This window comes from Nocardia sp. NPDC059154, from assembly GCF_042755705.1.
Lineage (GTDB): Bacteria > Actinomycetota > Actinomycetes > Mycobacteriales > Mycobacteriaceae > Nocardia.
This window is the reverse complement of record NZ_JBHZCS010000040.1, coordinates 1-44,740: the sequence shown is the minus strand read 5'-3', so window position 1 is coordinate 44,740 and position 44,740 is coordinate 1. Positions and strand designations below refer to the sequence as shown.

At 69.4% G+C, this 44,740-nt stretch carries 42 protein-coding genes; 24 read left to right on the top strand and 18 right to left on the bottom strand.

Annotation, left to right across the window (positions count from 1 at the left end; all coding sequences use genetic code 11):
- The first annotated feature begins 225 nt into the window (after positions 1 to 225).
- Both ACFXN1_RS30450 and ACFXN1_RS30445 read left to right on the top strand, forming a co-directional pair.
- Positions 226 to 1,602, top strand: coding sequence for a polysaccharide biosynthesis protein (locus tag ACFXN1_RS30450; RefSeq protein ID WP_379445339.1), 1,377 nt, complete (start codon positions 226 to 228; stop codon positions 1,600 to 1,602).
- A gap of 45 nt (positions 1,603 to 1,647) precedes the next feature.
- Positions 1,648 to 3,651 carry a hypothetical protein gene (locus tag ACFXN1_RS30445; RefSeq protein ID WP_379445343.1) on the top strand — a complete coding sequence of 668 codons (2,004 nt, stop codon included), beginning with the start codon at positions 1,648 to 1,650 and terminating at the stop codon, positions 3,649 to 3,651.
- A gap of 88 nt (positions 3,652 to 3,739) precedes the next feature.
- Here ACFXN1_RS30445 and ACFXN1_RS30440 read toward each other — a convergent pair whose 3' ends face one another.
- Positions 3,740 to 4,909, bottom strand: a complete 1,170-nt coding sequence (locus ACFXN1_RS30440; protein ID WP_379402907.1) for a glycosyltransferase family 4 protein — start codon at positions 4,907 to 4,909, stop codon at positions 3,740 to 3,742.
- A 185-nt stretch (positions 4,910 to 5,094) separates the two neighbouring features.
- On the opposite strand from ACFXN1_RS30440, the gene ACFXN1_RS30435 reads away from it, so the two are divergent.
- Positions 5,095 to 5,922 carry a class I SAM-dependent methyltransferase gene (locus tag ACFXN1_RS30435; protein WP_379445341.1) on the top strand — a complete coding sequence of 276 codons (828 nt, stop codon included), beginning with the start codon at positions 5,095 to 5,097 and terminating at the stop codon, positions 5,920 to 5,922.
- Here ACFXN1_RS30435 and ACFXN1_RS30430 read toward each other — a convergent pair.
- Both ACFXN1_RS30430 and ACFXN1_RS30425 read right to left on the bottom strand, forming a co-directional pair.
- Positions 5,884 to 6,186 (bottom strand): hypothetical protein, encoded by a 303-nt coding sequence (locus ACFXN1_RS30430; protein ID WP_379402909.1) that lies wholly within the window; start codon positions 6,184 to 6,186, stop codon positions 5,884 to 5,886. The two genes, ACFXN1_RS30435 and ACFXN1_RS30430, sit on opposite strands and share 39 nt — an antisense overlap.
- 203 nt (positions 6,187 to 6,389) lie before the next feature.
- Complete coding sequence (locus ACFXN1_RS30425; RefSeq protein ID WP_379402910.1) at positions 6,390 to 6,593, bottom strand: hypothetical protein; 204 nt, start codon at positions 6,591 to 6,593, stop codon at positions 6,390 to 6,392.
- Between the two features lie 240 nt (positions 6,594 to 6,833).
- Between ACFXN1_RS30425 and ACFXN1_RS30420 the strand changes: the two genes are divergently transcribed.
- A complete protein-coding gene (locus ACFXN1_RS30420) occupies positions 6,834 to 8,267 on the top strand; it encodes an aldehyde dehydrogenase (RefSeq protein WP_379445342.1) in 1,434 nt (477 codons plus the stop codon).
- Between the two features lie 66 nt (positions 8,268 to 8,333).
- Here the strand turns inward: ACFXN1_RS30420 and ACFXN1_RS30415 are convergent, their stop codons facing one another.
- From ACFXN1_RS30415 to ACFXN1_RS30405, 3 genes are all read right to left on the bottom strand, one after another.
- The gene (locus tag ACFXN1_RS30415) at positions 8,334 to 10,160 is read right to left on the bottom strand and encodes a phosphoenolpyruvate carboxykinase (GTP) (protein ID WP_379435430.1); all 1,827 of its coding nucleotides are present in this window, start codon (positions 10,158 to 10,160) and stop codon (positions 8,334 to 8,336) included.
- A 169-nt stretch (positions 10,161 to 10,329) separates the two neighbouring features.
- Complete coding sequence (locus tag ACFXN1_RS30410) at positions 10,330 to 12,045, bottom strand: hypothetical protein (protein ID WP_379435432.1); 1,716 nt, start codon at positions 12,043 to 12,045, stop codon at positions 10,330 to 10,332.
- 45 nt (positions 12,046 to 12,090) lie between these two features.
- Positions 12,091 to 12,759 carry a hypothetical protein gene (locus ACFXN1_RS30405; RefSeq protein WP_379435434.1) on the bottom strand — a complete coding sequence of 223 codons (669 nt, stop codon included), beginning with the start codon at positions 12,757 to 12,759 and terminating at the stop codon, positions 12,091 to 12,093.
- 240 nt (positions 12,760 to 12,999) lie between these two features.
- On the opposite strand from ACFXN1_RS30405, the gene ACFXN1_RS30400 reads away from it, so the two are divergent.
- Genes ACFXN1_RS30400 through ACFXN1_RS30385 form a run of 4 tightly spaced genes read left to right on the top strand, consistent with a single transcriptional unit; the run spans position 13,000 to position 19,292 of the window.
- Positions 13,000 to 14,373, top strand: a complete 1,374-nt coding sequence (locus ACFXN1_RS30400; protein ID WP_379435435.1) for a lipase family protein — start codon at positions 13,000 to 13,002, stop codon at positions 14,371 to 14,373.
- A 58-nt stretch (positions 14,374 to 14,431) separates the two neighbouring features.
- Positions 14,432 to 15,265 (top strand): tRNA (guanosine(46)-N7)-methyltransferase TrmB, encoded by an 834-nt coding sequence (gene trmB, locus ACFXN1_RS30395; protein ID WP_379435437.1) that lies wholly within the window; start codon positions 14,432 to 14,434, stop codon positions 15,263 to 15,265.
- Positions 15,262 to 16,032 carry an NYN domain-containing protein gene (locus ACFXN1_RS30390; RefSeq protein ID WP_364609557.1) on the top strand — a complete coding sequence of 257 codons (771 nt, stop codon included), beginning with the start codon at positions 15,262 to 15,264 and terminating at the stop codon, positions 16,030 to 16,032. Before trmB ends, ACFXN1_RS30390 begins: the two co-directional genes overlap by 4 nt.
- Positions 16,032 to 19,292, top strand: a complete 3,261-nt coding sequence (locus ACFXN1_RS30385) for an MMPL family transporter (RefSeq protein WP_379435438.1) — start codon at positions 16,032 to 16,034, stop codon at positions 19,290 to 19,292. Before ACFXN1_RS30390 ends, ACFXN1_RS30385 begins: the two co-directional genes overlap by 1 nt.
- A 171-nt stretch (positions 19,293 to 19,463) precedes the next feature.
- On the opposite strand, the gene ACFXN1_RS30380 is transcribed toward ACFXN1_RS30385, so the two are convergent.
- From ACFXN1_RS30380 to ACFXN1_RS30360, 5 genes are all read right to left on the bottom strand, one after another.
- Positions 19,464 to 20,279 carry an alpha/beta fold hydrolase gene (locus ACFXN1_RS30380; protein WP_379435440.1) on the bottom strand — a complete coding sequence of 272 codons (816 nt, stop codon included), beginning with the start codon at positions 20,277 to 20,279 and terminating at the stop codon, positions 19,464 to 19,466.
- Between the two features lie 74 nt (positions 20,280 to 20,353).
- A complete protein-coding gene (locus ACFXN1_RS30375; protein ID WP_379435570.1) occupies positions 20,354 to 20,995 on the bottom strand; it encodes a DUF1707 domain-containing protein in 642 nt (213 codons plus the stop codon).
- Between the two features lie 108 nt (positions 20,996 to 21,103).
- Positions 21,104 to 21,766 carry a response regulator gene (locus ACFXN1_RS30370; RefSeq protein ID WP_379402919.1) on the bottom strand — a complete coding sequence of 221 codons (663 nt, stop codon included), beginning with the start codon at positions 21,764 to 21,766 and terminating at the stop codon, positions 21,104 to 21,106.
- Between the two features lie 37 nt (positions 21,767 to 21,803).
- Positions 21,804 to 22,988: a MacS family sensor histidine kinase gene (macS, locus tag ACFXN1_RS30365; protein ID WP_379435441.1), complete on the bottom strand. Its 1,185-nt coding sequence runs from the start codon at positions 22,986 to 22,988 to the stop codon at positions 21,804 to 21,806.
- 2 nt (positions 22,989 to 22,990) lie between these two features.
- On the bottom strand, positions 22,991 to 24,250 hold the full coding sequence (locus tag ACFXN1_RS30360) for an AI-2E family transporter (protein ID WP_379402958.1): 1,260 nt from the start codon (positions 24,248 to 24,250) through the stop codon (positions 22,991 to 22,993).
- 110 nt (positions 24,251 to 24,360) lie between these two features.
- On the opposite strand from ACFXN1_RS30360, the gene ACFXN1_RS30355 reads away from it, so the two are divergent.
- The 3 genes from ACFXN1_RS30355 to ACFXN1_RS30345 all read left to right on the top strand — a co-directional run bounded on the left by ACFXN1_RS30355 (position 24,361) and on the right by ACFXN1_RS30345 (position 27,490).
- Entirely contained in the window at positions 24,361 to 25,878 is a 1,518-nt protein-coding gene (locus ACFXN1_RS30355) for an adenylate/guanylate cyclase domain-containing protein (protein WP_379402959.1), read from the top strand.
- A gap of 4 nt (positions 25,879 to 25,882) precedes the next feature.
- A complete protein-coding gene (locus ACFXN1_RS30350) occupies positions 25,883 to 27,028 on the top strand; it encodes a YbhN family protein (RefSeq protein ID WP_379402921.1) in 1,146 nt (381 codons plus the stop codon).
- A 78-nt stretch (positions 27,029 to 27,106) separates the two neighbouring features.
- The gene (locus ACFXN1_RS30345; RefSeq protein WP_379435443.1) at positions 27,107 to 27,490 is read left to right on the top strand and encodes a DUF3054 domain-containing protein; all 384 of its coding nucleotides are present in this window, start codon (positions 27,107 to 27,109) and stop codon (positions 27,488 to 27,490) included.
- Positions 27,491 to 27,512: 22 nt separating this feature from the next.
- On the opposite strand, the gene ACFXN1_RS30340 is transcribed toward ACFXN1_RS30345, so the two are convergent.
- On the bottom strand, positions 27,513 to 29,189 hold the full coding sequence (locus tag ACFXN1_RS30340) for an NTF2-like N-terminal transpeptidase domain-containing protein (RefSeq protein ID WP_379435444.1): 1,677 nt from the start codon (positions 29,187 to 29,189) through the stop codon (positions 27,513 to 27,515).
- Positions 29,190 to 29,527: 338 nt separating this feature from the next.
- Here ACFXN1_RS30340 and ACFXN1_RS30335 point away from each other — a divergent pair, with 338 nt between their 5' ends.
- The 5 genes from ACFXN1_RS30335 to ACFXN1_RS30315 all read left to right on the top strand — a co-directional run bounded on the left by ACFXN1_RS30335 (position 29,528) and on the right by ACFXN1_RS30315 (position 32,842).
- Complete coding sequence (locus ACFXN1_RS30335; protein ID WP_379435445.1) at positions 29,528 to 30,133, top strand: hypothetical protein; 606 nt, start codon at positions 29,528 to 29,530, stop codon at positions 30,131 to 30,133.
- Between the two features lie 12 nt (positions 30,134 to 30,145).
- Complete coding sequence (gene aroQ / locus ACFXN1_RS30330; RefSeq protein WP_379435446.1) at positions 30,146 to 30,598, top strand: type II 3-dehydroquinate dehydratase; 453 nt, start codon at positions 30,146 to 30,148, stop codon at positions 30,596 to 30,598.
- Between the two features lie 240 nt (positions 30,599 to 30,838).
- Positions 30,839 to 31,765 (top strand): ABC transporter ATP-binding protein, encoded by a 927-nt coding sequence (locus ACFXN1_RS30325; RefSeq protein WP_379435447.1) that lies wholly within the window; start codon positions 30,839 to 30,841, stop codon positions 31,763 to 31,765.
- Positions 31,762 to 32,613, top strand: a complete 852-nt coding sequence (locus ACFXN1_RS30320; RefSeq protein ID WP_379384229.1) for an ABC transporter permease — start codon at positions 31,762 to 31,764, stop codon at positions 32,611 to 32,613. Before ACFXN1_RS30325 ends, ACFXN1_RS30320 begins: the two co-directional genes overlap by 4 nt.
- A 25-nt stretch (positions 32,614 to 32,638) precedes the next feature.
- Positions 32,639 to 32,842 (top strand): helix-turn-helix transcriptional regulator, encoded by a 204-nt coding sequence (locus tag ACFXN1_RS30315; protein WP_379402960.1) that lies wholly within the window; start codon positions 32,639 to 32,641, stop codon positions 32,840 to 32,842.
- 12 nt (positions 32,843 to 32,854) lie between these two features.
- On the opposite strand, the gene ACFXN1_RS30310 is transcribed toward ACFXN1_RS30315, so the two are convergent.
- Positions 32,855 to 33,736, bottom strand: a complete 882-nt coding sequence (locus ACFXN1_RS30310; protein WP_379435448.1) for an NAD(P)-dependent oxidoreductase — start codon at positions 33,734 to 33,736, stop codon at positions 32,855 to 32,857.
- A gap of 138 nt (positions 33,737 to 33,874) precedes the next feature.
- Here ACFXN1_RS30310 and ACFXN1_RS30305 point away from each other — a divergent pair, with 138 nt between their 5' ends.
- The gene (locus ACFXN1_RS30305; RefSeq protein ID WP_379402928.1) at positions 33,875 to 34,231 is read left to right on the top strand and encodes a winged helix-turn-helix transcriptional regulator; all 357 of its coding nucleotides are present in this window, start codon (positions 33,875 to 33,877) and stop codon (positions 34,229 to 34,231) included.
- On the opposite strand, the gene ACFXN1_RS30300 is transcribed toward ACFXN1_RS30305, so the two are convergent.
- On the bottom strand, positions 34,228 to 35,343 hold the full coding sequence (locus tag ACFXN1_RS30300; RefSeq protein ID WP_379435449.1) for a glycerate kinase: 1,116 nt from the start codon (positions 35,341 to 35,343) through the stop codon (positions 34,228 to 34,230). The genes ACFXN1_RS30305 and ACFXN1_RS30300 overlap by 4 nt on opposite strands.
- A gap of 98 nt (positions 35,344 to 35,441) precedes the next feature.
- Between ACFXN1_RS30300 and ACFXN1_RS30295 the strand changes: the two genes are divergently transcribed.
- Positions 35,442 to 35,765: a GNAT family N-acetyltransferase gene (locus tag ACFXN1_RS30295; protein ID WP_379402930.1), complete on the top strand. Its 324-nt coding sequence runs from the start codon at positions 35,442 to 35,444 to the stop codon at positions 35,763 to 35,765.
- A gap of 59 nt (positions 35,766 to 35,824) precedes the next feature.
- On the opposite strand, the gene ACFXN1_RS30290 is transcribed toward ACFXN1_RS30295, so the two are convergent.
- The gene (locus tag ACFXN1_RS30290; RefSeq protein WP_379435450.1) at positions 35,825 to 36,586 is read right to left on the bottom strand and encodes a lysophospholipid acyltransferase family protein; all 762 of its coding nucleotides are present in this window, start codon (positions 36,584 to 36,586) and stop codon (positions 35,825 to 35,827) included.
- 125 nt (positions 36,587 to 36,711) lie between these two features.
- Here ACFXN1_RS30290 and ACFXN1_RS30285 point away from each other — a divergent pair, with 125 nt between their 5' ends.
- The 3 genes from ACFXN1_RS30285 to ACFXN1_RS30275 are packed head-to-tail and all read left to right on the top strand — an operon-like array spanning position 36,712 to position 38,588.
- Positions 36,712 to 37,326 (top strand): YqgE/AlgH family protein, encoded by a 615-nt coding sequence (locus tag ACFXN1_RS30285; protein WP_379435451.1) that lies wholly within the window; start codon positions 36,712 to 36,714, stop codon positions 37,324 to 37,326.
- Between the two features lie 42 nt (positions 37,327 to 37,368).
- Entirely contained in the window at positions 37,369 to 37,875 is a 507-nt protein-coding gene (locus tag ACFXN1_RS30280) for a sigma-70 family RNA polymerase sigma factor (RefSeq protein WP_354841142.1), read from the top strand.
- Complete coding sequence (locus tag ACFXN1_RS30275) at positions 37,872 to 38,588, top strand: anti-sigma factor family protein (protein WP_379402932.1); 717 nt, start codon at positions 37,872 to 37,874, stop codon at positions 38,586 to 38,588. The genes ACFXN1_RS30280 and ACFXN1_RS30275 overlap by 4 nt, the downstream gene beginning before the upstream one ends.
- A 51-nt stretch (positions 38,589 to 38,639) precedes the next feature.
- Here the strand turns inward: ACFXN1_RS30275 and ACFXN1_RS30270 are convergent, their stop codons facing one another.
- The 3 genes from ACFXN1_RS30270 to ACFXN1_RS30260 form a co-directional block, all read right to left on the bottom strand.
- Positions 38,640 to 39,410: an ABC transporter permease gene (locus ACFXN1_RS30270; protein WP_379435452.1), complete on the bottom strand. Its 771-nt coding sequence runs from the start codon at positions 39,408 to 39,410 to the stop codon at positions 38,640 to 38,642.
- Positions 39,407 to 40,366, bottom strand: coding sequence for an ATP-binding cassette domain-containing protein (locus ACFXN1_RS30265; RefSeq protein WP_379435453.1), 960 nt, complete (start codon positions 40,364 to 40,366; stop codon positions 39,407 to 39,409). The genes ACFXN1_RS30270 and ACFXN1_RS30265 overlap by 4 nt, the downstream gene beginning before the upstream one ends.
- 119 nt (positions 40,367 to 40,485) lie before the next feature.
- Complete coding sequence (locus ACFXN1_RS30260) at positions 40,486 to 40,989, bottom strand: EXLDI protein (RefSeq protein ID WP_379384247.1); 504 nt, start codon at positions 40,987 to 40,989, stop codon at positions 40,486 to 40,488.
- A 138-nt stretch (positions 40,990 to 41,127) separates the two neighbouring features.
- Here ACFXN1_RS30260 and ACFXN1_RS30255 point away from each other — a divergent pair, with 138 nt between their 5' ends.
- Genes ACFXN1_RS30255 through ACFXN1_RS30245 form a run of 3 tightly spaced genes read left to right on the top strand, consistent with a single transcriptional unit; the run spans position 41,128 to position 44,566 of the window.
- Positions 41,128 to 42,831, top strand: coding sequence for a thiamine pyrophosphate-binding protein (locus ACFXN1_RS30255; protein ID WP_379435454.1), 1,704 nt, complete (start codon positions 41,128 to 41,130; stop codon positions 42,829 to 42,831).
- 3 nt (positions 42,832 to 42,834) lie between these two features.
- Positions 42,835 to 43,512, top strand: a complete 678-nt coding sequence (locus ACFXN1_RS30250) for an SRPBCC family protein (RefSeq protein ID WP_379402936.1) — start codon at positions 42,835 to 42,837, stop codon at positions 43,510 to 43,512.
- A 10-nt stretch (positions 43,513 to 43,522) separates the two neighbouring features.
- Positions 43,523 to 44,566, top strand: coding sequence for a 3-oxoacyl-ACP synthase III family protein (locus ACFXN1_RS30245; RefSeq protein WP_379402937.1), 1,044 nt, complete (start codon positions 43,523 to 43,525; stop codon positions 44,564 to 44,566).
- The last annotated feature ends 174 nt before the right edge of the window (positions 44,567 to 44,740 follow it).

Here is a 44,740-nt window from a genome sequence, read left to right as displayed (position 1 = left end):
CAGAGAGACGGAAACCCAACAAAGAAAAGAAGAGAGAGAAAAAAGCACCCGCGCCGTCTCCCTTCCCACACCGCCACACCGTTGGGGGGGGTTTTCCCCCGCTTCCATTTCCGCCCGAGGCGCTGCTGACAGTCCCGCGCTGGTCGGTGCCGACGGCACAGGGGCGGGAGCGAGGCGCAGGGGTGCGCGGCCGGGGTGGTCGAGACGGATGGGAGCATTGCGGGCGTGCCCGTCGTACGCCGTCTGCCCGTGGTCAAGGACCTGACCTTGGTGACGGCGGGGGCGATGACCGCGAATGTGGCGGGATACCTGCTGCAGCTGCTCGCCAGCCGATGGCTGGGGGTGTCGGGATACAGCTCGTTCGCGAGCCTGCTGGCGGTGCAGATGCTGTGCGCGGTGCCCGCGCTCGCGCTGCAGAACGTGGTCGCGCGGGAGGTGGTGCGGGGTGCACCGGTGAGCGCCGCGCGAGAATTGACCGCGCGCTGCGCCGGCCTGGTCGCGGTGGTGGCGCTGGTGCTGGTTCCGGTGGTCGGCGCGGTGCTGAAGGTCGGCGTGGCGGCGTCGGCGGGTGCGCTGTGTTCCGCGCCGGCCTTGGTGCTGCTCGCGGGCGAGCAGGGAATCCTGCAGGGGCGCAGCCGATTCCGGGAGCTGGCCACCGTCCTGGGCGGAGCGGCGATCGTCCGGGTGACGCCCGCCCTGATCGTGCTGGCCTGCGGATTCGGTTCGGCGCCCGCGCTATGGGCCGGCGCGGGTGGTGCCACCCTGGCGGCGATCGTGGCCCGCCGGATCGCCGATCGCGCGCTGACCGACCACGGCCGCGAGGCCGACGCGATGCTGCCGAACGACAGCGACGGCAACACCTCCGGCTCGCCGACTTGGCCGAGTCCCGCTGTCACCGAGGAAGTTCCGGCCGTAGCCCCGCTCCCGGGAGCAGATTCCGGATCCGCGGCACCGCGCCGGACGGCGGCCCTGGGGCTCGGCGTGGCGGCGGTGTTCCGGGCCGTGCAGGTGCAAGCGGCCTTGACCGCTTTGTCGGCGGCGGATCTGCTGGTGTCGCGAATCATCCTGGACGAGAACGACGCCGGGCGCTACGCCCTGGGGGCCATTGCCGCGAAGATCGCGTTCTGGCTGCCGCAGGCGGTCGGCGTGGTGCTGTATCCGAAGATGGCGCAGCCGCAGCACTCCGTGCGTGCCGTGCGGTCGGCGCTGGCGGTGCTGGTGGCGATCGGGGCCGTCACGGTCCTCGGGGCGGCGGTGGCCGCACCACTGGCGCCGCTGTTCGCGGGGCGCGATTACGCACCGATCGAGGGACTGCTGTGGCTGTTCGCGCTCGAGGGCGCGCTGCTGGCGGTCCTGCAGGCCGCTCTGCTGTCGGCGATCGCCGCCGACCGGACGGCACCGGCCGCTATCACCTGGGTCGGGCTCGGCGTGGGGATCGCGGTCATGCTGACCTGCGCGCACTCGGTGCTGTCGCTGATCGTCATCGCCACGGCGACGGCCGCCCTCACGACGCTGGTGATCACCGGCCTGGCCCTGCGGGGCGCGCGCGACGAGACCGAGAACCCAACGCGGGTCCCCGAACTCGGGCCGAACGGAACGTAGGGTGCCGGTGTGAGTTCGCAGGGTCGGAAGCGGGGTTGGGTCAGGTTGGTACCCGCTGGGTACAGCCTGGCGCTCGCGCTGATCGTGCTGGGACCACTGCTCGGGTCCGGATACCTGCTGCTACGGGACGCGGTCAGTACACCGCGGTCGTTTCTCACCGATTCCGCACTGGGGCTCGGCGATGCCGCCCCGCGCGCCGTGCCACAGGACGCGCTGATCGCCGTAGGATCGACGGTGGTGGACGGCGGCCTCCTCGTCAAAGCGATACTGCTGACCGCGCTGTGGCTGGCCGGCTGGGGTGCGGCCTGCCTGGCCCGCGACCTGCTCCGCGTATCGCTGGGCCCGCAGCTGGTGGCGGCAACCGTCGCCATCTGGAATCCCTATGTGGCCGAGCGCCTTTTACAGGGCCATTGGAGCCTCCTCACCGGCTATGCGGCGCTGCCCTGGATCGCCCTGCTCGCCACTCGCTTACGGGCGCGCTCCGCAACCGCCGGCCGTTCGGGCGCGCTCGGTACGTGGGCCGCGCTGGCGGGGTGTCTCGCCGCGGCGGGGCTCACGCCGACCGGATCGCTGCTCGCGGGGCTGGTGGCACTGCTGCTGGTCGGCAAGCGGAATCTGCCTGTCACGGCGGCACTGTGGATCCTGTCGGCGGCCCCGTGGCTGACAGCGACGGCGCTGTCGGGTGCGGGCGCGGAACCCTCGGATCCCGCGGGCATCGCCGCCTTCGCCGCCCGCGCGGAACCGTGGCTCGGCACCCTCGGCAGCCTCGCAGGTCTGGGCGGCATCTGGAACAGCACCGCCGTACCCGGGTCGCGCACAACCTTCTTCGCACTGGTCGCAACTGTGCTCCTGCTCGCTCTCGTGGCAACCGGCGTACGCGCGGTCCTCGGCGCCGGCACGAACTCCGAATCTCGTTCAGGCGCAGCGGCCCACAACCTGGATCGGACCGACGTGCGGGCGGACGACACGGCCGAACCGGGTGCCGTGCCCGATTCGGATGTCGAATCTCGTCCGGGCGCAGCGGCTCACGACCCGGATCACACCGGTGTTCGTCCGAACGACAGGGCCGAACCGAGCAGCGTGCCGGATGGTGGAACTCCCCGGGATCCGATGCACGACGAGGCGCGGGTTGCGCGGCGGCGGCTGGTCCGGCTGGCGGTGGCGGCGATCGTGCTGCCCGCGCTGGGGGCGACCGGGTGGGGATTGTCGGCAGGTGAGTTTCTGGTGACCAAGGTGCCGGGGGCCGGGCTGCTGCGGGATACCCAGAAGTTCGTGGCGCTGGCCGTTCCTGCGTATGCCCTGTGCGCGGCCGCCGGATGCCGGGTGGTGGGGCGCTGGATTTCCACCATGGTCGTGGATGGTGTGAGCGCCGCGTCGCCGCGGGCGCGAACCGGCGGGGCCGCAGTGCTTTTCCTCGCGATCCTGTTCCTCACGCTGCCGGATCTGGCGTGGGGAGTCGGGGGCGCGCTGCGGCCGGTGCATTATCCGGCCGGATGGCAGCGGGTGGCCGACACGGTCGACGCGCCGGGTGATGTCGCGGTGCTGCCGGGCGGGATGTTCCGGAAGTTCCGGTATTCGGGGAGTGCGCCGGTCCTGGATCCGGCTCCGCGCATGCTGAAGCGAGATGTGCTGCAAACCGGTGAACTTCCCGTGCGCGGCGGCGTGGTGTCCGGCGAGGGCGAGCGGGCCCGGAAGGTGGAGAACCTGTTGTTGCAGGGCGGATCCGCGAACCGGCTGGCCGAGCTGGGGGTCGGCTGGGTGCTGATCGAGGGCGGTACACCCGGACCGATGGGTGAATCGAAAACCACTCTGGCGCAGTTGAATCCGGTCTACGCCGACCAGGATGTGCAGCTGTACCGGGTACCCGGCGATATCGCCGCCCACGACGCCTCGGCCGCGAACCGCCGCCTCTCGGGCGCCGCGCATCTGCTGTGGGCTGCGCTGCTGGCCAGCGGATTCCTCACCGCCGCAATCTATTCCGCGACGCGCCGGTCAGTCCCGCGGGAAGCCGAGCGCGAATCCCACCCCGATCACGACAATGCTGACTAACGCAATGACGAGAATGATCCACATGCCTCGATGCTATGAACCGTAGGACAAACGCGTCGCGGCTTTGCCGAATTGCGATGCCCGCGAATCACACTCGCGCGGGCGCGATCAGACCGCTCACCCGCTCGCCGCGCGTGACCGCGGACAGCACCTCGTAGACGCCGTTCCCGGTCTGCTCCCAGGAGAATTCCCGCGCCCGCGCCCGCGCCTTCTCCCCCAGCACCATCCGGGACTCCGGATCGCCGAGCAGTTCGCCCACGGCCTCGACGAGCTGGGCCGGATCGTCGACCAGCAGCCCGGTCACGCCGTCCACGATGGAGTCGGTGAGCCCGCGCGAACTGCGGTACCCCACCGTGGGCACCCCGTGCTGGGCTGCCTCGATGACCGCCAGCCCCCAGCCCTCTTTGCGCGAGGGCAGCACATGCACCCAGGCGCGGCCCAGCAGCCGGTGCTTCTCGTCCTCGTCGACGTGGCCGTGGAAGGTGACCGCGTCGGCGATCCCGAGCTCGTGCGCGTGGGCGCGCAGATTGGGGGCCCACCAGCCGTCGCCGACCACGTCGAGGTGCAGGCCCGGGATCCGCCCGCGCAGCCCGGCCACCACGGCCATGGCGTCCTCGATCTGCTTGTGCGGCACCAGCCGCGAGAGCACCACGATGCTGGGGTGCGCAGTGCGGGTGGCGTCGTCGCCGGCCGGCACCTGCGCGGGGATCGGTTCGGCGCCATTGCGCACCACCGCGATCCGCGTCCCGGCCACCCCGAGCGCGGCCAGCTCCTCGGCCGACGGCAGCGAAACCGTCAGGTACTGATTGCCGCGGTGCACACGCGGCGACAGCCGCGATTCGATCCACCAGCCGATCCGCCCGACCAGCCGCCCCGCCACCGGCCACTGCTCGCGGTGCCCGTGATGCACGAGCACCACGGTCGGCGCGGCCGTCGCGGCCCGGGCGAAGAAGGGGATGCCGTTCTGGGTGTCGATGACCGCGTCGGGCCGCAACCCCTTGAGCGGGCCGATCCCGAACCGGCCCAGCGCGATGGCCGCCAGCGCCCGCGGATACACCGTGAACCGCCCACCGCCCCGGCTGATCTCGATGCCGTCGATCGACTCCCGCCTTGCCGCACCCGGATAGCCCGCGGTCCGCAGCGTGACCTTGACACCGCGCGCGGCCAGCTGTGCCCCGACCTGCTCCAGATACCGCTCACTCCCGCCACCTTGTGGATGCCCGGTGTCGCGCCAGCACAGCAGCAGCACTTCACGCACGGGCGAATCTCCAGGGGGTCAGGGTGGGTCGGGGACAGGCAGACAATGGGCTCCACCATATAGCCCGCCCGCCCGTTCCGGGCCAGCAGCGGTCATCCGACCTGCACGTGCCGCGAATCGATGCCGGGGTGCGAGGTTGCGAGCGGGTGTCCGGGCCGGTGCGCGGCTGTGCGAAACTTGCCGCCGTGCTTCGAGCCGATCAGACCAGACCGCGCCGCCCGCGATTCGCCCGCCGGGCGACGCTGCGCCGGTCGCTACGGCTGCTGAGCAGTTTCCGGTTCGAGCAGACCGATCCGGCCGTGTTCTACGGCGGGGTGGCGGCCGATACCGCCGATCTGGTGTCGGACTTCTACCGGGATCTGACCGGGAATTCGCTGCGCGGGACGATCGTGCTGGATGTGGGCGGCGGGCCGGGCTATTTCGCGGAAGAGTTCGGCCGGGCGGGAGCCCGCTATCTGCCGGTGGAGCCGGATCCGTCGGAGATGCACGCGGCCGGTCTGCGGGTCGCGGGCTCGGTGCGCGGGTCGGGAATGGCGCTGCCGTTCCGCGATGACGCGGTGGAGGTCTGCATCTCCTCGAATGTGGCCGAGCACGTGCCGCAGCCGTGGGTGATGGCCGCGGAGATGCTGCGGGTCACCAAACCCGGTGGCCTCATGGTCTTTTCGTACACGGTGTGGCACGGGCCGTTCGGCGGCCACGAGACCGGGCCGTGGCATTACCTGGGCGGGGAGTACGCGGCGCGGCGGTATCGGCGCAAGCACGGGCGGGAGCCGAAGAACCGTTTCGGGCGGTCACTGTTCGCGGTGCGGGCGGCCGAGGGGGTGCGGTGGGCGCGCGAAACTCCGGACGACATCGGGATTCTCGCGGTGTTCCCGCGCTATCACCCGCGCTGGGCCTGGTGGATGGTGCACGTCCCGGTACTGCGGGAGTTGCTGGTCAGCAACCTGGTCGTGGTGGCGACCAAGCGGCCGCGGTCAGCCTATGGAGAATCCGCGCCGCCAGATCCGGCGTAGGCCGGTGCAGGGTTCGGGTTCGCCCCACGGTGACTCCTGGGTAGCCAACCCGACCGTCTCCAAGGCGGTCAGCCCGACCTGACCGGCGAGGGCGTTCACGGTGGCAACCGCTTCGGCCGCCTGTAATGCGGCGGCGGCTTGCTCGGTGGTCAGGGTCCGGCCCGGCAGGAAGGACACCACCCAACCGCCTGCGCCGACGCTTTTCGCCTGATGCGGCGTGAGATCACTGGTCATCAGCGATCTGCCGACCACTTGCACCGCCATGACTCGGACTCCCCTGTGCGGTAACGGTTCATGAATCGAGCGAGCTATCCACGGTAGCTATAAAGCATGCTCGCTGCGGCTGCCGAATGCAATAGTGCGTTCGGTGAAAAGCGAACCAACAGGTCGGAATTCGATATTGCGGACTGCTACCAGTTTGCCACAAGGATGCGGAATGACTTACACCCCTGCGCATCCGGAGTAGATCAGTCCTCGGGCAACTGAAGTCGCAGGACGGGTTGCCCTTTCCGGACCGTCGGATAGGTCGCCTCCACCACCTCGACGCGCCACCCCGGCGGCAGCACCCGCTGCAACTGACCCGCAGCCCGCTGCATAGGAGTGCTGGCGCCCGGTGAGTCGACATCGGACAGCTCACCGAGCAGGAAGTCGTCGAGGCGCACATCGGACATGCGGGGGATCTACCTTTCGAAGAGCTAATAACTAGCAACCGACCGGATTGGTGGAGAAAGGTGTACTGGGCCGAGCATAAGCCACGGCCTGGCAACCCCGAATCCGAATCAGGTTTCGCCGCGCCGGTAACCGGGCGGCTTAGAAACCGAGGAGTCCTATTTCAAAGAAGATCCCGGTCAGCGGGACATTTGCCCCACATGCGGGGGACAGCGCCGAACGCAAAACTGTAACGTGTTCTCATGGAGTACCAGAGTCTGTTCATCGGTGGCCGCTGGACCGCGCCGGCCGGCGCCGACACCCTGCCCGTCGTCTCGCCCGCAACCCTGGAAACCGTCGGCAGCGTGCCCGTCGTCACCCGCGCCGACGTCGACGCCGCGGTCGCCGCGGCCCGCCGGGCCTTCGACAGCGGACCCTGGCCGGCCACCCCGCCGGAGGAGCGCGCCGCCCTGCTGACCCGCGTCGTCGCCCTGCTCGATCAGAAGGCCGGCGACCTCACCGCCGCCCTCTCCGCCGAGATGGGCGCGCCCGCCCTGGCCGCGAGCACCCTCAACTACGTCCCCGCCCGCGCCACCCTCGACTTCTACGCCGGACTCGGAAAGTCCTTCCCCTGGACCGAATCTCGCACCGGTCTGTTCGGCACCACCCGGGTCTCCCGCGAACCGGTCGGTGTGGTCGCCGCGGTCATCGCCTGGAATGTCCCGCTCTTCCTGGCCGTCAACAAGCTCGCGCCCGCCCTGCTGGCCGGCTGCAGCGTCGTCCTCAAGCCCGCGCCGCTCACCCCGCTGGCCGCCAACCTGCTCGCCGACATCTTCGCCGAGGCCGGGCTGCCCGAGGGCGTGCTGTCGGTGCTGCCCGCCGAGGCCGACGCCGCCGAATACCTGGTCTCCCACCCGGGCGTGGACAAGGTCACCTTCACCGGCAGTACCGCGGTCGGCCGCAAGATCGCCGCCATCGCGGGCAGCCAGCTCAAGCGCTGCTCGCTGGAACTGGGCGGCAAATCCGCCGCGATCCTGTTGCCCGACATGGACATTGCCGACATGCCCAAGCTCGCCTTCGCGGGCCTGATGAACAGCGGCCAGGCCTGCGTGGCCCAGACCCGCATCCTCGCCCCGCGCGGCCGCTACGACGAAATCCTCGACGCCCTCACCGCTTCCGTGGGCCTGTTCCCGGTCGGCCTGCCCGATGACCCCAATGCCCAACTGGGCCCGCTCATCTCGGAGAAGCAGCGCGAGCGCGTCGAGGGCTACATCGCCAAGGGCCAGGACGAGGGCGCGCGCCTGATCCTGGGCGGCGACCGCCCCGCCGACCTCCCCGGCTGGTACATCCGCCCCACCGTCTTCGCCGACGTCACCAACGCCATGACCATCGCCCGCGAGGAGATCTTCGGCCCGGTCCTCTCGGTCCTCCCCTACGACACCGAGGAGGAGGCCGTCGCCATCGCCAACGACAGCGACTACGGCCTCGCCGGCTCGGTCTGGACCACCGACATCGAACACGGCGCCGCCATCGCGGCCAAGGTCCGCACCGGCACCTACGCCATCAACTGGTACGCCTTCGACCCCTGCGCCCCCTTCGGCGGCTACAAGACCTCCGGCATCGGCCGCGAGAACGGCCCCGAGGGCCTCGACGCCTACTGCGAGCAGAAGTCCCTGCTGATGCCCATGGGCTCCTGACCCACCCGCAGAGACAAAACGGCTCGCCCGCACTCACAGTGCGGGCGAGCCGTTTTCGTCATGCCTTCAGCCGAGACGCTGCTTCAGGGCCTCGAACTCGTCGCGGATGCCGGAGGGCAGCTTGTCGCCGATGAACTCGAACCACTCCTCGATCAGCGGGATCTCCCGCTTCCACTCCTCGACGTTGACCGCGAGCGCCTCGTCGACGTCGGCGGTGTTCACGTCCAGGCCCTCGAGGTCGAGGTTGGTGGCGGCCGGGACATTGCCGATCGGGGTGGCCTCGGCCTCCGCGGTGCCCTCGATGCGGTTGACGATCCACTCCAGCACGCGGGAGTTCTCGCCGAATCCGGGCCACAGGAAGCGGCCGTCCTCGCCGCGGCGGAACCAGTTGACGTAGAAGATCTTCGGCAGCTTCTGGGCGTCGGCGTTCTTGCCGAGGTTGATCCAGTGGCCGATGTAGTCACCCACGTGGTAACCCATGAACGGGATCATGGCCATCGGGTCGCGGCGCACGGTGCCGACCTTGCCCTCGGCGGCGGCGGTCTGCTCCGAGGACAGGGTGGCGCCCATGAACACGCCGTGCTGCCAGTCGAAGGACTCGGTCACCAGCGGGACGGTGGTCTTGCGGCGGCCGCCGAAGAGGATCGCCGAGATCGGCACGCCCTGCGGGTCGTCCCACTCGGGGGCCAGGGTCGGGCACTGCGACATCGGGGTGCAGTAGCGCGAGTTCGGGTGCGCGGCCAGGGTTTCCGACTCGCGCTCGTACCAGTCGTTGCCCTTCCAGTCGATCAGGTGATCGGGCTGGCCCTCCAGGCCCTCCCACCACACGTCGCCGTCGTCGGTCAGCGCGACGTTGGTGTAGACGGTGTTGCCCGCGTCGATGGTGGCCATCGCGTTGGGGTTGGAGGAGTGGTTGGTGCCGGGCGCGACGCCGAAGAAGCCGAACTCCGGGTTGACGGCATAGAGTTGCCCGTCCTTGCCGAAGCGCATCCACGCGATGTCGTCGCCGAGGGTCTCGGCGCGCCAGCCCGGAATGGTCGGCTGGATCATGGCGAGGTTGGTCTTACCGCAGGCCGACGGGAACGCGGCGGCCACGTAGTACGCCTTGTTCTCCGGCGAGATCAGCTTGAGGATGAGCATGTGCTCGGCCAGCCAGCCCTCGTCGTGCGCCATGGCCGAGGCGATGCGCAGCGAGTAGCACTTCTTGCCCAGCAGCGCGTTGCCGCCGTAACCCGAACCGTAGGACCAGATTTCGCGGTCCTCGGGGAAGTGGGTGATGTACTTGGTGTCGTTGCACGGCCACGGCACGTCGGCCTGGCCCTCGGCCAGCGGCGCGCCCAGCGAGTGCAGCGCCTTCACGAACGGCCGGTCGGTGCCGAGCTTCTCCAGGGCGGCCTTGCCGGCGCGGGTCATCACGCGCATCGACACCACGACGTACTCGGAGTCGGTGATCTCGACGCCCAGCTTCGGGTCCTCGGCGCCCAGCGGGCCCATGCAGAAGGGCACCACGTACATGGTGCGGCCCTTCATGGAGCCGCGGTACAGCTCGGCCATGGTGGCGCGCATCTCGGTCGGGTCGACCCAGTTGTTGGTCGGACCGGCGTCGGCCTCGGTCTTCGAGCAGATGTAGGTGCGGGATTCGACGCGGGCGACGTCGGAGGGGTCGGAGAGGGCGAGGAACGAGTTGGGCTTCTTGCTCTCGTTCAGCTTCTTGAAGGTGCCCGCCTCGACCAGCTTGGTGGTGAGGGCGTCCCACTCCTCGTCGGAACCGTCCGACCAGACCACGCGGTCGGGCTGGGTGAGTTCTGCGACCTCCTGTACCCAGGCAAGCAGTTCCTTGTGCTCGGTGGGCGCGGTGCCATCGTGAAGACCAGGAATGGTCGCTGAGGTCATGAAAACTCTCCTGAGATGGGCAGCCCCGGTGTCATCGAGCCGAGGACCACGGCTCGCGACACCGAGTGCCACCAATTGCGGCAGGGCTCCCGCTGGTCTCGACGCTTGCCCGTACCGGCTGGACGCGCGTACAAGAACGCAACGGATGCCCTGGTTCCTGCCATAGAGGTTAACGCCATATATCGGGGTGTACGGAATCGGGTTGTCCACTCGGTACCGGGTCGAAACCTCCGACCAGCCGCTGAGCGAATTCGAGTGCGGCCAGGTCACGGTCGCATGCCAGCAGTAAAGCGGGGCGCCGCTGCGCCGCCTGCCGCAATTGCGCCTCCAATTCACCGACCCGCAGATCGGTTTCCACCATGCGCGCGGTGGCACTGCCGAGCACCTCGTCGGTGAGCCGTTCCTCGGCGTCGACCAGGGCGGTGGCGACCCGCTGTTCCAGCTGCGCCCGGGCGTCGACCAGCGTGTCCGCCACCCATTGCCGCAGGTGAGCGTGATCGGCGAGGTGCCGGCGGGCGCGCACCACCCAGCCCGCGGCGGCGGCACCGAGGAGCAGACTGACCGGCACGATCGCGAAGTCGAAGGCCTGCAGCAGGGCCAGCGGCGCCACCACCAGCCGGCCCAGTCCGAAGCCGGCCGAGGCGCCGAGCGCGATCACGAGGTGGTCCTCCGCACCTCGTAGCCGCGGGCCCGGCGTGGGAACCGCCCTCGACACCCGTTCCGCGGGTGCCGGAAAAGATATATGCCATTCCTCCGCGACGGATTCTTCGACCTGACGGCACAATTCGCCGATCCGGGAGCGAATCGAGCGATCCATCTCCTGTGTGAGTTTTTCCACAGAATCGCTCACATGCCGCGGAAATTCGGCGTGTGCGCTGCGCGGCAGGCGTTCGATTTCGGCCCGCAGCTCCCCGTGCAGCGCCCGGATTCTGGCTCCGACCTCGTGCAACAGATCCACTCGCGCCAACTGCAGCCGATTCCGCACGATCGTCATGGCCGAGCCCCGCCCGCCGTCACTCACCGCCAGCAGCCGCGCCCGCTCCTCCCGCAGTCCCGCCACATCCCCGCCGTCCCGCAGCTTCCCGAGCTGCGCCCGGATCCGCCGCCGCGTCTCGGCCACCACCCGCTCCCGCACGATCGCCACCTGATCCCCCACCGCTCCCGCCCCGGCCGCCGCCACCAGCCGCGCGTGCAACAGCCCCACCCCCGACCGGTCCAGCAGCGCCGGATCCCCCGCCGCCCGCGCCACCGCCGCCATCCGCGCCGACACCGGCACGATCTCCGCCCCGCTCTCGCCACCGGCCTTCGCCAGCAGCTCGACACCCAGCTTCCGCACCTCCCGCCACTGCCGATGCGCGTGAATCCCATCCAGCGCGAACACGATCCGCGTCCCGTCCGCCCGCAGCGCCCGCACCCGCGCCAGCATTTCGCCGCCGATCAGCGCCCCGGCGTCGAGCACGACGAGCGCCACCGGACACGGGCGCGCCCCGGGTCCCGCGCCGGTCGCGGACGCCGGATCGGCGTCCGCGGTGTCGGCTCCGGCCGCTGTGACGACGATGAGGTCGATACGCGGCTGGAACCGAGCCAACTCGACCCGCAATGCCGCCGCGTGCGACTCGTCGCCGCTGAGGAGCGCGATCGCGGTGACTCCGGCCCGCGGCTCCGGGACAATCGCCCGCAGCAGGGCCAGACCGTGCGGATTCCAGCGCATGACAACGGCTTCCACCGCCGCGGGCAGCTCGGCCGGCGATGCGGGAGGTTCAGCGACGGGTGCACCGCCCCGGACGGACCGGTCCGCATCGGCCGGGGCCGGCCGCTGCAACGGCGGCAGTTCGAGCCCGTGCAGCGGCGGCGAGTCAGCGGGGCGGGGTTCGGGGATCAACACCGCTGATTCGTATCCGGCGGCGTATTCGGCTTGGCCCCAGGCGAATCAATCGCCGAGCGCGGCGGCGACGGCCTCGTAGCGGCGGTGGAGTTCGTGGTGGAGGGGCTCTATTCCGCTGGCGCAGTGGAGGATCTGCAGCAGCAGCTGCGGGGGCAGGGTGGGGTGGCGGCGGAGGGCTGTGAGGGCGCAGGAGACGCCGAAGAGGTCCCAGCGGTCCAGCAGGGCTCGGCGGGATTCCAGGTCGGGGGCAAGGTCGGGAGCGGTGAAGAGGTCGTGCGAGAGGGTGAGGGGCGGGTCGGGGCGGTCGCGATGGCGGTGGAGAGTCCGGAGGTCGGCGTCGGTGAGGGTGCCCGAGCGGGTGCGCGCGGCGAGGGACGCGACCACTGGGAAGACGGGCAGACCGAGTTCGGCGGTGAGGTCGGCGGCCGCCGCGGCGGCGTCGGGCCAGCGGGCGCCGATGGCATCGGCCTTGTTGAGTACCACAAGGGCGCGGTCCGGGTGGACGGTGGCGAGCAGGCGGCGGTCGGCGTGGCCGGCCAGGCCGGGGAGAACATAGAGGACGAGATCGGCGTCGAGTGCGGGGTCCGGTTGCCCGGGCTGGTCGACCGGCGGGGTTTCTTCGGCGGTGAGCAGCGACAGTGCATGTCGCAGGGTGGTTTTGCCCGCTCGGGCCCGGCCCGTCACCTGGATGCGCGGAGATCGCCCGACCGGCACGCGGGCAGCCTAGCCGGATGCCCCTGGGCGCGTGGGCATTTCGGATCACAAACACGCAGGTCAGGCGGTGAGGAAGCAGACCGGTCCGGGTCCTTCTGTGCGCCCGCACAATTCGGCGCAACCGCTCTTCACAGACACCTGGGATTGCCCTACTCTGGCGATTCGGTCGGCATCAGGGCCGATGCACGGCTGCGGCGATCCCTCTCGGTCCACGGCCGGGCGCGACGAGGGGAGGTGGCGATGACCGTCAATGCGGACGTCATCGAATCATCCGGGACACCGGGCCCGCAAGGGACACTACGACCGGCAGCGGCCGGGCAGCCGAGCAGCCGCCCGCTGCCGCCGGGCCGGGACCCCTTCTTCCATCCGCCGCGCGGGTTCGCCCGCCACGCGGCGGGCACGATTCTGCGCAGCCGCCCGGTCGACATCGCGCTGTTCGGCCTGGTGCCGCAACACGTGACGGCCTGGCAGCTGCTGTACCGCAGCCAGGATCTGCACGGCCGGCCCGAGGTCGCGGTCACCACCGTGCTGCTGCCCGAGGGCGCCGAACCGGATGCGGAGCGCCCGCTGCTGGCGTTCCAGACCGCCATGGACGCCGTGACCGACCGCTGCGCCCCGTCCTACGCGCTGCAGCGCGGCGCCCTGTCCCCCGGCTCCATCACCCAGCTCGAATGGCTGCTGGTCGCGAACGCGCTGCGCCGCGGGTGGGCGGTCAGCATCGCCGATCATGAAGGGCCGCAGGGGAATTTCGGCGTGGCGCGCGAGCCCGGCTACCGTGGTCTCGACGGTGTCCGCGCCGCACTGCGTTTCGCGCCGCTGGGTCTGCGTGCGGACACCGGGGTGGCCGTGTGGGGCTATTCCGGTGGCGGCATGGCCAGTTCGTGGCTGGTGGAGATGGCTCCCGAGTACGCGCCCGAGCTGAATATCGTCGGGGCGGTGCTGGGCGCGCCGGTCGGCGATCCCCGCCACGTGTTCCTGAACCTGAACGGCGGCCTGTTCGCGGGCTTTCCGGCGATCGTGATCGCCGCGCTGCAGCAGGTCTACCCGGCGCTGGCCGAGGTGGTGCGCCGCGACTTCACCCCCGAGGGCCGTCGCCTGCTGGACCGCGCCCGTTCCCTGGGCCCGATCGCGGTGCTGCCGCTGCTGGTGGGCCGCCGCATGGACGACTATCTGCGGCGTCCGCTGGCGGAGATCCTGCCGGATCTCGAGGACATGTTCGACGAGCTGCGCCTGGGCAATCGCACGCCCGCGTGCCCGGTGCTGGTGGTGCAGCCGGTGCACGACCAGGTCATCGACGCCGCGGGCATCGACGGTCAGGTCGAGCGGTACCGGGCGGGCGGCGCGGCGGTCTGGTACGTCCGCGATCGCCTCAGCGAGCATTTCTCACTGCTGCCGCTGGCGACCCCGATGAGCCTGGACTGGCTGGCCGATCGGCTGGCCGGGAAGACTCTTACCGAACCCACAACCAAGACCGTCTGGTCGGTCGCGCTGTCCCCGGCACACTGGCGCGGCATGGTGGAAATGGCAACTACCGCAATGCGAGTCACCCTCGGACTGCCGCTGCGCCCGGCCGCCGCACCGGCGTCCGGCGAGGTCTCGGGCCTGGCAGCCTGAGTGATCGCGGTCGCGGCAACCGTGGTCGATTGCTGCGCGAACTATCCGGTACTGGACAATGGACGCCGTGAACGACGCCGCGAACCACACTGCCGAGCCAGTTTCCGGGCCGCGGTCCGCCCAGGCCAACGGTGACGCCGATCACTCGGAGACCGCCATCGGCCGGCCGGATCGGACCGCGGGCAACCGCCTCTATCCCCGGGTCACCAGTTTCCGCGCCCGCCGCGGCGCGGTATCGCCCGCGCGCCAGGACGCCTGGGATCGGGTGTGGCCGGTGATCGGCAAGGACGTCTCCGACGAAAAGCTGGACGCCGACGCCTGGTTCGGGCGCTCGGCGCCGCTGATCATCGAGATCGGCTGTGGCACCGGCACCGCCACCGCGGCCATGGCGCAGGCCGAGCCGCAGTTCAACCTGATCGGCATCGAGGTCTACAAGCCGGGTCTGGCCCAGCTGGTGCAGCGCGTCGAGCGCGAGGGCATCGACAACCTCCGGCTGCTGCGCGGCGATGCCGTGGATGTCCTGGAAAATATGATTGCTCCCGAATCGCTGACCGGGGTGCGCGTGTTCTTCCCGGACCCGTGGCCGAAGGCGCGCCACCACAAGCGGCGGCTGTTGCAGCCGGAAACCTTCGCACTCATCGCAAGTCGGCTGATTCCGGGCGGCGTGTTGCATGTGGCGACCGACCATGCGGACTACGCCGAGTGGATCGGCCTGTACGGAAATTCGGAACCCCAGCTCATTGGCATGAACGAGCCGACCGGAGGGGATCCCGAGGCCTACCGGAACAAAGCACCGATTGGTTTCGAACGCCCGATTACCAAGTTCGAAAGCAAAGGACTCCGCGCGGGTAGCGCCATCACCGAGTTCATCTGGGGGAAGATCGAATCATGAGCGTCAGTGAGATGGCCCACGGTGTGTCGGAAGTTGCCGGAATAATGCACGGCACCGATTCGACCGAACTATCGGGCACCACAGGGCTCCACGGCAATGCCGGGGTCGCCCTGGGCGGCACCGCCACCGATGTGCGCCGCGTCCTATTGGTCTGGGATGCGCCGAACCTCGACATGGGCCTGGGCGCCATCCTCGGCGGACGCCCGACCGCCGCCTATCGCCCGCGCTTCGACGCGCTCGGCCGCTGGCTGCTGGCCCGCACCGCGGAACTGTCGGTGGGCAGCACCACCCGGGTCGAGCCCGAGGCCACGGTCTTCACCAATATCGCCCCCGGCACCGCCGATGTGGTGCGCCCCTGGGTCGAGGCACTGCGCAATGTCGGCTACGCCGTCTTCGCCAAACCCAAGATCGACGAAGACTCCGATGTGGACAGCGACATGCTCTCCCACATCGAACTACGCCGTCGCGGCGCGGGTCTGGCCGGGATCATGGTGGCCTCCGCCGACGGGCAGGCGTTCCGCGCCCCGCTCGAGGAGATCGCCGGCTCCGGCGTGCCTGTTCAGGTGCTGGGTTTCCGCGAGCACGCGAGTTGGGCGGTCACGTCGGATATTCTCGAGTTCATCGACCTCGAGGACATCCCGGGCGTGTTCCGTGAACCGCTGCCCCGGGTCAGCCTCGACTCGCTGCCCGACGAGGGTGCGTGGCTGCAGCCGTTCCGGCCGCTGTCGGCCCTGCTCACCTCCCGCCCCGCTCAAGGAGTCGCTTAGTGTTCACCCGCTGGGGCGACCTGGTCTACAAGCTGCGCTACACCGTGCTCGGTGTTGTCGTGGCCGCAATGCTCTCGCTCGGAGCCTTCGGATTCGGGCTGGAGGACCATCTCAGCTCCAGCGGATGGTTCGACCCGAACTCCCAATCCTCTCAGGCCGCGGTCCTGAAGGACCAGGTGTACGGGCGCGATCACAACAGCGACGTGGTGGTGCTGTACACCGCGCCGGACGGCAGCACCGTCGATGATCCCGCGTGGAATCAGAAGATCATCGACAACCTGAACAACCTGCCGGTGAAATACCCGGAGATCGGTCAGGTCAACGGCTCGCCGTGGAAGACCAACACCGGCCAGCAGCTGGCCCAGGCCGCCAGCCAGGACCGCAAGCACGCCTTCGCCTCCATCGCCATCAAGGGCGACAACGACACCGACATGGTGCGGAACTACCGGAAGGTGAAGGACGCCTTCTACATTCCGGACGTCAAGGTCGAGGTCGCCGGTCTGCAGCCGGTCGCGGGCACGCTGAACGACACCATGGCGCAGGACCAGAAGCGCATGGAGATCATCGCCATTCCGGTGGTGGCCATCCTGCTGTTCTTCATCTTCGGCGGAATCGTGGCGGCGGCGCTGCCGCTCATCATCGGTGGCCTCACGGTGCTCGGCGCGAACGGCATCGTCATGGCGATCACCAAGTTCACCGAGGTGAATTCGTTCGTCTCCCCCGTAGTTTCGATGATCGGCCTGGGCCTGGCGATCGACTACGGCCTGTTCATCGTGAGCCGCTTCCGCGAGGAGGTGGCCGACGGTTACGACACCAAGGCGGCGGTGCGGCGCACGGTTGTGACCTCGGGCCGCACCGTGTTGTTCTCCGCCACGATGATCATCGCGGCCAGCGCCGGCATGCTGCTGTTCCCGCAGGGCTTCCTCAAGTCGGTGGCCTACGGCACCATCGCGACGGTCGCACTGGCCGCGGCGTCCGCGGTCACCATCCTGCCCGCGCTGCTGTCCATTCTGGGTCCGCGCGTGGATGCGCTGGGGCTCAAGCGGTTCCGCAAGACCAAGACCACCGAGCAAATCGAGAACGGTTTCTGGGGCAAGCTCACCGCCTGGGTGATGAAGCACCCGCTCAAGGTCGCCATCCCGCTGACCATCGGCCTGCTGCTGCTGATCATCCCGGTGAAGAACCTGCAGTTCGGCGGTATCAGCGAAACCTATCTGCCGCCGGACAATCCGACCCGCCTGGCGCAGCAGCACTTCGACGAGACCTTCCCGCTGCGCAAGGCCGACCCGGTCCAGCTGGTCATCATCACCGATAACCCGAAGGACATCGGCACCATCCTCGACGAGGCCAACCAGGCCCGCGGACTGCAGCCCAAGACCACGTTCTCGCTCCCGCAGACGCCGCCCAACGGCTCCAATGTGTGGACGACCTCGCGGCCGCTGGACAAGGGCAGCGACATCACCGAGACCATCGACGACCTGCGGGCGATCGACGTCCCGGACGGCGCCGAGGTGATGGTCAGCGGAACCCCGGTGATGATGCAGGACAGCATCGATCAACTGGTCGATCGCATGCCGTTGATGATCGCGCTGGTGGTGCTGGTGACCACCATCCTGATGTTCCTCACCTTCGGCTCGCTGGTGCTGCCCATCAAGGCCGCGCTCATGAGCGCGCTCGGCCTGGGTTCCACGCTGGGCATCCTGACCTGGATCTTCATCGACGGCCACGGCGCGGGCCTGCTGAACTTCACCCCGCAGCCGATCATGTCGCCGGTGCTGGTGCTGATCATCTCCGTGGTCTACGGCCTATCCATCGACTACGAGGTGTTCCTGCTCTCCCGCATGGTCGAGTCCCGGACCCAGGGGGCGAGCACCACGGAGGCGGTGCGCGCGGGCACCGCGCAGACCGGCCGCATCATCACCGCCGCCGCGCTCATCCTGCTGGTGGTCACGGGCGCGTTCGCGTTCTCCGACCTGGTGATGATGCAGTACATCGCCTACGGCATGGTGTCGGCGCTGTTCATCGACGCGACCGTGCTGCGCATGCTGCTGGTGCCGGCCACCATGAAGCTGCTCGGCGACGACTGCTGGTGGGCGCCCAAGTGGATGAAGAAGATCCAGCAGAAGATCGGCCTGGGCGAGCCCATCCTCGACGATGAGCGGCCCGGCGGCGGCGAGGTGGTCGACCTGGTGAAGACCACCCCGATCACCGACCCGGTCACCATGCAGATCCCGATCCTGTCCGACGGCACCGCCGCCCCGGCGCGGTCGCGCAAGCCGCGCCCGGCCCGCACCGTCGACGTGGACAGCGAGGCCCCGACCCAGCGCATCGACAAGGTCGAGCGGGCCCAGCCCGTCCAGCCCGCGGAGCCCGCCCAGCGCACCGAGTCCCCGCAGACCCCCGAGCCGACGCGGCCCGCCGACAGCTCCGCGGCTGCCCCGGCTCCGGAGACCAAGCGCGCGCCCGGATTCCCGTCCGCCGCCATGCGTCCCGGCCACGGCGTCACCCCGTCGACCACTGCGGTGCCGGCCTTCGCCAAGCCCGTCGGCATCGGTGAGCCCGCCCCAGCGCCGGTCAGCGAAACCGGTACCGCCGCACCGGCGGAGGTCACCCCGCCGCTCGCCCCCCGGCGCATCAGCGCGGCCGTGGAGGACGCGCCGACCACCGATCTCGGTTCCGGCCGCACCGGTCTGGGCGCCGACCCCACCGGTCCGGGCGCGGCCCGCGGCCCGATGGCTCCGCACCCCATCGGCGACTTCGCTTCTCCCGCACGGGGATCCGCGAATGCCGGTGGCGGGCTGCCGCAGCGTACGCCCGAGGCCGTGGCCCCGCCGGTCGCCCCCGTGAACCCGATGCCGTCGGTCTCGCAGCCGGGAGCGCCTGCCGCGCCCGCGGATTCGCAGCCGCCCGCGCCGGTGGTCGGTTCGGAGCGGGTGCTGCCGCCGCCGACGCCGAAGATCCCGCCGCATCCGGCGACCCGGGCACAGCTGTACCAGCCGCACCCGGAGCCGGAGCAGAGCGAGCCCACCGAACAGCTCGCGGAAACCGCTGCCGAGGAACAGCATCCGACGCACCACGCCGCGCAGGATGCGCCGCAGGACGGCCCCGGCCGCAGCAGCATCGAGCAGTGGATGTCGGATCTGCGCTCCTCACGGCGTCGCCCGCCCGCCGAGAATCCGGACGAGGACGCCAAGCATCGGGGCGGCGACGGACGCACGGTGAGCGTCAACGAACTGCTCCGCCGCCAGAACCACGACTGATACGCGGACAACAGGAAGGCCCGGCCGAATCGGCCGGGCCTTCCTTTTTCAGCGGTCACGCGAGACGAGCGCCAGAGTCCATGTCGGCGAAGGCCGGCGAAAGCACCGGGTGCAATCGCGGCTGGGGGTATGGAGGGGATCGGTGAGTCGGGCGAGGAGGCTCGCTGCGGCTCAGGCGGGGTGGGCGGGCGTCGCGGCGCGGGCGATGGTGGCGCGGATCTCGGCGGTGATCAGATCCGGGGCCTCGAGCATGGGGACGTGGCCGAGATCGGGCAGGGTGCGCACATCGACGATCCGGGTGGGGGTCAGCGGGGCGTAGACGTGGGGCGGGAGCACGCGGTCGCGGTCGGGCAGCAGGATGCTGGTGGGCATGTCCAGTTCACTCAGCCGGGTGAAACCCGTTGGAAGATCCGGATCTTCGGCCAGGTCATCGACGATGGCGCATTCGGTGATGGCCGCGGTCATCGCCTTGGCCAGCGGATTCGGCACCAGGGCGGGACGATCGGCGAGCAGCGGGAGCAGCAGGCTGCGCAGCAGCGAGGGCATGCTCGGCCGGCGGTCGGGTCCCAGGCCGATGAGCGGGCCGAAGGCCCGGAACTTGCGCAGCAGCGAATCGGCGGCGGCAGGCGTGCGCCACAGGCCCGCGGGGGCGATGGCGGTGCAGGATCGGGCGCGGCCGCGGGCGGCGAGTTCCAGCGCGATCCAGCCACCCAGCGAGTTGCCCGCGATATGCGCGGTGTCCCAACCGGATTCGTCGAGCAGGCGCTCACAGTGGTCGGCCAGGGCGGCCACGGTGGCGGGCCGGGCGGCCTCGGGTCCGCCCCAGTGGCCGGGGAGGGTGGGGGCGAGCACGGTGTGCCCGGTGGCCAGCTCGTCGAGCACCGCGCCCCAGGACTGCCAGGTGAGCAGGACACCGTGCAGCAGGAGCAGCGGCTCGCCGCCGCCGGATCGATGCACTGCCTCCGGGGTCGCGACGCCTTCCACCATGTGCGTGACCCTACCGCCCGGATCCGCCCGCCGCCGCGCTCGATTCCGCGGCACTGCGGCCTCGGGCACGGCGGTCACGCACCGTTGAGGAACCGCTTCCAGTTGGTTCCGAACGGGTGCTTGGCGGTGACGGAGCTGAACCGCAGCGTGCCGTGCACGACCAGGTGCAGCGGCCCGATGGGCGGGCCGGTGCGCACCTTGGTGTTGGCGCTGGAGCCGATCAGGTCGATGGCATTGAGGTCCACGGTGGCCTCGGCCGGCACGATCAGTTCGATCGAACTGCAGGTGTCGTTCACGTGGATCTCCACCACCTGGGTGGACATGACGGCCTGGGTGAAGTCCAGGCGCACGCTGCCCAGCATGCTGTTGATCGCCAGCGCCGGCGGCACGTGCCAGGCGCCCTTGCGCTCCACGCTCGACAGCCGCGCGCGAATCACATTGGAGGGCACGGCCGGTGGCATCCGGTGCGCGGTCGCGTACCGGGGCTGCGGCTGCACGAAATGCTGCCCGGCGGGGGCGGGCTGCCCGACCAGCCGGACGCCCGGCAGATCGATCAGCACCGCATTGAGTTCGCCGCGGGTCTTGGCCGCGAGCGCGGTGTCCATGCGCTCGGTGAATTCCCCCAGCGACAGCATGCCCAGCCCGACCGCGCGCTGCAGCAGCCGGCCGACATGTTCGCGTTCGACATCGGATACCCGTAGATCCCGGTCGCCGATCATGGCGTTGCCGGTCACGATCGCGGAAACCGCTTCAGGACCTCCCATGCTTCGAGGCTAGCCAGCACGGGGCCGCCGCCGCATCAGGGCAATCCCTGAACCGTCCCCCTACTCGAGGCCCTGCTCGATGGCGTAGCGGGTCAGCTCGACGCGATTGCCGAGTTGCAGTTTGCGCAGCGTGGACTGCACGTGGTTCTCCACGGTGCGGTGACTGAGCCCGAGCCGGGTGGCGATCTGCTTGGCGGACAAGCCCTTCGCCACCATGCGCAGCACCTCGGTCTCGCGATCGGTGAGGGCGGGGCGGTGCGGTTCGCCGCGTTCGGCAGGGGTGCCGGCGATCCGGCGGAACTCGCCCAGGACCAGACCGGCCAGGCCCGGGGTGAAGACGGCCTGTCCCGCCGCGGTGGCGCGGACGGCGTCCAGCAGTTCGGTGGCCGAGGCGCTCTTGACCAGGTAGCCGGTGGCGCCGGCCTTGATGGCGTCGAGCACATCGTCGCGTTCGGCGGAGGCCGACAGCACCAGCACCCGGGTGCGCGGGGAGACCCGCAGCACCTCGGCGGTGGCGTCGGCGCCGTTGCCGTCGGGGAGCTGCATGTCCATGAGCACGACCGCCGGTTGCACGGCACTCGCGCGGGCCCCGGCGGCGCGCACGCCGTCGGCGGTGGCGACCACGTCGAATCCGGCCTCGGCCAGGTCGCGGGCAACCCCGTCCCGCCAGATCGGGTGGTCGTCCACCACCATCACCGTGATTCCGGCATCCGATTCGGTCATGTCCGCCTCCGATCTCATTGTGGCCGTTCGAGGGCTCTCAGTGTCGCGGTTCCAGGGGCACGCGGAACTCCCATTCCGCGCCCTCACCGTCGGCGGGCGCCGCCTCGAACAGCAGCTGCGCGGTGCCGCCGAGGGCGGCGATGCGCCCGACGATGGACCGCGAAACACCCATGCGCCCTTGCCCTTCGGCCTCGGCGAGTCGGCCGGGCGGAATGCCGGGGCCGTCGTCGCGCACGCTCACGATGAGCTCGTCGCCGGTATCTTCCAGCAGCACATACGCTTTCGCGCCCGGCCCGGCGTGCTGGACCACATTGGCGAGGGCGGCGGCCACGGCGGCGGCGACCTCGCGCGCCGCCCAGTGGCCCAGCGGCACCGGATGACCGGGGGTGGAGACGAACACGGACGGGGTGGCCTGGGCGGTGAGCAGCGGCCGCAGATCCTCCTCCGCGCCCCCGGCGTCGGTGCGATCGCCCTGTTCGGAGATGAGCACCCGCAGCGCCACCTCCTGCTCGCCCGCGCGCTGCGCCAGTTCGGCTGTCGGGCCGCCGATTTCATTGCCGTGGCGCTTGATGTAGCTGAGTACCTGCAGGACTCCGTCGTGCACCTCGCGGGCCAGGCGTTCGCGTTCCTGGGCGGCGGCGGTGAGCCGGACGGCGCGCTGCAGCTGCGCGTGCGCGCGGCGGGCGGTATCGGAGGCCAGGCCCAGCGCGAGGCCCACCGAGATCAGGACGGGCAGCGTCGCGTCACGCCACACGTCGAAGTCCCACTGCGCCCGTGCGGTGATGACGGCGGCGGAGATGAGCAGCCCCGAGCAGATGCCGCCGAACGGTCCCCACAGAATCGCCGCGGAGACAACGGCATTGGCGGCCCAGAGCGTGGTGGGCAGGGTCTGATGGTGGTGATACCAGTCGTAGGGCGCGACCAGCCGGGTCGCGAAGATCAGGGCGATGACCACGAGATGGTCGCCGACCACCACGGCCGTGCGCACCCGCGGCTCGTGCCGGATCCGCCACTGCGACAACAGCACCGCCGAGATACCCGACCACACCGCCATCACGGCGATCAGCGCCCAGCTCAGCCGCTGATTGCTGTAGTACGACACCGAGGCGATCTGCTGGCCTACCGCGTACAGCAGGGTGACCAGCCGGAACGCCTGCACGGCCCGCCACAGCGGCGCGGTGGCCGCCCAGGCGGGATCCGGCTCCGCCTGCCCCCGGGCCACCGTCAGTCCCCGGCGTCCCCGCTGCCGCCCGCGGGCTTCGGGGGCGTCTCGTGGTCGTCCTCGGCCACGGGCACCGGCACCTTGTAGCGGTCCGGATCGGGAGTATCGGGTTCGGCGCTGAACATGGGTTTGGTCGGGTCGCCGGTGTGCAGGTCCTGGTAGAGCTCGTCGGGCGAGTCGGCCAGCAGCGAGCGCAGGGCGGTATTGAGCACCGCCACGAACGGCACCGCGAGCAGACCGCCCGCCAGACCCGCCAGCACCACGCCCGCCGCGATGGCGAGCACCACGGCCAGCGGATGGATACGGACCGCGCGGCCCATCAGCAGCGGTTGCAGCACATGGCCTTCCAGCTGCATGACCGCCACCGTGATGCCCAGCACGATGAGCGCGGTGACGATGCCCTTGGTCATGAGCGCGATGAAGACCGCCACCGAACCGGCGATGAACGAACCCACGATCGGGATGAACGCACCGATGAAGACCAGCGAGGCCAGCGGAAGCGCCAGCGGCACATTGAGAATGGCCAGGCCCGCGCCGATACCGATGGCGTCCACCGCCGCCACCATGACGGTGGCGCGGACGAAGCCGGTCAGCGTGCCGAAGCCCAGCCGCCCGGCCTGACGGACCTTCGCCCGGTGCCGGGTCGGGACGATCCGGGTCACGAACTCCCAGATCTGGTCGCCGCCGTAGAGGAAGAAGATGAGGATGAACAGGGTCAGGAACGTGCCGGTGAAGAATTCACCGATGACCGTGGCGGTGGTGAGCGCCCCGTTGGTCAGCGCGTCCTTGTTCGACTCGACGGTTTTGACGATGGTGTCGCCCGCATTGCGGATCTGGTCGTTGCTCAGGTGCAGCGGACCGTTGATCAGCCAGTCCTGCACCTGGTGCACGGAGGTCTTGAACTCGTCCGACAGCTGCGGCACACCCGAGACGAACTGCTCGACGACGAAGGTCATGATTCCGGCGAGCAGACCGAGCGCCCCCACCAGCGCCACGAACACCCCGATCGCCCGCGGCACCCCGAACCGCTGCATCCAATTGACCAGCGGCGCCATCAGGGCGGCGCCCAGCAGTGCGATGGAAATCGGAATGGTGACCGTCGAGAGCCGCCGCGCCAGATAGGCCACCGCGAGCACCGCCGCGAAGATGATCAGCAACCGCCAGCACCACTCGGCGGTCTGCCGCACGATGGGATGCACCGCCTCCGCGTCGCGCCGGCGCACCACGCCGGATTCGCTCGATCTGCCGGACCCTGCCTGCACCTCGCTCACGAGGCCGAGCCTAACGGCCGAAACCTCCGCGGGCATGTACCGGCGATCCAAACGCTAGATTGGTGATCGTGTCAGCGCCCCTGGAAGCGGTCAAACAGACCATGCATACCCGCTGGCCGCTGTACTTGGCTTCGATGCTGGCGGCCAACGCCTTCGGCGCTGTCCTGGTGTGGGCCTTCATCCAGTACGGGCTACCGGTTCCGGAGGGCGGGACCAGCGCGACCCGGCAGACCGGGCTGCTGATCCCGGGGCTGGTCTTCGTGATCGGCGGGTTCCTGAGCGTGACCGCGTCGGCGCTCATGCTGCGGCCGGTCATGCGGTGGCAGATGCGCGGCGGGCCGCCGTCGCGGCAGGAGCAGATGGCGGCGCTGCACGCCCCGCTGCGGCAGGCCATCGTGCATCTGGTGCTGTGGCTGGTCGGCGGTGGCGTGCTGGCCTCGGTCATCATCGTGCGGACCCCCGAGCTGGCCGCGGCGGTGATCGTGACCGAATGTATGGCCGCCACCATCGTTTTCGGCTTCACCTACATGCTGGGCGAGCGGATCCTGCGGCCGGTCGCGGCCGAGGCGCTGACCACGGGGGCCTTCGACCACACCCTGACCGCGGGCGTCGGCACCCGGATGGCCATGACCTGGGGCATGGGCACCTTCGCGCCGACGATTGCCATCGTGCTGCTGTGCGTCACCCAGATTTCTTCTCGCGTCCAGTTTTCCGCGCAATCGCTGGCCGTCTCGATTCTGCTGTTGTGCGGTGTGGTGATCATGCAGGCGCTGGCGCTTTCCATGCTCACCGGCTCTTCCATTTCCGATCCGATTCGCCAGCTCAGCCAGGCCATCGACCGCGTGCAGGAGGGTGCGCGGGATGTGCAGGTCGAAGTTTTCGACGGTTCGGAAATCGGGCTGCTGCAGGTTGGCTTCAACCGAATGATGGGTGAGGCCGCCAAACGCCGGGAACTGCAGGAATTGTTCGGTCAGCATGTCGGTGAGGACGTGGCGCGTCGAGCGCTCGAGTACGGCACCGAACTCGGTGGTGAAACCCGATTCGTGGCGGTGTTGTTCGTGGATATGGTCGGTTCGACCGCGACCGCCGCGGAGCGCCCGCCGACCGAAGTGGTCAGTCTGCTCAACGAGTTCTTCCGCGTGGTGGTGGATGTCATCGACCGCAACCACGGGCTCATCAACAAATTCATGGGCGATGCCGCGCTGGCCATCTTCGGCGCCCCGCTGGACCGCCCCGACGCACCGACCGCGGCCCTCGCCGCGGCCCGTGAGCTGCGCGAAGCCCTGCGCGAGGTGGCCGGGCTGGATATCGGAATCGGCGTCTCCGCAGGGCTGGCGGTGGCCGGGAATATCGGTGGCGCAAATCGTTTCGAATACACCGTGATCGGTGATCCGGTGAACGAGGCGTCGCGCCTGACCGAACTCGCCAAGGACCGCCCGGAACGCGTCCTGACCTCGTCGAGCGCACTGTTTTTCGCCGATGAGAACGAGCAGCGGCATTGGCAGACCGGCGAGGAGGTGCAACTGCGCGGGCGCCGCCGGAAAACCCGGCTGGCCTGGCCGCGGGAAAGCATCGACCCGGCTGATGCAGACGAGGCGGCGGCGAGTTCGTTAGGCTGACGGCGTGACGGCCCATGGTGAGCTGGCCGGCGATCCTGCGCCGCCCGCGGATGACGAGCACCGTGGCAGGTTCTGGTGGGCCAAATGGGTTCTCGGCGCCGCGCTGGCGGCGTTGCTGATTTCCGAAGGCATATATCTATATCCGCGCCTGCACGAATCCTGGAAGAACCTCAGCGAAATCCACTGGGGATGGGTCGCCGCCTGCATCGTCATGGCGGCGTTTTCCATGAGTGGCTTCGGCCGCATCCAGAAACAGCTGCTGCACGCCGGCGGCGTCGAGGTGAGCCAGCGGAAATCGGTGTCGGTGGTGTACGGCTCCACCGGCATGTCGCTGACGCTGCCCGCGGGCCAGGTGTTCTCGGCGGCCTTCACCTACCGGCAGACCCGGCGCTGGGGCGCCAGCCCGATCGTGGCGTCCTGGCAGCTGGTGATGTCGGGCGTGATCGCGGCGGCCGGGCTGACGCTGCTGGGCCTGTTCGGCGCGGTGCTGTCCGGGGACCGGGTCGGCCCGGGCAAGGTGATCCTGACGCTGGGCACCGTCGCCCTGCTGATCTGGACCTTCAACTACGTCTCCCGCCACCCCGGCGGGGTGCAGGCGCTGGCGCAGCGAATCCTGCACCTGGTCAATCGGATTCGGCGCAGGCCCGCCGACGCCGGCATGGAGAAGGTGGCCGAGATCCTGACCCAGCTGGAGTCGGTGGATCTGGGCAAACGGGATGGCGCGTGGGTGGTGGTGTGGGCGCTCGTGCACCGGTTCGCCGATGTGGCCTGCCTGGGTTTCGCCTGCTACGCGGTGGGCGCGGATCCGCACTGGGCCGGGCTGATGCTGGCCTTCGCGGCCGGAAAGGCCGTGGGCACCATCCCTTTGGCACCGGGCGGCATCGTCTATGTGGACGCCACCCTCATCTATTCGCTGACCGCGGCGGCCGGGCTGCCGGCCGCACAGGCCGTGGCGGCGGCGTTCCTCTACCGGCTGATCAGCTTCATCCTGGTGGCGATCGTCGGCTGGATCGTCTTCCTCTTCCTGTACCGCAAGCCGCAGGCCGACGACGCCGAGCTCGAGAAGGAATTCGAGGAGCGCGGCAATTCGCTGGTCACCGACCGGCGCCGGCCCAATCCGCCGGCCGATCCGGACGCGGCGTCGGCCTGACCCGCCCCTCCGGCGTGACCGGCCAGGGTGGAGTGTCCCTGCACAGGCGCCCCCGGGACGCCCGATACCCTGTGCCGCGTGAAGAAACTCGTGCCCCTCGTCGTCGATGTCGCCCTCGTGGTCGTGTTCTGCGCGATCGGGCGGCGCAGTCACGACGAGGCGATCGGCGCGGGTCTGCTGCGCACCGTCTGGCCGTTCGGCACGGGGTTGCTGCTGGGCTGGGTGATCGCGCTGGCGGTGGCGACGGGCCGGGAAGGTCTGCGCGCGGCACGACGTTTCGACGGCCGCGCGGTGTGGCCGACCGGCGTGATCGTGTGGCTGAGCACCCTGGTCGGCGGCATGCTGCTACGTGCCGTGTCCGGTCAGGGCCTCGCCGTCAGCTTCTTCCTGGTGGCAGCGACCTTCCTGGCCCTGTTCCTGATCGGCTGGCGCGCCGCCGTGCAGGTGCTGCGCTCTCGTTGACGTTGCGGGTACTGCGCTCTCGCTAGTCGGGCGAGGCCAGCGACTGCAGCAGGCGCGCCGCCACCCGCGCGGTGAGATCCCCGCTGTCCGGATCGTCGATGTGGATGGCGAAGGCCAGGTCTCCCATGGTGGCGATGAGCCAGGCGTTGTTGCCGGTGGTGGCCCCGTAGGCCTGCACATCGCGATACCTGTTGAGGCTGGCCATCTCCGGCGCGCCGACCCCGTCGTGCAGCATGCCGCGCAGCCGGTCGGTGGCCTCGCCGGGCAGTGCGGCCAGGTCGGCCTCGGTGGTGGCGGGCTGGCCGATGGTGATCATCGGCTTGGGCACCTGGCCCTTGGCGATGGCGGCCGCCGCGATGGCCATGCCCCACGGGCTGGCCAGCAGCGAGTCGGCGGCATTGCCGCGGCCCACGTTCTCGGCGGCGTTCTTGCCGGTGGGCAGCCGGCCGGTGGTCTCGTCGAGGCCGGGCACCTTGAAGTCGATGCCGATGCCGAGCAGACTGGCCGCGTCCGCCGCATCGCCGACCGAGACATCCTGCGGCGCTTTGTGTTTGGTCACCGCGGCGACGTTCTTGAACAGCTCGATCATGCCGCCGACCGGGTACTGCCCGGTGAAGGCGATATTGCCGTGCTCGCTGGCCTGACTGTTCTGCGCCACCGCGACCAGGGCCCCGCTGGAGGGCTGGATGGCCACGATGGAGGTGGGCGAGCCGGTGCTCACCGCGGCGTCCTCGGCGGCGCGCTGCAGGCGCTGGTCCATGGTGGCCGGAATGTCGGGTCCGGGCGGGCCCTGCTCGCCGGCCAGCTGGGTGACGAAACTGCCGTCGGGCTCGAACAATTGCACACCCCAGCCGGAGTGCGCGTCGCGATCGTCCTGCCACACCTTGGTCAGCGCGTCGAGCATGGGCGACCAGACCCGGCGGTCCGCGGAGATGAGCTTGGGCTGCTTCAGCAGCACCACACCCGGGATCGGGGCCATGCGCGGCTCGAGGATGGCGAAGTCACCGTCGCGCAGGTTGACCGCGACGAAGGGTTTGCCCTGCGAGGCCGCGAGCTGCTGCATCAGCGACGGTCCGTCGATGAGCGGCGCGACCGGGGCGATGGCGGCGGCCAGCGCGTTGGTGGAGGTGACCGGGTCGGTGATCTTGGCCGGGTCCAGCTGGACCACATTGATGGTCTGCTCGGTCATGAGCGGCTGCCCGACAATGTCGTTCACCCGCGGTGAGGGGGTGGCGAAGGTGCGCACCAGCTTGGCGCTGCGCTTGGCGTCCAGCTGCGGCATGACCATGGCCGGATCCCACGAGATACGCCAGCCCACACTGAGTTTGCGCACCGTACCCTGTAGGTCGTATTTCCAGTCCCGCTTGTCGCCGAAGTTCCAGGCGCCGGTCATGGAGAAGAGTCCGGTCGTACCGTTCAGTCCGGTGAACTGGGTCACGTGATAGTCGGGCTTGCCCGGGTCGAGTCCCTCGAAGACTTGCTTCAGCGTTGCCGACGCACCCGCCGGGTAGGAGGTCAGCCGCGATGCCCCGTCATAGTCCTTCTTGTCGATCAGCGTGGTGAACCGTTCGACCACCGCCTCCGCACCCGTCGACCGCTCCCGAAAACCACATGACCCCATCGCGATCGCGACGGCTGCCACACCCGCGAGTGCGATCGCACCCCGTACCCGGAAGCGGCGGGATCCCCACACATCCATATCGCCCACTCTTCACTCTGGCCACATCAGCAACAGGTCCACGGTACCGCGCGGCGAACGCCCGCGACTTCACCATCCCACCAGGCGCACTTGCATCGAGCACCACCATAGTGCCGAAATCGGTCAGCAGTGACCACTTACATGATCACCGGTCGGTTACATCCCCTGGCGTATTCGAGACTCGGCAGACCGTTCGGTTCTTACTGGTGACAGCGTTGCGGGCCGGCCTCGGCGAAGCCGCCGAACCTCGTTCTCCCAGAGCAGAACCCACTCCCGCTGAAACGACGTAACGTTGTAATCAGCATTACAACTTCTTGCAGTAAGTGAGTGTGACCAACATGAGACACGGACATCGTGGACACGTTTTCGGGCGCACCGGCGGCTGGCAGCAGGCCGACCTTCCCGACGCCTCGGACGCTCCCGCCTGGTTCGCTGGAAGATTGCCAGCCGACTGGTTCACCGGTCCAGCAACCCTCGAAGTCGATCGCGACGAAATCGTCGTCCTCGGCGAACTCCCCCTCCCCCCAGCCGAACCCGCCCCGGGCGACGACGCTCCCGCCGAGGACGCGGCACCGGCCGCCGTCCCGCAGGCCACCCGCGAGGGCATCATCGCCCGCTTCCGGGAGACCACCCGCCCCGCCCGCATGCAGATCGCCCAGGAGGCCCAGGTCCGCTACGGCCGCAATGTCGCCTGGGGCGTGCTGGTGGACGGCGAGCGAATCATGTTCACCCACCTGGCCGTTCCGGTCATGACCCGGTTGCGCCAGCCCGAACGCAAGGTGCTCGACACCCTCGTCGACGCCGGCGTGGCCCGCTCCCGCTCCGACGCGCTGGCCTGGACGGTCAAGCTGGCCGGCAAGCACGCCGAGGAGTGGCTCGAGGATTTGCGCACGGCCATGCGCAAAGTCGACGACCTGCGCACGGAGGGACCGAGCGGCCTCTAATACAGTGGGCGCATGGCTGCTTCCGGTCCGATCCTGGTGCTCAACGGCCCGAACCTGAACATGCTCGGCACCCGCCAGCCCGAGGTGTACGGGGCCGACACCCTCGACGACGTGGTGGAACTGTGCCGCAAGACCGCGACGCGGTTCGACCGGGAGATCGTGGCGTTCCAGTCCAATCACGAAGGCGCGCTGATCGACCGGATCCACGCCGCGCGCGGGGTGGAGGCGGGCATCGTCATCAATCCGGGCGGGTTCACCCACACCTCGGTGGCGCTGCGCGACGCGCTGGTGATTCCGGAGGTGCCGATCGTGGAGGTGCACATCAGCAATGTGCATGCCCGCGAGGAGTTCCGGCATCACTCCTACGTCTCCCCCATCGCCACCGCGGTGATCGCGGGGATGGGCATCCAGGGTTACGCGGCCGCGATCGAATTCTTGATCCGCCGCTCCCCCGCCTCCCCGTAACTTCGGCGCACGGCCGAGAGCCGTTCACCGTTGGGCACGCGTGCCGGCGGTTGGGAGCCGAACCGATTCTGGACGTACCCGGCGAGTTACCCGCATCTCACGAAATCAGTTGTCGCCTCACGAAAGAGGGCCCGGCTCGCTTGGAGCAGGGCCCGTTTTCGTGCACGAGAAATAGCTTGTCCACCCCAAAATGTAGTAGGTATGCTACATCCGATCCGGCTTCTACTACGGAGGGGTGACATGTCGGTCGGTGAGGGCGTCGTACTCGACGTCGAGAACCTGCGGATGCGCTACGGCACCCGCGATGTCCTGCAGGACGTCAGCTTCCAGGCCCACCGCGGCGAGGTGCTGACACTGCTCGGCCCGAACGGCGCGGGCAAGACCACCACCATCGAGATCCTGGAGGGCTTCCGCATGCGCTCGGCGGGCCGGGTCGAGGTGCTCGGCGCGGACCCGGCGCACGGCGACGAGGCCTGGCGGGCCCGGCTGGGCGTGGTGCTGCAGTCCTGGCGCGATCACGGCAAGTGGCGGGTGCGGGAACTGCTGGACTACCTGGGCATGTTCTACGCGCCCTACGCCACGGCCGACATCCAACGGCCTTGGGACACAGACGAACTCATCGCCGCGGTGGGCCTCACCGAGCACGCGGACGCCAAGGTGATGACCCTCTCCGGCGGCCAGCGCCGCCGCCTGGACGTGGCCATCGGCATTGTCGGCCGCCCGGAACTGCTGTTCCTGGACGAGCCGACCGCGGGTTTCGATCCGCAGGCCCGCCGCGAATTCCACGACCTGGTGCACCGGCTCGCCGACGACGACCACACCACCATCCTGCTCACCACCCACGACCTGGACGAGGCGGAGAAGCTGGCCGACCGCATCCTCATCCTGGCCGGCGGGCGCATCATCGCCGACGGGTCGGCCGATCAGCTCTCCCGGCGCATCGCCGGTGAGGCCGAGGTGAAATGGACCCGGGACGGGCAGCGCTTCGTGCACACCACCACCGAGTCCACCAAGTTCGTCTACGAGCTGTTCCAGCAGTTCGGCGAGTCGGTCGAGGAGCTGGAGGTGCGGCGCGCCTCGCTCGAGGACACCTACATGACCCTGGTACAGCGCTTCGAATCCGGCCAGGGCGACACCGAACTGCGCAGCCTGGAGGAGGTCCGATGAATCCGACGACCGTCGCGGTGCGGGCCGGTTTCCGGCGCGGCCGCATCGAGCTGATCCAGACCCTCACCAATGGGATGGACATCTTCTCGCAGTTCTTCTGGCCCGTGGCCACCATGATCGCGGTGTTCTTCATGCGCCACGGCGACTTCCAGGGCAGCGGCGTCGGCCTGGGCGCGCTGGCGCTGCCCAGCGTGCTCGGCATGCTGGTGGCGTTCACCGGCATGTTCGGCGTGGCACAGGGCCTGGCCATGGATCGCGAGGACGGAACCCTGCTGCGCGCCAAGGCGACCCCCAACGGCATGCTGGGCTACCTGATCGGCAAGATCGTCGCGGTCTCCGGCGTCACCGTGGTCCAGGTGGCGCTGATCCTCGGGTTCGGGCTGCTCACCATCGGCGGGGTGAGCCTGGACAGCGTCGGCGCCTGGGCCACGCTGATCGGCATTCTGGTGCTCGGCCTGCTGGCCTGTCTGCCGCTGGGCGCGATCGTGGGCTCGGCGTTCGACAGCCCGCGCAGCATCGGCTTCATCTCGTTCCCCATCATGGGTCTGGTGGCGATCTCCGGAATCTTCTACCCCCTCACCGGCCTGCCGGGCTGGCTGCAGGCCATTGCCCAGGCGTTCCCCATCTACTGGATGGGCCTGGGCATGCGTTCGGCCATGCTGCCCGACGGCGCGGCCATGGTGGAGCTGACGCACTCGTGGCGGCACCCGGAAACCGTGGCGGTGCTGGGCGCCTGGGCGGTGGCGGGCATCCTGATCGCGCCGATCGTGCTGCGCCGCATGGCCCGTCGCGAATCCGGGGCCGCGGTGGCGGCCCGTCGCGAGAGGGCCATGGCGCGTGCCTACTAGCGAGGTCATCTACAACCGGATCGCGATGCTGCGCGCCGAGCGCGGCATCTCGCGCCGGCAGCTGGCCGAGGCGCTGGGCGTGCACTACCAGACCGTCGGCTATCTGGAACGCGGTGAATACAGCCCGAGCCTGCATCTGGCGCTGCGGCTCGCGCAGTACTTCGAGGTGCCGGTGGAGATCATCTTCTCCACCGTGCCCTTCCCTCGCATCGGCTCCGAGACCGCCTGATTCCCGTGCGGCTCAGGCGTTCCCGGAGACCGTGCCCATGAGTTCGAAGGTCGATACCGCCCGGCCCGCCGCCGCGCTGGCGGCGACGGCCCGGCGCCAGAACGCCTGCGCCGTGCGCGAGAGGGTGGCGTCGACGCCGACCTCCGCACTGGCGTCGATGATGTGCTGCGCGCCCGCGTCCATCATGCGCAGTCCGGCCACGTCGGCCCAGCCGCCGTTCTGATTCTCCACCGAGAACTGCTCCATGAAGTACGGGAAGGCGGCGCTGGAGCGCACCGCGAACGGCACGAACTGCGCGATGTCGTGGCCGGAGCGCGCGATCATGGCCGTGGCCTGGTCGAAGGCCAGCAGCCAGGGATGGAAGATGGTGAGCAGGCCCTGGTAGAAGACCTGCGCCAGACCGTCATCCGGGCCCAGGTACTCCTGCGGGCTCAGCGGGCGCAGCAGTTCGGCGTGCGCGTCGAAGACCGTACGCGGGCCGCTGTAGAAGATGTAGGACGCCGGGTGTTCGATATTGTCGCCCGCCGACATCACGCCGCCGGAAAGGAATTCGGCGCCGCGCTGCCGCAACCACGCCGCACCCCGGCGGGCCTGCTCGGGCGAATCCGAGGAGAGATTGGCGATCACCTTGCCGCGCAGGTGATCCGCGGCCGGACCCAGCACGTCGTACATGGCGGCGTAGTGGGTGAGGCTGAGCACGGCCACCGCATTGGCATCGAGCGCCGCGGCGACCGTGGCGGCCCGCCGGGCGCCGAGCTCGACCATGGCGTCGGCCTTCTCCGGACTGCGGTTCCAGACCGTGACCTCGACTCCGGCCTGCAGGAACGCTGCGACCATGGCCCGCCCCATCGGGCCCAGACCGATGACGGTGACCGATCGACGCAGATCAGACATGGTGTATCCCCTTCGATTTCGGCTGTTCGGAACTGGCGCGCCGGAATCGATGGTGGCCGGGATCGGTAGCCTCGGGAAGACCGCACCGGTGGGTGGGGTTGCTTACCCCGAGGTTCGGAATCTGGTCAGGAGGGCACGATGAGTATCGGCGGTGACGCGGATCACGAGGTGTGCGGCATGTCCGTGGCCATCGAGGCGGTCGGCGGCAAATGGAAGATGCACCTGATGTGGGTGCTGGCCGAGGGACCGCAGCGGTTCGGGCAGATCCGGCGGCTGCTGACCGGTGTCAGCGAGAAGGTACTCGCGGAGAACCTGCGGCAGCTGGAGGCCAGCGGCATCGTGCACCGCGAGATCTACCCGGAAGTGCCGCCGCGCGTGGAGTATTCGCTCACCGAGCTGGGCTGGGAACTCAGCGCGGCGCTGCGGCCGCTGGAGGAGTGGGGCGACCGCAATCGGAACCGGATTCCCGGCCGCGCGCTCACCCCGGCCACCTAGGACTCCGCGATCCGCTCCCCGATCCGTTCCAGCAGGGCGGCGGCGTTCGCCATGCTGCGGGCCGGATCGGGCTCCAGCGCGGACAATGCGTAGGCGGTGGCGAATCCGGCCTCCCGCACCTGCTCCGGGGCGAGCAGCACCCGGCCCGCCACCGCGACCACCGGGACGCCCGCCGCCAGCGCCGCGCGACAGACCCCGATCGGGGCCTTGCCGGACAGGCTCTGGGTGTCCAGCGAGCCTTCCCCGGTGACGACCAGATCCGCGTCCGCCAGCCGGGCCCGGAAATCGATCAGGTCGAGAACCAGCTCGATGCCCGAGCGCATCCGCGCGCCCAGCGCCGCCAGCGCCCCGAAACCGGTGCCGCCCGCCGCGCCCGCACCCGGTTTGTCGGCCCATTCCGGGCCCAGCACGGCGGCCCAATTCTTCAGTGCCGCTTCGAGAGTGGCGACCTGCCCGGGATCCGCGCCCTTCTGCGGCGCGTAGATCGCGGCCGCGCCATCCGCGCCGAGCAGCGGATTGTCCACATCGCTGGCCAGCGTCACCGTCGCATCGGCCAGCCCGGGGTGCAGATCGTCGCGATCCACCCGCACCGCGCGCGCGAGTGCCGCTCCGCCGCAGGGCAATTCGTTCCCGTCGGCGTCGAGGATGCGCAGTCCGAGCGCCTGCAGCAGGCCCGCCCCGCCGTCGGTCGAGGCGCTCCCGCCCAGCCCGAGCACGATGTCGCGCGCTCCCCGATCGAGCGCGTCCCCGATCACGTCCCCCACCCCGTAGGTGCTGGCGTGCAGCGGATCGGGCTGTCCGCCGGGGAGTTCCGCGAGGCCGCTGACCGCGGCCAGCTCCACCACGGCCACCCGCCCGCGGACCGCGTACGAGGTTGTCACCGGCGCGAGCGTCGGCCCGTAACTCTCGACCTCCACCCGTTCCCAGCCCGCCGCCACGAAGGCCTCGACCGTCCCGTCCCCGCCGTCGGCGACGGGTGTCCGCCGCACCGCGGCGCCGGGGGCGGCGCGGGTGATCCCCACGGCCAGCGCGTCCGCCACCTGGGTGGCGCTCAGGGAGCCCTTGAACTTGTCCGGGGCCAGCAGCACCCGGCGCGGGGGTGGGTTCGTCATCCCTACATTTTGATCTCCGATGTGGGAAGCGACACGCCGGACGCCACCGTTCGGCCAAAGGGACAAATAGCCGTCACGGGAGAACTAACGTCGCACCCATGTCGAGTGAGTCGGTCGAGGTCCGCAAGAACGCCACACTGGATCGATTCGAGTTGTACGTCGACGGATACCTCGCCGGGGTCGCGGCCTATCAGGACACCGCCAACGAGCGGGCCTTCGTGCACACCGAGGTCTACCCGCAGTTCGAGGGCCTGGGGTACGGGCGCAAGATCGTGCAGGGCGCGCTGGACCAGTCCCGCGACGACGGGTTCGGGATCCTGCCGCTGTGCCCGATGGTGCACCACTTCGTCGAATCCCGGCCCGAGTACCTGGCTTTGGTGCCGCAGTGGTCGAGGGAAAGGCTCGGCCTGCCCCAGCAGTGACCGCCGGTCGGCACTCCTCGACGGCACCGCCGGTCGGTACTCGTCGACGGCACCGCCGGTCAGTACGCCTTGACCGCACCGTCCAGCGCGTTCTGCAGTTCTTCGCGCACCACCCGCGTGATCTCGGCGGGTTTGGTGGGCAGCTCCGCCACCGGCATGCCGAAATAGAAGCTGGCCGAGCGGGCCTCCTCCTTGGTGGGTTCCACCCTGGGATCCAGCCGCGGGCCGTAACTCAGACCCAGGCTCACCAGCACCGGTTCCGCCCCGAGCTTCCTGGCCCGGAAGGCGATGTGCCCGATGCCGGTTCCGACCGTCTGCACCTGGGTGGGGTCCACGTCGTTGCAGGTGCCCTCCGGGAACACCGCCACCCCGTCACCGCGCGCCATGCGCTCGGCGCAGATGTCGATCATGCGCTGCCCGGCCGCGTTTACCGCGCGCAGGCCGTGGTCCTTGCCCCGGAAGACCGGGATGCCGCCCATCATGTCGATGCGCTCGCGCAGCTTGGTCTCGGTGAACAGCTCGTCCTTGGCCAGTACCCGGGTGTGCCCGATGACCGGCCGCAGCGCGCTGCGCCAGGCCGCGGCGCCGACGGTGTACGGATCCAGCTGGGAGAGGTGGTTCACCGCGATGAGCAGCGGTCGCCGCTGGGAGATGAACTCCCGCAGCCGGTCCCGCGCTCCGTCCGCGTAGGTCACCCGGGGATGATAGCGACGACCCAGTAGCCAGTAGGCCGCCCGCGCCTTCAGCAGGTTCTGCTGGTGGTCACGATAGAAGTCGTAGACCGCGTCGCTGTTCTCGAGGACGACTTCGGGGCGTTCCATAGCGCCCACCCTAGCTACGAACCGCAAGGTATGCCGGACATGTTTTTCGCGGCTCGCAGCGGCACAAATGAATAAGCGGCAAATTATGCAACGCAATTGGTCTGTCTCAGTGCGATGATGGCTGAGTGGCACGCGCAGAGGAACACGGTGACCGTTCTCGACGCGAATTCCGGCATGAGGACCAGGTGGTTCGACCAGGGACCCTGCTGGTGTCCGCGACCGATCTGACCGAGCCGTCGTTCCGGCGGTCGGTGGTCTACATCCTCGAACACAATGACGGCGGCACCTGGGGCGTGGTCCTCAACAAGCCCAGTGACACCGCCCTGCACGACGTGCTCCCCAACTGGTCGGAGCTGGCCGCCGGCCCGCGTGCGCTCTACATCGGGGGCCCGGTGAAACGCGATGCGGCGCTGTGCCTGGCCACCGTCAAGGTGGGGGCGTCCATCGCCGGGCTGTCCGGCGTGCGCCGGGTGGACGGCCGGGTGGCCCTGGTGGACCTGGATTCCGATCCGGACCGCATCGAGGGTCTGGTGGAGGGCATCCGGGTCTTCGCGGGCTACGCCGGCTGGACCTTCGGGCAGCTGGAAGGCGAACTGGATCGCGGCGACTGGATCGTCCTGTCCGCCCTGCCCTCCGACCCGCTGGCGGGCCGCGTCGACCTCTGGGCCCACGTCCTGCGCCGCCAGCCGCTGCCGCTGTCCCTGCTGGCCACCCATCCCATCGAGCTCGAACGCAACTGAACCGCCGGAACATCTGTGTCGTGATCGATGCGGAGGTGAGCGATGCCGGAGGACCAGGCGGCCCTGCTCCGCGCGCTGTACGACGAGCACGCGGCAGCGCTGTGGCGGTACACCTACGGGTTGGTCGGGGATCCCGGCCGGGCCGAGGACATCGTGCAGGAGACCCTGCTGCGCGCCTGGCAGCGGCCCAATGTGCTGGACCAGTCCACCAGTTCGGCGCGGGCCTGGCTGTTCACGGTCGCCCGTAATCTCGCTGTGGACGAGCATCGCAGCGCGCGCAGCCGGCGCGAATTCCGCACCGATCACCCGCCGGAGGTACCCGAACCGGACAAGACGGATCGGGCGCTCGACGGGTGGCTGGTGGCGGATGCGCTGGCGCGGCTGAGCATCGATCACCGTGACGTAATCGTCCGTGCCTACTACCGGGGCCTGTCCACGCATCAGATCGCGGAGGAACTGGAGATCCCGGAGGGCACGGTCAAGTCCCGGATGCACTACGGCATGCGGGCATTGCGATTGGTGTTGCAGGAAATGGGGGTGACGAGATGACCGAGGGCCATGAACTGTGCAATGGCTACACCACCTGGGACGGCGCGTATGTGCTCGGCGCTCTCGCCCGGGACGACCGCCGCGAGTACGAGGAGCATCTGACCGGATGTGAGTCCTGCCGCGCGGCCGTGTCGAAACTGGCCGGTCTACCCGGCCTGCTGGCCATGGTGGATGCCGAGACCGCGTTGTCGATTGCGGCGCAGGACGATCCGCCCTCCACCGTGCCGCCGCCACCCGAGCGGTTGCTGCCGGCTCTGGCGGCGCGGACCGCCAAACGGCGGCGCCGGGGGCGATGGGAAGCGATCGCCGGAGCAGTGGCGGCGGCGGCCGCCGCGGTGACCATCGCGATTCCGGTGACCGCCACCGTGGCCCACCACGAGGGCCCGTCCTTCGTGCAGCAGGTGGTGGCGCAGGGTCCGCTGAAGCCGCAGACCGACACCCCGATCCTGGCCACCTTCAAGGTGATGTCGATCAACGGCCAGACCCGGGTGGACATGTGGTGCCAGTACCCGCCCTCGGACGAGGAGTACGTGTGGACGCTGTCGCTGTGGGTGACCCGCAACGACGGCGTGCAGTCCAAGCTCGCCGAGTGGACGGTCAAGCCGGGCCAGACGCTGACTCCGGACGGCACCACCTCGGTGTCGCCGGAACAGTTGAAGACGATCGAGATTCGCAACGGATCCGGGAAAATCCTGCTGGCAGCGGGTATCTGACCACGCGCGAACGGCGCGCCCCGCCTGGGAGCACGCCGCCCGGCACCGTGACTACCGGGTCTTGCGCCGGAAGGTCGTGGTGGACCAGAAGTATCCGAACACGCCGATCACCACGCACCAGCCGATGGCCAGGATGCCGTTGTGCCCGATCGGCCCGCCCATCAGCAGCCCGCGCAGGGTCTCGGTGATCGGGGTGAAGGGCTGATACTCGGCGAACTGCTTCACACCGGCCGGCATGGTGTCGGTCGGCACCAGGCCGCTGCCCAGGAAGGGCAGGAACAGAATCGGCATGGGCATATTGGACGCGCTCTCCGGGGTCTGGGCGATCAGGCCGAAGCCGACGCCGAGCCAGTTCAGCGCGAAGACGGTCAGGCCGATGAGTCCGAGGGCCGCCAGCCATTCCACCACGCCGGCGTGCGGCCGGAAGCCGATGGCCACGGCCATCAGCGTCATGGCGACCACGCCCAGCATGCCCTGGATCAGGGTGCCGACCACCTGCCCGGTGAGCACCGAGGCGTGCGAGAAGTGCATGGTGCGAAAGCGATTGATGATGCCCTTGGTCATATCGGTGGCCATGCCGACCGCGACGCCCGCGACCATGTACGCCGGGATGATGAGCATCATGCCGGGCGTCAGGTAGTCGATGTACCGGCCGCCGGTGGCCGACTTCAGCGCACCGCCGAACACGTAGTTGAACAGCAACAGCAGGAACACCGGCATGACGACCAGGGAGAAGGTCATGCCCGGATACCGCTTGGCGTGCACCAGGTTCCGGCGCAGCATGGTCTTCGAGTCGGCGAACGACGTGGTCAGAGTTGTCATTTGGAGGTCTCCTTCTCCGGAGCGTGGCCGCCGGTGAGGGCCAGGAAGACGTCGTCGAGGTCGGGGGTGTGCACGGACAGGCCCGCGGGTTCCACCCGGGCCGCGTCGAGGCGGTCGATCACCTCGCGGACCGAGCGCACCGCGCCGTCGCTCGGAACGGCCAGCGTGAGGTCACCGTTGACCTGCGCGGCATCACCGAAAAGCCTTGCGGCGGATTCGAATTCGGCCCGGTCGCCGAAGTCCAGGCGGATGTAGCCGCCGGGCACCATGCGCTTGAGCTGATCGGCGGTGCCCTGGGCGACCAGTTGCCCCTGGTGCAGCACGGCGATGCGGTCGGCCAGCTGGTCGGCCTCTTCCAGGTACTGGGTGGTGAGGAAGATGGTGACGCCCCGCGCGGTGAGGTCGCGGATGATGTCCCACATGCCGCGGCGGCTGCGCGGATCCAGGCCCACGGTGGGCTCGTCGAGGAAGATGATGCGCGGATCGCCGACCAGGGTCATGGCCAGGTCCAGGCGGCGGGTCATGCCGCCGGAGTAGCTCGAGGCGATCTTGTCGGCGGCCTCCTCCAGATCGAAGGTGGCCAGCAGTTCCGCTGCCAGCCTGCGGCTTTCGGCACGCGGCAGGTGGTGCAGATCGCCCATGAGTATGAGGTTCTCGCGGCCGGTGAGCAGTTCGTCCACGGCCGAGAACTGGCCCGTGACCCCGATGATCGAGCGAACGCCGTCGGGCTGGGCGGCGGGATCGAAACCGCCGACACTGATCTCGCCGCCATCGGCGCGTTTCAGGGTGGACAGGATCTCGACCGTGGTGGTCTTGCCCGCGCCATTGGGGCCGAGCAGCGAGAAGACGCTGCCCTCCGGGACGGTGAAGTCGACGCGGTCGAGCACGATGTGCTCACCGAAGGATTTGCAGAGGCCGGTGACCGTGATGGCTGCCGGTGCAGGGTCGTTGTACATGTCTCCCCTCTCATCAATAGATAGGTATGAATGCATACGTCATCCAGGCCGTGACCGCCGAGGCTTGCGATCAAAGTTTCTTCGGGTCGGTTATTCAGTTGTGCTACCGGGTTTTTCGATCAGATATCGAGGTCCTCGACCTGCGAGTGCTCGGTGGCGTCCACGACGCGGGCGTAGAGGCGATCGGGAATCTTGCCCTCCAGGTCCTGGATGGTGTCGTAGACCTCGAGGGTGAAATCGCCCCAATCCTGTTCGCCCAGACCGAGGAAGCGACGCCACTGGCGCCAATTGGTGTCGGTCGGAAACTCCGACCAGTTGGAGAAGTGGCTGTGCACCGCATACGCGCCTTTGCGGGTGCGGTACACCCGGATGTCCTCGATGCGCTCGTTGGCCATCTGGTGCCAGTGGGTGAGCAGGGTGCCGGAGAACCGGACCTGCCGGGTGCCGTCCTTGCCCACCTTCAGGACCACCTCGTCGTAGCCCTGTTGCCGGCCCTCCTCGAGCTCGATGAAGCGCCGCAGTGCCGTCACGATCGCGCCCGACAGATTGCCCCCCACCAGCTCCTGCGCGCGCTGAAACAGCTTCAGGTCATCATCGGATACGTAAATCGTCTTGTTCGGCATGCACCAACTATACGTAGACGTATACATACACGGCAAGACCTGTCGCGAAACGCGGTGATTGAACCGCTGACGACCCGCATCCGTATCCCGGTTGAAGGCACTCGGGCACCGGTGGCTGCCACCGGAAAGGACGCGCCCATGCATAGCGGCACACGGGTCGCTGACCAGCTGGTCAGGGCGGTATCGGCGCTGGGCGTACGGCACCTGTTCGGCGTCGACGGAGCAAACATCGAAGACCTCTACGACGCGGCTTTCGATCATCGGGATCTGATCACCGCCGTGGTGGCCAAGCACGAGTTCGGTGCGGCCACCATGGCCGACGGGTATGCGCGTTCGACCTCCGGCCTCGGTGTCGTGTGCGCGACCTCCGGCGGCGGCGCCGTGAACCTCGTCGCCGGGCTGGCCGAATCGTTCGCCTCCCGGGTGCCGGTGCTCGCGCTGATCGGGCAGCCCCCGACCGTCCTGGAGGGCAAGGGCGCCTTCCAGGACACGAGTGGGCAGGCCGGCGCCTTCGACGCGGTCGCGCTCTACAGGCCGATCTCGCACTACTGTGCCCGCGTCGAGGCCCCCGCCGACCTGCCCGCTCACCTCGCCCGCGCGGTCTCCGCCGCCCGCCGGGGCGGGCCCGCGGTGCTGTTGCTGCCCAAGGACATTCAGCAGGCCGACCTGGTCGCCCCGGATTTCGTGCCGCCCGCGCGCCCCTACCGCCGCGACATCGAGAACCTGTGGCGGGTGCTGCACGCCGTGCGCGGCGCCCGGGCGATCGGCAAGATCGTGATCATCGCCGGGGACCAGGTGGCCCGCGACGACGCCCGCGGCGAGCTGGCCGCCTTCGCCGCCGCCGTGGACGCCGCCGTCGGGGTCGCGCCCGACGCCAAGGACGTCTACCACCACGCGGACCCCGGCTGCTGCGGCGTCGCGGGGAGCATGGGCAATCCCGAGCTGATCGACGCCCTGCGCGGCGCGGAGCTGTGCCTGCTGATCGGGACCCGCATGCCTGTGACCGCCCGTGCCGGGATGGAGGACGCGCTCGCGGCGGTGCCGCTGGCCAGCATCGGCGCGCTGCCGCCGTTCCTGCCCGCCGGGCACGCGCACAGCAACGACCTGGCCGAGACCCTCGCCGAGCTGATCGGCGAATTGGATTCCGGCGACGGCGAAACCGGGGCGCGGATCATCCCGCTGCGCCCGCACCCGTCCGGCGAGCCCACCCTGACCCCGCTGCCCGTGCCACCCTCCGACGGTCCCGGGCTGCGCTATCGCGAGGTGGTGGACAGCATCAACGACGCGCTGCCCGCGGGTTCGGACGTCTTCGCCGACGCCGGCAATACCGGTGCGGCCGTGGTGCACCACCTGCGGCTGCCGCGGCACGGGCGCTTCACGGTGGCGCTCGGCATGGGCGGCATGGGCTATGCCTTCGGGGCCGGGATCGGCTCGGCCTTCGCCCGGCACCGCCACCCGGCCGGCGGGCAGCGGCGCACCTACGTCATCGCGGGCGACGGAGCATTCTTCATGCACGGCATGGAGATTCACACCGCGGTCGAACACCGGCTGCCGATCACCTTCATCGTCCTCAACAACAACGCGCACGCCATGTGCGTCACGCGCGAGCAGCTGTACTACGGGGATCGCTACAGCTTCAACAGGTTTCGTCCCGCGTATCCGGGCGCGGGGATGGCCGCCATGTTCCCGGATCTGTGCACCCATGCACCGGAGAACCGGGCCGAGCTCGCCGCGGCACTGCGGCACTGCGCCGACCGCCCGGGACCGTCGTTCGTCGCGATCGACTGCGATCCCGACGAAATCCCGCCGTTCACACCGTTCCTGACGCCACCCAGGAGGTAACCCGTGACCACCAGCGCCCTGCCCGCCCTCAGTGACATTCCGGATGCCGTCCTGCCCGGCCTGCTGCGCATCGAGAACTCCGATCGCGAGGCCACCACCCCGATCATCCTGGACATGCTGCGATCGGTGTATCCGCACGACCAGATCTTCGGCGACTTCTGCCCGGTCCAGGGGTTCATCGCGGCCCCGCCGCGGGAGCTGTACGAGTACCTCGCCGACACCCGGTGCCTGGAGGAATGGACCTACAGCCTGCGCGGATTCACCGAGACCGCGGAGCCCGGGCTGTGGGTGTCGCACGATCGGCTGGGCGACAGCACCAGGATCTACACCCGCACCGTCGCCAATCCCGACGCCATGACGGTGGACTACCACTGCGCCTGGGACCAGAGCGACCACCTGTGGATGGTCTACCTGATGCGGGTGATCGACGCCCAGGTGGTGTTCGACAAGCCCGGTTCGGTGGTGCTGTGGACGAACTGCCACCACCCGTTCTATGACGAGAACCCCTACAAGGACACCGCGCCGGACAAGCGCAAGGTGTGGGTGGGCGACTTCTGGGAGATGTTCTCCGCCGGGCACCAATTGGAGCTCGACAACCTCAGGGCCATCGCGGAATACCGCGCCTCGCACGGGCTGCCCATCAAGCCCGACTGGATGCTGAATCCCCCGGAAGAGAAGTGAGCTGAGCGCCATGGACTTCACCGACCCCGCCCTCCGGACGGCGCCGCCCGTCAGCCTGGTCGATGTCGCCGGTTACCTGCCCGGTGACCCGGTCGGCACCGAGTACTTCACCCAGTTCTCCCGCTCGGACCGGATGGCCAGGAACGTCATGTTCCGGGCCCCCAGGGGACGCCATCACATCGGCCGCGACGAGACCGCCGTGGACATGGTGGAGCGAGCCGTCGCACCCCTGATCGAACGCCATGGGGCACAGGAGATCTCGAATGTCGACATCCTGCTCACCCACACCCAGCTGCCCGACAATCCGGTGCTGGGCGCCGGGCCGGAGGTGGCGCGCCGGCTGAATATGAAGCCGCGCTGGGTGTTCGACATCCACAACGGCGGCTGCGCAGCCTTCGTCCACATGATGTGGATGGCCCGCATGATCCTGCAGACGACCGACGCGCGCACCGCGCTCATCGCCTGCACCCAGAACTGCGCGGGCCCGGTGTTCACCCAGCCCGATATCCGCGGGCTCGCGCAGGCCCCCGTCCCCGGCGACGGGTGCGGGGTCGGGCTGCTCGTCAAGAACAGCTCCGCGCCGATCCTCGATATCGAATGCCGCACCTATCCGGAGTTCGCGGGCGACATGGAGTTCAGCACCAACGGCGAACGCAAGTACTGGGAGCCGGGCGAGGGCCAGGGCTGCGTCACCTTCACCGAATCCAAGGTGGCCAAGGTGATGACGCGCGGCAACCGGCTGGTGCCCGAGGTGGCGCACGCGGTGTGCCGGCGCATCGGGGTGAAGTCCCGCGATATCGACACCTTCGTCACCAACCAGCCCAACCGGCTGTTCCTGCGCAACTGGAACGAGGCGATGGAACTGCCGCCCGAACGGCACCCGGACACCTTCGACAGCTGCGGAAACCTGTTCGCCGCAGGCATTCCCGTGACCCTGGACGCCGAGAACCGGGCCGGGCGGCTGCGCAACGGCTCGGTGGTGCTGATGGCGGCGTTCGCGCACGCCGGGGACTTCGCGGGGGCGGCGGCCGTCCGCTGGGGCGCGGCCCGATGACCCGCCCCGGTGCGGGCGAGCACAGGCGGCCCGCGGCGCGGATCGTGGCGCCGGTGTCCTGGCCGACGGGATTGCGCGGTTCCGAGGTGGCGGACTATCCCGCCACCGTCGACCCGCACGGCGCGGACACCATCCACTACGACCTGAGCCTGAGCGAAAACCCGTTTCCGCCAC

What these genes read in the sequence shown, in the direction of transcription:
- ACFXN1_RS30340 (WP_379435444.1), bottom strand. Translation starts at nt 29,189, where the DNA reads ATGGATGTGTGGGGATCCCGCCGCTTCCGGGTACGGGGTGCGATCGCA.
- ACFXN1_RS30425 (WP_379402910.1), bottom strand. Translation starts at nt 6,593, where the DNA reads ATGTCCGATGTGCGCCTCGACGACTTCCTGCTCGGTGAGCTGTCCGAT.
- ACFXN1_RS30305 (WP_379402928.1), top strand. Translation starts at nt 33,875, where the DNA reads ATGAGTATCGGCGGTGACGCGGATCACGAGGTGTGCGGCATGTCCGTG.
- ACFXN1_RS30310 (WP_379435448.1), bottom strand. Translation starts at nt 33,736, where the DNA reads ATGTCTGATCTGCGTCGATCGGTCACCGTCATCGGTCTGGGCCCGATG.
- ACFXN1_RS30370 (WP_379402919.1), bottom strand. Translation starts at nt 21,766, where the DNA reads ATGACCGAATCGGATGCCGGAATCACGGTGATGGTGGTGGACGACCAC.
- ACFXN1_RS30300 (WP_379435449.1), bottom strand. Translation starts at nt 35,343, where the DNA reads ATGACGAACCCACCCCCGCGCCGGGTGCTGCTGGCCCCGGACAAGTTC.
- ACFXN1_RS30420 (WP_379445342.1), top strand. Translation starts at nt 6,834, where the DNA reads ATGGAGTACCAGAGTCTGTTCATCGGTGGCCGCTGGACCGCGCCGGCC.
- ACFXN1_RS30270 (WP_379435452.1), bottom strand. Translation starts at nt 39,410, where the DNA reads ATGACAACTCTGACCACGTCGTTCGCCGACTCGAAGACCATGCTGCGC.
- ACFXN1_RS30280 (WP_354841142.1), top strand. Translation starts at nt 37,369, where the DNA reads ATGCCGGAGGACCAGGCGGCCCTGCTCCGCGCGCTGTACGACGAGCAC.
- ACFXN1_RS30260 (WP_379384247.1), bottom strand. Translation starts at nt 40,989, where the DNA reads ATGCCGAACAAGACGATTTACGTATCCGATGATGACCTGAAGCTGTTT.
- ACFXN1_RS30320 (WP_379384229.1), top strand. Translation starts at nt 31,762, where the DNA reads ATGAATCCGACGACCGTCGCGGTGCGGGCCGGTTTCCGGCGCGGCCGC.
- ACFXN1_RS30295 (WP_379402930.1), top strand. Translation starts at nt 35,442, where the DNA reads ATGTCGAGTGAGTCGGTCGAGGTCCGCAAGAACGCCACACTGGATCGA.
- ACFXN1_RS30415 (WP_379435430.1), bottom strand. Translation starts at nt 10,160, where the DNA reads ATGACCTCAGCGACCATTCCTGGTCTTCACGATGGCACCGCGCCCACC.
- ACFXN1_RS30380 (WP_379435440.1), bottom strand. Translation starts at nt 20,279, where the DNA reads ATGGTGGAAGGCGTCGCGACCCCGGAGGCAGTGCATCGATCCGGCGGC.
- trmB (WP_379435437.1), top strand. Translation starts at nt 14,432, where the DNA reads ATGGACGCCGTGAACGACGCCGCGAACCACACTGCCGAGCCAGTTTCC.
- ACFXN1_RS30355 (WP_379402959.1), top strand. Translation starts at nt 24,361, where the DNA reads ATGCATACCCGCTGGCCGCTGTACTTGGCTTCGATGCTGGCGGCCAAC.
- ACFXN1_RS30335 (WP_379435445.1), top strand. Translation starts at nt 29,528, where the DNA reads ATGAGACACGGACATCGTGGACACGTTTTCGGGCGCACCGGCGGCTGG.
- aroQ (WP_379435446.1), top strand. Translation starts at nt 30,146, where the DNA reads ATGGCTGCTTCCGGTCCGATCCTGGTGCTCAACGGCCCGAACCTGAAC.
- ACFXN1_RS30400 (WP_379435435.1), top strand. Translation starts at nt 13,000, where the DNA reads ATGACCGTCAATGCGGACGTCATCGAATCATCCGGGACACCGGGCCCG.
- ACFXN1_RS30245 (WP_379402937.1), top strand. Translation starts at nt 43,523, where the DNA reads ATGGACTTCACCGACCCCGCCCTCCGGACGGCGCCGCCCGTCAGCCTG.
- ACFXN1_RS30430 (WP_379402909.1), bottom strand. Translation starts at nt 6,186, where the DNA reads ATGGCGGTGCAAGTGGTCGGCAGATCGCTGATGACCAGTGATCTCACG.
- ACFXN1_RS30290 (WP_379435450.1), bottom strand. Translation starts at nt 36,586, where the DNA reads ATGGAACGCCCCGAAGTCGTCCTCGAGAACAGCGACGCGGTCTACGAC.
- ACFXN1_RS30315 (WP_379402960.1), top strand. Translation starts at nt 32,639, where the DNA reads ATGCTGCGCGCCGAGCGCGGCATCTCGCGCCGGCAGCTGGCCGAGGCG.
- ACFXN1_RS30255 (WP_379435454.1), top strand. Translation starts at nt 41,128, where the DNA reads ATGCATAGCGGCACACGGGTCGCTGACCAGCTGGTCAGGGCGGTATCG.
- ACFXN1_RS30275 (WP_379402932.1), top strand. Translation starts at nt 37,872, where the DNA reads ATGACCGAGGGCCATGAACTGTGCAATGGCTACACCACCTGGGACGGC.
- ACFXN1_RS30325 (WP_379435447.1), top strand. Translation starts at nt 30,839, where the DNA reads ATGTCGGTCGGTGAGGGCGTCGTACTCGACGTCGAGAACCTGCGGATG.
- ACFXN1_RS30265 (WP_379435453.1), bottom strand. Translation starts at nt 40,366, where the DNA reads ATGTACAACGACCCTGCACCGGCAGCCATCACGGTCACCGGCCTCTGC.
- ACFXN1_RS30390 (WP_364609557.1), top strand. Translation starts at nt 15,262, where the DNA reads ATGAGCGTCAGTGAGATGGCCCACGGTGTGTCGGAAGTTGCCGGAATA.